Consider the following 57,671-nt stretch of genomic DNA (forward strand, 5'->3'; position numbering starts at 1 on the left):
TATCGGGAAGCTGCACAGCTTCCAATCCGGCGGAAGAACCGCTGCTCTGGCCCGTATATACCCTTGTCCATGCGAGTCCGTCATTAGACACGTCGAGATGGAACCGGGATGAACGGACGTCTCCTTTGTACCAGGCGATACCCAAATAACCGATTGAAGATGCGGCGCCCAAATCGTATTGAATCCACTGTCCCTGACCGTTTGCGCCCCAGCGCGTGCTCAGCTTGTTGTCCGCCGAGGCTTGCGGCTTGTTGCCGTCGTCGGAGCTTGCCGTTATCCCCGCCGGGTCGAGCGGGTATCTGGACCGGGGAGTAGCGCTTGCCGGAGCCGAGTCGTCGCTGCTGACCCCGCTGTCGTTAACCGCCTGAACGACATAATAATAGGTCGTTCCGTTCGACAGCGATCCGCTATCCTCCAGCGCGAGGGCATTAAGTCCGGCAGCGATCGGCATAAACGGTCCGGTCGGAGAAGCCGACCGCTTGACGGTATATCCCGCCGCTTCGTTCACCGGACTCCAAGCCACCTTCACTTTGCCATTGCCCGGGACAGCCGTAACCGCCGAAGGGGAGTCCGGAGGCGTCGACGGAGACGCGGCGACCTGCGCGGACAACGGGCCTTCGCCCTGGGCGTTCACTCCCGCCACGGCGTAATAGTAAATGTGTCCGGGGATTAGCCCGGTATCCGTATAAGAGAGCGCTGCCGCTCCGACCTCCCCGATCGTCTCGTAAGGCCCGCCCGGCTGCTCGCTGCGCTTGATACGGTAAGCGGTCACGTCGGCGGACGCGTGCCAGGTTAAGGCGGCCTGCGACAGGCCGACCACCGCGAACAAACCGGCCGGGGCCGCCGGCGGAACCGTTGAAGCCGTCGAAGCGGCCGTCAGTTCGCCCGACGGGAGTCCCTCCGCTTCGGGGCGATCCTCGGCGGACGCGACAGCCGATACGACATAGCTGTAAGCGGTCCCGTCAGGCACGAGGTCCGTGTACGAAGCTTCACTGACGGTGGCAAGCATCGTATACGGGCCGCCCGGAGAGGAGCTGCGCTTCACGGCATAGCGGCCGCCCGTTCCGTTCCAGCCGAGGCTGATCTGCCCGTCGACGGCGGCCATCGCCGCGAGTCCCGTCGGGGCCGGCGGCACGACGTTGACCGCGTACATATCGTCGAATGACGCCGCAGCTCCTCCCGCGGCGAAGAATCCGACCCGATTCGCAGCGGTGCCGCCGGGCGCTTCCGAGAGCGAAGTGTCCTCCGCGACGTAAAGCGTCGGACCTCCTTCCGCCGAACCGGCCAGCGATGCTCCGCTCACCGTCAGCTTCAACCGGTAATAGCGGTCCGCATCGAAGCCGGGGATGACGGCCGACTTCAACGTCGTGTTAGCGCCCGCCGCGCGCTTGCCGAGGCTGAGCTTCCCGTCACGATTCAGCGATAACCAGTAATAATTGCTGCTGTCTCTGTAGCGGGCCGTAATGCCGGCGGCGGCGGTCGTGTCGGATTTGACGAGCGCCGAGTAAGCGACATTGTTGCCTACGAAATCCTTGTTGTAGAGCAGCGTCGTGGAGGACTGCTGCCCCCCGATCCGGATGAAATGATTCGCGGCTTCGTCCGCGTCGGCCTCGACGGACCAGTTATTGGCGCTTGCATTGGCCGCCCAATGGTAGGCTGTGCTGCTGCTCGTGTTGAATACGGCGCTTGTGCTGAACCCTTGAAAGTCTTCATAGATGTCGGTCTCCGTTGTAACGGCGCGCGCCGTTCCGGGAAGCTGCGCCGCTCCGCAGAGGAGCAGCCCCGCCGTCAAGCAGCTGACGCTTCTTTTCCAAAGCCGTAACGATGGCTTGCTGCGCATGATTCAATCTCCTTTCGTTTCTAAGAGTGTGGTGAACAAGTCCGCTGCGGTGCCCATTTGATTTTCCAATCGCATGTAACCGCTATCATTACATCCGGGAAATCACCCCCTTTCCAACGCAAAACGCCTTCTTTCCCGGCGTTTCATCCGCTCCAATCGCAGTCTATCCGGCCATAACTGACATAACGGCAAAACAGCTTGGAGCTTGTACCGCAGGCTCCCCGGCGGGATCGTCGTCGCTCTCTTCCCGCAGTCGCCTGATGGTCCATCTCCAAGCTGTCATATCCGAAGCTTATATTCGCTCCAACCGCAGCCCCTCGGCCGGGTCGAGCCGAGCCCGCCAGCGCTCGCCCGGCCAGCTGAGCTCGACGGCCCGCGTTCCCGCGGCGGCCGCTTCCGGACCGGCGAATGCAGCAGGCCGGCTGCTGTCGCTGTACGCCGTCACGAACGAAGCGCTCGTGCCGTGCTGCCTGTGCAGCAGCCCGTTCATGCTGCGGGCCGGATTATCGGCCGGCCCGGGGGTTTCGGCGAGCATGATCCGCGAGCCCGGCGGCGCCAGCATCGACAACGCGGCGCCTTCTCCTCCCGCCGCCGCACTCATTTCGACGGAGCAGACACTCTCGCCGCTTCCCGCCGTCCATTCGGCCAGCGGGCGCACGAAGCGGTAAGGACCCTCTCCGTCGTCCAGCAGCCGGTTTGCCGGAGGCTGCCACAGCTCCCGGCGGTACGCGGGTTCAAGCCGCGGACTGTGCATCCACCAGTCGATCGTCGCTTCCGAATCGAGCTCCGCAACGAACCAGTCGAGCAGCCAGCGATCGGTCAGCCACAGATGACGCTCCAGTCTGCAGCCCGGATACGCTTCCGTCGAGCGCAGCCAGACGTACGTTCCCGACTCGCCGTCTTCATACCGGACGAGCTCGCCGGTATGCGCCGCCTGCGACCGGTTGTTCACCGCCACCGTATTATGGCTCTGCGCGCAAGCATACCAATCTTTGCGCAGGCCCGATCCGTACGGCACCATCCCCAGCTCCGGCGCCAGCCAGCCGTCCCGGCCGGCTATGGTCAAATGCAGCTTGTCGTCATGGCCGTGCGAGCCGCCGTGCGGGCCGTAGTCGGCATAGAAGGACAAGCGTCCTCCCGGGCGGCGGCCGATAACGAATCCGGACGTCTCCAGCAGCCGGGAGCCCCTCTGCTTCGCCTGCGCCTCGTCTTCGGACCGCGCATCCGGCTCCCAGCTCCCTTGTCCGTACAGCAGCGCCTCCAGTCCCGCTCTCTGCGGACTGCCATACATATAGCGGTACGCTTCCCGGAGTATCGGAACGCAGCCCGCCTTGCCGTAACGGGCATAACCAATCTCCACGGTTTCGGCGATTTCCCGGGAGTACGGCACGCGCCGGTACGGTCCGTCATGCAGCGCAGGCAGCTCTCCCCGCTCGTTCGCCAGATCGGCCAGCACATCGAGCATGCCTTCGAACGATTGGCCCTGCTCGCCGCGCGCCGCATACAGATCGATACCGAAGCGTTCCGCCATCTCGGCGGCGATGAAATAGGCGCGCAGAACGAACACATGGTAATACGTCGTTCCTTCGTACTCCATCTGATCCGGGTTGACGCCGATCGTAAGATGATGCTTCAAGCCCGCAAAGCCGTCGACTAGCTCCCGCATCTTGGTCTCATCGCGATTCCGCGCATAGACGCAAGCGAGCGCCGCATTCAACCATGCCGTATAATTGCTTTCCGGCTTGCCCTGCTCCTCAGCAAGCAGCTTGCGCGCCTGCGTCATGCTCTCTTCCAGCATCGCGAAGAACAAATCCAGCTTCTCCGCTTCGGCGAACTCGTAGCCTTCGTCCGTCAGCAGCAGGCCGGCGCGCAGCAGCGTCGTCGCCCAAATCGCTTCGGTCAGCGCCTGATGGAACGCCCTGCCTTTGAGCATCCACCCTTCCGCCTCCGGATGAACGGGATACTTCGGGAACTGCTCCGCATAGCGCAGCAGCACGCCCGCGCTCCAATCGGCGTAACGCCGCCCCCGGCCTGCGGCATATAGCGCCGCCGCTTCAAGCGCGAAACGGGCGCATGACTGATGCTTCATCACGAGCCAGGCGCCGCGGTACGGCTCGCCATGGAGCGCACAGCCGTAAGGACATAGAAACTCCGTCGCATCCTCCTCCAGAGGATCGAATAAAAGCTCCGTGTGATGCTCGGGACATACGTATTGATGCCACCAGCCGCCCGGCTCGGCGGGAATGACGGGCTCCGCGCCGAGGAGCGGAGCAAGCTCGCGCTCCAGCTGCCCGGCAATCTCTTCCGCCCAGCGGTATTGCTGCAATTTCTCCCCGATTCTCATCTCATGAACATCCCCCCGTTGATCTCGATCGTCTCTCCCGTCAAGTAATCCGACAGCGGAGAAGCGAGGAACAAGGCGCAGTTGGCCACATCCTCGGGCGTCCCTTCGCGGCCGAGCGGAATTCCGGCTACGGTCGCTTTGCGGGCTTGATCCGAAGTAAAGGTCGAATGGAAGGCGGTCTGGCCGATAAAGCCCGGCGAGAGCACGTTGACGCCGATCCCGTGAGGCGCGGCCTCCTTAGCCAAGCCTTTGGAATAAGCGAGGACGGCCGCCTTGCTCGCCGCGTAGACGGAAGCTCCCGGGCCGCCTCCGTTATGAGCGGCCAGCGACGCCATATTGACGATTTTGCCCTTTCCTTTGGCGGTCATGCCGGGAAGCACGGCTTTGCACAGAAATACGGTGCTTTTTAAATTGACATCCATAATTTGGTTATACCGTTCCTCCGTCATCTCCGCGTTAGGCACGCGCTCGATCATATGGCCGGCGTTATTCACAAGAATATCGACGGTCCCCCCGAGCGTCCTCTCCACTTGGGAGATCAGCGCTTCGATGCCGGCGATCCGGGTGACGTCCGCCTGGAAGCATTCCGCCGTGCCGCCTTCCTCCCGGATCGTGCGAACCGCCTGCTCGGCCGCCTCCCGCTTGCTCAAATAATTGATCGCCACCTTCGCACCCGCCTGCGACAGCTTGCGCGCAATCGCAAAGCCGATGCCCGCGTTTCCTCCTGTCACCAATGCGATTTGTCCCGTTAAATCCGTCGTAATCATATGGCTGCCTCCTCATGTCGTTTGTTGTTAAGCAATTGTTCCACCACCGGCCGCATCATCTCCGCCAGCCGTTCGCCCATCGCGATATGACCGTAATCGGACGGATGAATGAGATCGCTCGTCAGCGACGTAAAGTCCGTCATAATGTCCGAGCCTTCCAGTAAATACAGCTGTCCCGCGCCCTTCGACGCCGCATAACGGCGCAATACGTCGTTAAATTGGCGTTCATTCTCGGTGAAGACGGCGGATCTGTCCTTGAAATAGCTCGCCCGGTTAGGGTACATTGTCGTCAAAAAGATCGGTTTATCCGGATGCTTCTCCGCCAAGCGGTCGAGCAAATAGCCGGCCCGCTCCTCGAACTGCTCCGGCGAAAACGTCGAGCGCATGTTGACGCCGAGCTCCAGAAAAGCCAGATCCCAATCCTTCCGCTCGGCCAGATGATCGGCCACCTCCGGCTCGCAATGGCAGGAGCCGCTCAGCCCAAGGTTCAGCGCATCGATCTGCAGCCTGCGGGCCGCTTGCTGAATATAGCCGTTGTAGTGGCTCAGCGCTCCGGCCCCCTGCGTAATCGACGAGCCGTATGCGGCGAAGGTCAGCTGCGGCACCTCTTCCCGGGCCGGCGGCCGAATCTCGTGTCCGAACGCATCGATGTCGTAGAACACCGCGCCGAACCGTTCGCAGTACACCCGCCAGACGCGCGAGGAGAAGGCCGCATTGTTCAGCCTCTCCGGCTCCACCTCGGCGAAGCGTTCCGGAATTTCGAGCGATATCGTTTGGATGACGCCGGCTTGCAGCGTATGGGCCGAATGAAAAAAATCGCCGCGAAACACCAGCACGCGCCCGTTCGTTTCCAGCGAAGACAGCGTAATCCGCACATGCTTCGCATCGGTTACGAAGCGCAGCTCGCAGCCGTTGGACTGCACGGCCTTCGTCCGGCCGTTTTCCGACAGCGCGTGGCGCACCCGCTTCGGGAAGCGGTGCAGCCGCAGCCCCGGCAGCAGCTCCCTTCGTTCCAGCTCCGTCACATTATGAAAAGCGATTCCTTGTTCTATCATCCCGGTTTCCCTCGCTTCGTCCGGTTATTTTTTCTTATCGGCCTCTATCGCTTTATTAGCTCTCTCTTCCGCTTCGCGTAAAGCGGTATTCTCGTCCTTGCCTCCGTCTACGGCGACAAGCGCGTTCAGCATCTCTTTGTCGGCGATCGCCTGGTACTCCGTTTTCTCCGTCGGATCGGCGAATTTGGCGGGCAGCAGCGCCTTGATATTTTTTCCTTTCATGTAAGGATCGTCGGCGGCGAAGGTTTTCATCAGCTCGGTCTGATTTTTCAAAATCGAAAAATTGCCCGCCTTCACAAAATATTGCTGGAATTCATCGGAAGTCACATAATCGAGTACTTGGAAGGCAGCGTCCTTGTTTTTGCTCTCTTTGGATATGTAGAAATAGGTAGGGTACGATTGCGGGCCTACACCGGGCTTTTCCTTGAATACAGGGAGTTGAACGACATCCCAATTGACCGTATCCTTGAACGTTTTGGCGGTCGTGCTGAGGGCGGCGAACATGGCGACGTTCTGATCCTTATAGAAGGGCTCCTGCTGGCTGACCAGATTGTACTTATGATCCAGAAGACCGTTGCCGGGAATTTTGTAGAAGCGCGCCAAATTTTCAAAAGCCTGCCTGAACGCGTCGGACGTGTACGCCGCCTTGGAGGTCGCCGGATCGATATGGGGAGCCGACAGCTGATTCAGCTGCATCAAATGCTGTACCGACATCGTCATGCCTTTGTACTGCTGGCCGTTTTCGCTGCGCGTCATCGTTTTGGCCAAATCGTACGCTTCATCCCATGTCATGCCGTCGGTCGGATAAGGAACGCCGAACTTGTCGAACAAGCTTTTGTTGTAAAAGAGCGCTCCCGACGTCGTGCTGACGGGAAGCCCGTAGATGCCGCCGTCCGCCAGCTGCCGCTGAATGTCGATCGTTGAAGGCTCAAGCCGCGACAAATCGTAGTTGTACTTCTTGATCAGGCCGCTGATGTCGTCCTGCATCTCGTAGGCAAGCAGGAAATTCGAGGTCAAGCCGATGGAAGTAATCAAAATATCGATCGTCTGACCCGAAGTAATGACGGCCGGCAGCGTCTGCGCATCCTTCTGGGGAATAAACTTGAGCGTATAGCTCGGAAACTTCTTCTTGATCTCGTTGCCGTAGGTTTCCATGAACTGCTGCTCCGTCCAGCCGTTGATGCATACGTAGAATACAAGCTCCGTCGGCGTTTCGCTCACCTGCCTCACCAGATCGGAGCCCCCGGCATCGGCATCGCCTTTCGCCGTCTCCGCAGCTTTCGGCCCCTGACAGGCCGAGAGCGACGCTGCCAGCATACCGGCGGCAAGAACTGCGAGACATTTACGTTTGGTCCGCATTCGTAACCCTCCTCTTATGATACTGCCCCTCCAATTTTATTAACCCTTATCTGACTCACAAAATCAATATAACCGATATTGGAAGCGCGGTCAATATGTTATAAATCGATTTTGTAGGTTAAATATGAGTTAATTCCTTTTTTTCAGCAACAAAAAAACGCCTGCGGCGTCGTTGAACATCATACGGATGCGGATTTTTTCGATGAGCATACATGACATGCAAAAACCCGGGACGCCGTCTTCTGCCGGCTTCGCCCCGGGTTGAATAAGTGCTGGTTGCGGTGCATTTTTACAGGGAATCCACAAGCTTTCCTCGGCCCGCTTCCGGAAGCAGCTGCTCCAGCCGCCGGCACAGCGTCTCCCGATCCTGCAGCCCCGAGAGAAACAGCATGATTTCCCGCTGCATCTCCTTCAGCTGATTGTTGCTGAGACCCATCTCGGTAATTAGCCGGAAGGTTGGAATGATCTCCCTGTACATGAAAAACCGGGACGGCCTGTACGCCTCTTCTTCCCCCTGCCACTCCATCGCATGACGGTGAGCCGTAATGTTCAGCGTCTGCCTGCGGATCGTCAATTGGGTTTCGTAGGAAGTCATGAAATCGACGAGCAGCTTGGCCGCTTCCTTATTGCGGGAACGGCTGCTTACGGCCAAACCGTTGACGATCAGCAGCGTATGGTGATTGGCGTAACCCGGAAGCGGAGAAACGTCGAACGAAATACCCGCATCCTTCAGCTGGTTGAGGAAAAAGTAGGTCGTCATAATGACCGATACCTTCCCTTCCAAGAAGAGCGCCTCCGCATCGGCGTCGCTCTCCGACAACAACACCGGGAACACGTCCGTCATCTCCATCAGCTCCCGGCAAATTTCCAAGCCACCGATCGCCTTGTTCGCCGTCAAATGATATTCCCCGGCGTTATCGGGCTCGAACGTATCTCCGCTTTGCAGCATAAACAGCGGCCAACGGTTGCGCGAGGGCAGATAGAAGTAGAATCCGAACCTCTGTCCTTTGACGGCCAGCTGCCGCCCGTACCGGAACAAATCCTGCCATGTCCAGCTGCTGTCCGGCTCCGGCACCTGCACTTCGCGGAAATGGTCCTTGTTGTAGCAGAGCACAACCGGAGAGAAAATAAACGGCTGCACCAGCGTATCCCCGCCCCTGCGGAACGGGGCCGCCGCAAACGGATACAGCTGTTCGTCCGGTTCAAGCGGCTCAAGCAGCTCCGTACGCCCGCCCTCGATGAAATCTTGAAAGTTATTGTTGTTGAGCATGGCCGCATCCAGCATCTCGGCTTCCAAATATTCCTTGAGCGTCCGGCTGTAGCTGCTGGACGGCAGCTCTACCGGCTGCACCTGAATATGCGGATACCGCCGGTGGAACGCATCCAGCAGCTTGTCCATGCCGGCCAGCGCGCCTGTGGACCGAACGTAGCCGAAGCGGATCGTCGTGCGATTCTCCGACGGCGGGCGGATGACCCGGTTGCCCACGCGGGCGATCTTCTCGATCAAGCCTTCCTCGACCAGCTTCTCCAGTCCTTTGCGGACGGAATTATTGCTTAATTGAAACTGTATTTCCAGATCGTTCTCCGACGGCAGAAAGCTGCCGACAGGGATTTTGCCCGAAATGATATCCTCACGCAAAGTAACGATCATCTCATCCAAGCGTGCGCGAAAATATTTGCGGCTGTTTCTTTTTTGCATGAAGTTACCTCACATCTGCCTCATTCAGCATGATTTCCTTTTATTAGCATACTGTAAAAGGCAGGGCCGATACAAGAGGGCAAGCTTTTCTTTCCGTTACGAGCCGCGTTTAAAGCGGCAGCCCCTCTGCTATTTGGCTGAGCGGCATAAGCAGGGAGGCTTGCTGGGATCGGTCATGGCTGCCCTTCGAATCCTGGCGCCATCATGCCTCTCGCCCTTTCGCCCGCTCAGCGCTGCCGGACGGCGGCAATACGCTGCCAGTCGCTGTCGACGAACTGTCCCATATACCATAACGCTACGCCCTTTAAGCCGTAATAGCGGGCAACCCATATTTTGCGGTCGATGCTGTCGGCGTCTTCATAGAACAATTCATTGTCTGCAGTGTCCGTAAACTGAATATGCCGGTTAAGATAAGGAATCGATAATGATTGCGCAACCCCTGCTTTCTTCAACCTCTCCTCCACCGCGCTGCTGGCCGGAGAAGCGTAACCCGCCTCCGCTCCGGCTCCAATGAACTGGTCGGTCTTCTTGCCGATGCCAAGAATGAGCTTCTCCTTGGGCACCCCCGCGGCGAGCGTGTCGCGCACCGATTCCGCTACCAGGGGCAGCGGGGACGACGGCAGCCGGTCGGCTTTGCTTAAGAAATTATACGCCATCAATATGACCGCATCCGCCTGCGCGCCGATCGCCTTCAGGTCATATCCTTTGTAGTAATACACCGGCGGAACCGCGACAGTCAGCTTCTTACCGTTCAGCACCGCCTTCACTTCGTGCAGAAAAGCCGTAAAATCGTCTTTCGAAGCCTCGTCGTACAAATCTTCAAAATCGATGCATACCCCTGAGAAACCGTAACGCGGGTCGTCCACAACCGCGGCGAGCGATTCGGCAAACTGGGTGCGCGCCGCCGCATCTCCCAAGAACGATTCCACGTCGTGGGATTTATTGGCAAAAACGACCAAATCCTTGGCTGCTCCGCTTTTGTCCGCCGCAGCGGTTACTTCCTCCCAGCCTTCCGGCAAATTAAACTTGTACGGATCGCCAGCCGAATCGAGCTTCGCCTTCCCCGCTCCCTCATAAGCCAAATGCCACCAGCCCAGCGCGACCTGATCCAGCAAGCTCATGCGCTCTATGCTGTTGTACGACTGAATCGCATAAAAGCCCGTGACGGTCAGCGGCTTCGCCGACGCCGTCCGATGAAGCAGCCGGTCGATAACGGCCGCCGCTTCCTGCCGGCTGAGCGAGTCGTCCGGATTCAATCCGCTGTCGCTGCCCTCGAGCATCCCCTGCTTCACCGCATAATACGCATAAGGAGCGAGCGGAGCATCTACCTGAGCCGCATCCGGGAACGCCCGGGCGTCCCGCTCCTTCTCCCAGCCGCCGTCGAGCCACTGCTTCCGGTCGGCGTCCGCCGCTTCGCTCAGCAGCATGGCACCCATCGCATACGCCACCTCTTCGCGGCGAATAGGGACGTCCGGTTGAAAATTGCCGTCGCTGTCGACCAACGCATCGACCCAGCGGCGCTGCAAGGCCGCTTCGATCATCGGATAAGACCAGCGGTCCGGGTCCACATCCTTCAGCTTCACCGTCTCGCCTTGCTCGCCCGGGACGGCGCCGGAGGCGGCTGTCATCATCTTGATGAACTCTTCCCGGGACATTGCGGCGAGCGGGCGGAATCCTCCGTCCGCATATCCGTCAATCGCCTGAACCGCCGCCAATTGATAAATAGGCTCGGCAGACCAGTCGCGTTCCCCCACATCGCGAAACGGGATCAATCTGGATTCGTAAGCGTGGGCCGTCGCCGAGCCTGCCAGCAGCAAGCCGAGCGACGCCAACATCATTGTTTTGGCAACTATGTTCCCGCACCTCCCATGACTTTCCTTGCGTCTAAGCCTAACTCTCATGAAGTAAAGACGTATCGCAAGCGGAAAAAGTTTCTTGCTCGCAGCGGTCTTTTGGGTTTCTACAGGACAAAAAGCGCCCGGGCGTACGTCAGCAACGGACAAAAGCCCCGGCGCTTATGTTCGCGCCGGGGCTCCCTATCTTATGCAAACTATTAGTGAATATTGGACAATCCGATGACGCCGTATTCAGGCCAATGATAAAAATCCAGTCCGAGCGACAAATTGGCCGATGTGCGGATCAGCGGTTCATTCAGCAAGCCTTTCATCAGTTCCTTCGTCATGACCAGTTCGTATTCACGGTCACCCTTCTTCAGGAAGTAACGAATGTTGCGGATCGTCTTCCCGTCCGCATCTTGAACCAAATCCATGAACGGCACCGTCTGCTGCTGCATCGTTTCCCCGTACTCAAGTCTGCGGTCCACATGATACGTCGCCTGATCGTCGGCTATGCGGTCGATCACAATATCCGGCTCCCCTTCGTTAACGGAGGACAGCTTCATGATCAGCGCCGGATGCTCGACCGGATCGAACGGGCGTGTGTCTTTGACCGACACGGTATAAGTATCGGCATCCCAGCCCACCAGCAGCCCGAGCTTCTCCGCCGTATCTCTCAGCGGCACATAGACGACGCCATGATAATTAAACGGCTGATATTCCGGCGCATATATTTTCCCGTCGACCTTCGCCTGCACGTCGGAGTAGGTCACCGTCGCCTCGAACGGGTCCGTTCCGATAGGAATCGCCTCCGCCGTATCCTTGAATTCGGATTGCGAAGGATCGCCCTTGGCCGCGATCCCCGCCCACTCGGAGCGCAGCAGTATTTCATACCGGTTGGACTCCGCATTCCAGACCGTTACATAGCCGAGCGTATCGCGGAAAAACGTCATCGGCACATACAGCGCGTTTTTGAAATTGAGCGCTTGCGGCGTAACCGGAGCTCTGGCCCCGTTATACGTTACCGTTACGTTGCTGCCGGGGTATAACGTGACCTGCTGTTCGCCCGGCTGCGGCGTCGGCACCATATCGATATCCTTCACGTCGTTTACACGGTCCGTCGCTTCCTGCCCCTCGTATACGTCGAATACTCCGGCCGCAGGACGGCCCAGCTTATTGTTGGCGTAGACCAGGTAGTTGTGGCCGAGCTCGAACGTTACGCCGCATTGGTCGCTGTCCGGCGCGGTCAGCACGTTGCGGACATAACTGCCTTTCAGATTTAATTCCGTCACGAAGGTCGCCAGACGGTACGGCTGCCCCTTGTAGAACACATCTTCCACCTTCGTCACCGACCCGTAAAGTACATTGCTTGCCAGCGAGTAATCGTACTCGGCGGAAGTCGCTTCCCCTTTGGAGCATGCGTAAACCTTCTGGGGGCTCGTCGTCACTGCCGCCGGAAGGGCAGTCAATGCGACTGCCGCCGCGGCCAGACATGCGATCATCTTTTTTCTCATCACCGACACTCCTCGTTTCATCCCGTAGTCTCTCCCTGTCATCCGCTTCCTTTCTAAGGAAATAATAGGGATAATCATATCATGTATATTCGGAATGAACTCGTTTTTTCCGGGTGTAGGCGAAATTTTTATTTTCCCGGCCACTTCTTATCCCGCCGGTTTGGAAGCTCCTTTGCTATGTTGAAAATAATCGATTCTTTGGATCAAGGTCGGATGCGTGCCCAGGAAAAACTGTGTCAGCGCCGGAGGATTCACGTCGGACAAACTGACGGAAGCGAGCTTCTGGAACGCTCTGATCCCCGCGTCCGGATCGCCGCGCAGCTCGACCGCATATGCATCGGCGCTGTGCTCGTTCATCCTGGAGATGGCGTTATCGAGCGGTGAAGCGGCAAAGCTGAGCACGGATACGAGCAGGAGCAGCACCGGCAAGCCCGCATAATCCAGCGGTCCCCGCGCGCGGATCGCGCTTCCCCAGCGGCGATGTATCCAATGAAACAGGCGGAACACGAGCCAGAAGCCGATGAAGCTTTCGACAATGCCCCATAGCGTGCCCCATAAGACATGATGCTTCACGTAATGCCCCATCTCATGGGCCATAATAAATAAGATTTCGTCCGCGTTCAGCTTCTTCAGCGTCGTATCCCACAGCACGATCCGCGTAGTGGAACCGATTCCGGTCACATAGGCGTTCAAAGCGTTGGTCTGCTTCGATTTATCGACCTGGTACACTTGGTCCGCCGGTATGTTGGCCTGCCCGGCTAATTGCAGTATTTGCTGCTTCAGCTGCTGATCCTGCAGCGGCTTGAAATCGTTAAAAATCGGGGCCAGCACAACGGGCTGAATAAACGTGAAAAACAGCGTCAGCGGAACGGAAACGGCCCATCCCCACAGCCACCAGCGCCGCGGACTCCGCTTGATCGCCGTATACAGCAGCCAATAAAGCGGTATGGAGATGATCATATTGACCCCGAAGCCTTTGGCGATATCCAGCAGCCATGAGGAGGCGCTCTGATTCGTCAGCCCGTACGATCGGTTCAGCTCGTGCAAATAATAATCCAGCGGCAGCTCGATCACATAGAGAGCAAGCTGGAGCAGCAGCAAATAAACCGCCATTCGCAGCAGCGACCATCCCGTCAGCCTCTCCGCCAGACTGCGGAACCAGGAGGAGCAGCCAAGCGTCATCAACACGATCAGAATCCCCCATTCCACCGGGGTCGATATAAAATAAGACAAATACCCGATCGTCGCCAGCCGATGCGCATTCTCAATTTGCTCCGGCGTCATGAATGTGGCCGGGTCCGCCGGTCCGCCGCGCAGCGCGGCAGGAATCTGCCCTGCGGGCTGATGCAGAAAGTAGTAGGCCATAGCCCCGCAATATATAATCAAAATCGCAATCCAGATCCATCCGCGCCTCATAGGGCTCTCCCCGCCTCTCTTCTTATCGTTCATACAAGCGATACCGCTATTTTTCCATTATAGTCCAACCTGTCCCGTTTTATCACCTGAACGGCCGCGCACGCTCCGCGGCGGCTCAAGGTAAAGATTGCAAACGCAATAAAGCCGCTTATCCTTAATTTCGATAAGCGGCTGTTAACCTGTTTTATTACATTTTTTGAGCCAATAGATGATTCAGCATGTCTTCGAGCGGAACGGTAGCCAAAGCGATGGCCGTATCCGTTACGCCGTAGTAAATGTGCAAAATCCCTTCATCCAACACGCAGCCTGTCGGGAAAATCACATTCGGAATCTGGTAGCCGAACTTCTCGTAATACGTTTCCGGCTCCATAATGAAATCGGACGTTCTGGCCAGCACTTGATTCGGGTTGTCCAGATCGAGCAGCATCGCGCCTACGCGGTAAACCGTGTTCTGGTCTACGCCGTGATACAGCAGCAGCCATCCGTGCTCGGTGCGGATCGGCGGCGTGGAGCTGCCGATTTTTTTGCCTTCCCAAGCGTTCTCCGCTTTGGCCAGCAGCACAGGCTCTTCCCAATTCGTCAAATCGTCGGAATAGGTGATCCAGATCGCCGCCTGGTCGGTGCCGAACGCTTCGCCGATATATTCTTCGGGTCTGCGAAGCAGTGCGTATTTGCCGTTGATTTTCTCAGGGAAAAGTATATTGTTGCGGTCGTTGATTTCCAGCGGCGTTGTCGTCGTCACGTATTCCCAGTCGATCAGGTTGCGGGAAGACAGCAGGACCGAGCGGGTCAGCCAATGCCCTTCTTCTTCTCCCCAGCCGTCCGGATAGGTCGGAATCGAGCGCTCCGGAATCCCGGTGCCCGTCGGATAATAGTTCATCGCACAAGGCCGCAGCGCAATCGTCATGTAGAACGTATCGTCAATTTTAACCATCCGCGGGTCCTGAACGCTGCCGTACGGAAATCCCAGCATATCCGGGGTTACGACCGGCTTGTCCGTAACATGCGTAAAATGCACGCCGTCTTCGCTTTCCAGCAAGCCCAGGAAGTTTTTGCAAGGGGTCAGCGAGCCGGCGGTCCGCTCGATCATATAATATTTGCCGTTGTCTTTGACGACGGCCGGATTAAATACGGTAGCCAATCTCCATTCATATTCGCCGGGTACTACGATGGGGTTTTCAGGATGTCTTGTAATTTTCATTGATAGTGCCTCCTTGATCCAATGCAATCTTGGTCGTGTTGAAATTTAACGGTATTAACGCTCCACGTCTCTGACGGCTTGATCCATAGCGCGAACAATATCACGTTCGGAAGCCATCGGCGTATCGCCGGCTACGGTGTGCGCCAGCATCCCGGCAGCCGCCGCAAAAGCGACGGTTCTCTGCGGTTCGAGTCCTTCCAACTCTCCGTGAATGATCCCGCTTGCAAAAGCGTCTCCGGCCCCGATCCGGTCATACACCGGGAACGAAAGAAGATCGGAATAGACGAAAGCCCCTTCTTTAAAAAGATAGCCCTTCAAGCTATGGCGGTTATCGCTTTGGATGGACCGGTGCGTTCCGGCGGCCGCCTGCAGACCGTAACGTTCGGCGACGACCGGAATCAGCTCCTCCAGCTGCTCTTCCCTCGACGTGCGGCTTGTAGGCAGTCCAAGCACATGAATCGCATCCTTTTCGTTCATGAAGACGATATCCGCGAGGCGCAGCATGTCTTCATAATGCGGCTTGGCTTTGGCGTAACCTTCGTCTCCCCACAAGCCCGGCCGGTAGTTGCAGTCGAATATCACCTTGCCGCCGCGCTCTTTTACCGCCCGGGCAAAAGCTTTCATCGCCTCCCTGACGGTATCGTTCATCGCCAGCGTAATGCCGCAGAAATGAGCGGCGTCCACTTCGCCCGCGATGCCCTCAAAGTCGTAGGTTCCGGCCGGAGCCGTATTGAAGCTGCTTTCCTGGCGATTGGAGTAAGTGACACGGCCAGGCCTGAGTCCAAAGCCGTTCTCAAAGAAATACATGCCGATATACGCCCCGCCTCTAAGCACGCGGTTCGTATTCACTCCGAGCTTCCGCAAATAAGCTTCGGCCGCATCCCCCAGCGGGTTATCCGGCAGTCTGGACACCAGACGCCCGTCGTGGCCGTATCGGGACAAGGCCGAAGCGACATTGACGCCGGTTCCCGAAAAGGAATAGCTGAGCATACTGCTCTGTGCTAGAAGATCATGCCCCGGCACCGTAAGGCGCATCATGACCTCTCCAAATGCCGCTATACGCTTAGGCATAATGATCCGCCAGCTTCGTCATCATTTCGTGCAGCTTCTGCACATCGCGGATGATCGTCAGACCGGTAGAAGCGTCGATGATGGAAGAATAAACGTGCGGAATGACCTGAGGCACGCCGGCTTCCAGCGCAATCCGCAAAATCGCTTCAAAGTTGTCCAAATCGATGCCGCCCGTAGGTTCCAACGCGAAACCGGCCTCTGCGCAAGCTTTTGCAACGGCACGCAGCTCGTCTTCCCGCTGCAGTCCCTGCATCGGGAAATATTTCAGAGCGTTGCCGCCCATATCCCTGACCAACGCGATAGCCGCCTCGACAGGCACCACGGCCAGCTCCTGCTGCGCCGCGCTGACCGGACCCGTAGAAATATTGACGAAGCCCGGACGGCCTGTCGGCGAGACAAGGCTGTTGATCCAGCTGTCTTTCCCGCCCAGGTTGGCGCGGGTCGCTCCTACCGCCGGAAATACCTGATTGATATGGCTGCCCGGATAATGCTTGGCGATTTCCGCAACGACAGCGGCTTGCCGGTTATCGCCGGCGCCCAGACCGATGGAAACCGCATCGTCAATTTCCCGGCCGTATGCTTTCATCGCTTCTACAGCTTCCGGTACCGTAGCGTAATCTTTGGATAAGACGCCGACCAGCACATGTCCTTCCGCAGCCTCAAACACCTCCTTGGCGTTGGAAATGTTTTTGGCCAGAACGTTTAAAGCCACCCGATGATTGTAAAATCTTTTTGCGATCTCAGACATGGTTAGAACCTCCTACTATTTCCCGGATTCTGGATTCGATGATCATGATGTCGTCGCCCGCCAGCGGACGGGGATCGATGTCAAAGTATCCTTGTCTTACTCCGTAATCCCGCGTATAAATGGCGATATCGCCGTTTTGCAGCTCATCGTTCAACCGTTTGGCGCTGATCCCCGTCACCGCTTCGTCCACCTTGACGCGGCCTCTATAGATCGCCCGGCCCGCTTCGTCCTGGACGATGGTCACGTCCAGACCCGGAATCCGGCTGAGCGGCATCAAAGCTTGCAAGGAAGCTTTCTCCTGCTCGCTGTTATCCTGCTTCACGGCATATTCATCCAGCGCCTGAAGCAGACCGAACGTCGTTTCTTTGCCGACCTTCATGCTGCGGCCGATGCCGTGCAGCTGCACTTTCAGCCATTCGATATAGGTCCGCTTCCCGGCTACGATGCCGGAGGTCGGACCTTCGATCGCTTTGGAGCCGCTGTAAATCGCCAAATCCGATACTTTTACATATTTTTGCAAATCTTCCTCGGCCGCCGCATCGACGATGAGCGGAACCCCTTTACGCTGCGCAACTTCCCATGCCTCCTCCACGGAGATCATATTTTTTTGCACGGCATGATGGGATTTCACATAGAGGATGGCCGCCGTCTTATCCGAAACGGCATCGGCTATATGCTCGGCCCGCCCTTCATTCGCATATCCGACTTCGACAATTTTGCCGCCGCCGAGGTACACCATCGTTTCGACCGGAGCGCCGTATTGCACGTTATGGCCTTTCAGCATGATGATTTCGCTTTGTTCAATCGGCTCCTGATGCAGGCGCACGCTTCTTCGGCGGTCGCCCTTCGTGACGATCGCCGCAACGGACAGCGCAATGCCGCTGGAAGCGGAATTGACGACGACCGCAGCTTCGGAACCGACATGCCGGGCGACGTAATCGCCCGCTTTATCCACCAGATCGGCAATCTCCACATAGCTCTGCCCGCCTTGTCTCATCGCTTCCATAACGGTATCCGTCGGCGCCGAAACGCCGAGAATGCTCATCCGGCCGCTTGCGTTAATAACCCGTTTCAGTCCGTATTTAGCACTTAATGAGTTTGTCACCTATGATTGCCCCTTTCGCTTCAATTCGCCGTGCCGCCGTTCTCGTTTCGCCTTCCGAATCGATCAGCTCGATCGAGCGTTCCTCCAGCCCGAACAAGGTCAGATTGGCCCGGTCGCCGACCCGGATTCGCCCGAGCTCCGGCCGTTTCAGCCACTCGGCAGCCCGCACCGTCACCCAATCGACGGTTTGCTCAAGCGTATAACCGAGGCAGAGAAATTTGCTGAGCAGGTTGGACATACTGTACACGGGGCCGTTCAGCCGGTTCCCGCGATAAATGTCCGTGCTGATCGTGTTCGGGTCTATGCCATGCCGCTTGGCGGCTTCCGCCACCCGGAACGAAAAGCTCGCCGTCCCGTGCCCAACGTCCAGATGAACGCCGCGGCGCACGGCTTCCCGAAGCACATCCAGCGGTTTGCCTTCTTCGTCAAACAGATTGTTGCTCTTTCCGTTCAAGTAGTGCGTCACCACATCCCCGCCGCACAGCAGCGGCATCACTTCGCGGATATCCGGCGGCGCCGAGCCGATATGAACCATCAGCGGCAGCCCTGTCCGCTCGGACAGCTCGCGGGCAATCCGCAGCGGTTGAATGCCGCTTTCCCCGACAACGCTTCGGCTGATTCTCGCCTTCAAGCCGACGATAAGCTCGGGATGCTCCGATACGGCCTGCAGCAGCTTGTCCCGATCGATCCATTCCAGCCGGCTTAACTCGTCGATTCGTTTCAATCCGATTCGCGAAATATTCAAAAAGGCCAACAGCCGGGTATCCGCTTTCCGCCCTCCGGCAGCCAGATCGCCGATCCGGTCCGCACCGCAGCTTCCGGCATCGACAATCGTGGTGACTCCCTGCTTGACCCCGATTTCATCGATTTCGTCGCCATACGGATCAAACTCCGGAAAGGCGTGCACATGCAGATCAATCCAGCCGCTGGATACATATGTACCGGGCCGCTCCCAAATTTCCGTTCCCGAGTCCGCACGGCAAAGTGCCGTCCCTCCGGGAACAATATCCGTAATGATTCCGGCGTTAATCGCCACATCCACTTCTTCTCCGCCCACCAGGCGGACACGCCGCAGCAATATGTTTCGATCCATCGGCTTACCTCCTGCCTCTTCTTGCTTACTTCTATAATAATTCAGGACAGTGCGAGAAAATATCCAATGAAATTGCGATTCTATCCGTTAAATTGTAAATGATCGAACGACGCTCAATTCGGCAGAAAGCGTGCCGGTCACGCTGCCTCCCACCTTGACCTCGACCCGGCAAGGCTCTGCGGCAAATTCCATGCTCCGGTTCCAGACAGCCAGTTCATCATGCCCCAGCTCCAAAAGAACGATTTGTTCTTCGCCTGGAAGCAGGCTGACTTTGCGGAAGCCTTTTAATTCGGCAACCCGGCGGGTAACTCCCGATTCAAGGGCGCGAATATACAGCTGTACGGTTTCCGCCCCGCGGACGGCGCCGGTGTTTTTCACCTTGACGCTGACCTGAACCGTGCTTCCTGCCGCAAGCTCCGCCGCAGAAACGGATGTTTGCGAAAGCGTCAATTCGCTGTACGCAAAACGGGTATAGCTCAAACCGTAACCGAACGGATACAGCGGAGCCGAAGGCATATCGATATAATTGCGGAGACGATGCGCCGCCTTCTGGTTGTAATATACCGGCAGCTGCGCCGCGGAGCGAGGCAGCGAAACCGGCAGCCGGCCGCTCGGATTCACCTGGCCGAACAAAATCTCCCCAACGGCAAGGCCGCCTTCCATGCCCGGATACCAGGCGCACAGCAGCGCGTCCGCCAGCGGCTCCAACTCCGTCAGCTCCAGCGGGCGGCCCTGTATCATCACCGCGACGACCGGCGTACCGGTAGCGGCCACCGCCTCCGCGAGCCGCAGCTGCAAGCCGCCCGGCCGCAGGTCGGCCAGGTCCACGCCTTCGCCGCAGTCCATGTCGGATGGACTGCCTTCGGAGATGACGGCTTCTCCGTTGCCGTCAAAATCGCCGCCGAACTGGCGGGCGCTGCTGCCGCCCAGCACCAGCACGACAGCGTCCGCTCCGGCGGCGAGCTCGACGGCCGCAGCGAAGCCGGCGTCCGACGTATCGCGGATGCCGCAGCCGAGCGCGTGCACGACCTGAACCCCGGACGGCGCCGCTTGGCGGATGCCTTCCAGAACGGTGGTTCCCCGCCCCTTGCGCTGCACGCTGGTGTAATCGCCAAGCTGATTGTACAGCCGGTCGGCATTAGGGCCAATCACGGCGATTCGCCGCTGCTTGTCCGCCCTCAGCGGCAGCATCTCGTCTTCGTTCTTCAGCAGAACGACCGATTCCCGCGCGACCTGTACATTCAGCCGCCTCATGCGGTCGCTGCCGACAATATCCAGCGGCCGCCGCTCATCGGCATACGGCCGGTCGAACAAGCCGAGCCTGAACTTGAGCGTCAGCACCCGAACGACGGCGCGATCAATGTCCGCCTCGGACACCAGCCCTCGGGCAGCCGCCTCCTCCAGCGTCGTAAAAGCTTTGTCCCACAGGCTTAAGTCCACGCCGGAGGTCAAGGCAAGCGCCCCTGCGCCTTCATGGCTTCCGGTCAAAGCCAGCAGACGGTCAACCGCCTGGCCGTCGGCCATGACGATACCTTCAAACCCCCACTCCTCCCGCAGCATGCCGGTCAGCAGCTTGTCGTTGGCATGACAGGGCACGCCGTCGATTTCGTTGTAGGCGGCCATAAAGCCGGCCGCGCCCGCCGCGGCGCCCGCTCGCGCCGCCGGAAGGTGGATTTCGCGCAGCTCGCGTTCGCCGATTTCCGCGGGCCCGGCGTTTCTCCCTCCCTGGCCTGCTCCCTGCGCGCAGAGATGCTTCAGCACCACGGCGATGCGATCGGGACCGTTCAGCTTCTCGGCATCCGTCCCCTGCATCCCTCGTACCGCGGCCGTCGTGAACGCGGCGGCCAAATAAGGGTCCTCGCTGTAGCATTCCTCGGAGCGCCCCCAGCGGGGGTCGTGAAGAATATCGAGCGCGGACACCAGTCCGATATGCGCGCCGCGGCTGCGGATTTCGGCCGCCACGCGGCCGTAAGCCTCCTCAAGCAGCTCCGGATTCCAGGTCGATCCCGCCCCCAGGTTGACCGGCAGCATCGTGCCGTCCAGCGCCTGATGCCCGTGCGGGCATTCTTCCGTCAGCAGCACGGGAATGCCGAGCCGCGAATGCTCGATCACATAACGCTGAATTTGGTTGGCTGCGGCTGCGCTCTTCTCCGCGGTAATGCCGTTCGAATAATCGACCCCGGACCAAGGGTCGCTGCGAAACAAGCCGTATAAGGCGCCCATTCCGCCGTACGCGGCCACTTCTTCTTTAAATGCATCCGTAATTCGGAACTCGCCGTTTTCCATCTTATAAGCGTCCCAGCCGTACATGCGCTGATTCAGCTGTCCGACCTTTTCCTTCAATGTCATGCGGGACAATAGATCCTGCACCCGTTCCTGCAGCGGCGAGCCGGCCTGTTTGTACTTCTCCACCGTCCGTTTCACCTCTTCTCGGTTTTGCTTGCGCGAAGTCCTCTATATTCCTTAGGCGTCAAGCCGGTAAACGATTTAAACACCGAAACGAAATATTTGTATTCCTTGTAGCCGACCTGATCGGCGATTTCAAACACTTTGTCGTGCGTCGTCGCCAGCAGAGATTTCGCCTGTTCGATGCGCAGCTCGTTCATATATTCCGTGAATCCTTTACCGGTGCTCTGTTTAAAAATATAACTGAAATAGCTCGGCGTAATCTTGAGCCATGCCGCAACCTCCGATGCTTTGAGGTCGCTTCGATACTGGTCGTTAATATAGCTTTTGGCTTTTTCGATAATCCAGTAAGAACGGTCGATACCGTTTTTCTCGATCAGCGCGAGCAGCTCCGCCATATCCCGATTCGCCGCTTCCTCCAGCGCATGGTACGAATTGTAGAGATGCAAATCCAGCGAAGGACGGCCGCCGTCGAGTCCGGTCATGCCGCTTTTTCTGAGACGCTGGCGAAGCAGCGCGAACAACTCCTCGCAGACGGCGACAACTTCATGCAGCAGATAAGCTTCCTTTTTAAACAATTGAAACATATCGGCCACTTCCGCTTTTACTTCCTGCTCGCCCTGCTTGAACAGCGCGGCGACCAGATGCTGCACCCGCGCCGATACATCCAGCGCCTCCGGCCGGCGGCCCTCCTGCCACTTGGCTTCATAGGCGGCATTCAACACGGGTTCATGCTCCAGCACGTAGTACTTGAGCCTGGATGCCGCCTCCGCGCAACGCTGAGCGGTTTCCTCCAAATGTTCGTACGGCTCCGACACGCCGCAGTAAAACGGCGGTTGCTCCGATGACGGCATGGTATTTTGCCGCAGCAGCAAGTCCCATTCCCTCTCGTCCATAACCCGGTCCGACGCAGCCAGCGTGATCAGCAAATTTTCATGATCGAAGATGGAAAAGGGCCGCAGCCCGGGGTTCTCCAGCCGGCGTTGGAGCGTGTGAATCCATTGCTCCTGGATACGCTCGTACTGATCGGGCCGCACATCCTCATAAAGCTCCTGGAAGCATGCCAACTGGCTGGCCAGAATCCGGAACTGGACGCCGTGCAGAGGCGGAGGCGACATTTTCCCGTAGGCGATGCCGCTTCGGGCCATATTCGCCAGCCATAGCTTCACGTCCTGGTCCCCGCTTGCATTCCCCCTGCTTCTGATGCCTTCTACCAATTTCTGCACGACTTTGGTCAGTTCATCTACTTCCACAGGCTTCAGCAAATAATCGTTGACCCCGAGCCGCATCGCTTGACGGGCGTAGCCGAAATCCTCGTATCCGCTAATAATGATCATCTGCGTATCCGGGTAGCGCTGCCTGAGCTGCTCGGCAAGCTCCAAGCCGTCCATACCGTCCATCCGGATGTCCGACAGCAAAAAATCGGCCTGCTCCCGCTCCATCAAACGGAGCGCCTCTTCACCGTCATAAGCTTCGCCGATGACCTCGACGCCGAGCTCCTCCCAATCGATCGTGCAGCGCAGACCCATGCAAATGATCGGCTCGTCGTCCACGATCAGCATTTTGATCCGCCGCTGCTCACCGGCTTCCTGTATGCCCATGAGATGCCCCCCTAGCTTTCGGCCCCCGGCCCGGGAAGTCTTAAGCGGATTCCCGTACCTTCATCCGAGTTATGAATGATCTCCAAACCGTACTGTTGTCCAAAAAAGATGGTGACCCGCTCATGAATGTTCAGCAGCGCGCCGATGCGGCCCGCCGAACGATCTATTTGCCTGCTTGCCAAAGCATGGCTGATTTCAAAAGCCCGATCCGGCGGCATGCCTTTGCCGTTATCGGTTACATCGATCCAAATTTCGTCTTCCGATCTGTAGCCGATCACCTCAATGATGCCGACGGGCTTCTTTTTATCGATGCCGTGTTTGATGAAGTTCTCGACCAGCGGCTGAATCGAAGCTTTGAGTGCAGGTGCCTCTTCAATGCCGGGTTCCAGATAAAGCTTGTACATCAGCTTGTCGCCCAGGCGAAACTGCTGCAAAGATAAATAGACTTGCGCAAATTCGATTTCTCTGGCCAGCGTGGTCTGATAATTACGGTTGCCTGCGCTGGAACGAAAAAATTTGGACAGCATCTCGATCATGCGGCTCGATTTATCCGCTTTTTCCAGCCGCGCCGTCCAGCGGATCATATCCAATGTATTGTACAAAAAGTGGGGGTCCATCTGGTTTTGCATCAGCTTGAGCTCGGACTCCCGTTCTCTAAGCTCCAGCTTGTATTTGTGCTCGATCAGCTCTTCAATCGTCATGACCATCTCGTTAAATTTACGGTTAAGCTCGGCGATTTCATCCTGAGAGTCTATAGGAACCCGGGCGCTGAAGTCGCCGCCGGCTACCCGGCCCGTCTCTTTCTTCAGCCTCAGAATCGGCCGGATGATCGTCAGGTTAAAGCCGAATAAAGCGACTAAAGCCAATAGCAGGATCGCGGCCAGTATAATCATCATAATGGCTTGGACGCCGCGCAGCTGTTCGGAAATATTCGCTTCGGAGATCATGGCGATGATTTTCCAATCCGTATTTTCCATCTGGTTGTACAAGACCAAATACCGTTTGCCCTGTACCGTGTAGCTGAGGAAATCTTTTTTACTGGAAGACAGCTTTTTCAGCAGCGCTTCATCCGGAACGTAACCGCCCGGCATGTCGGCCTGGGAAGACAAGATCAGATTGCCTTCCGGTCCTACGATAAACACGCCCCCCGCTTCCGCCTCCAGCACGCCTTTCTCCAACTGGGAAGCGATGCTGGCTTCGTCCAGCCTGATCGTCAGTTCGCCGAGCGGCTGAGTAATCGTAATGTAGGAATTTAAAATGCGGATCATCGATAACACTCGCACCTGGCCGTTCCAGGAGCTTTCCAGGGTATGGCCTTCGCTCCAGAAGATGCCGCCTTTTCGCTTCACGGCTTCTTCCCTCCAGCGGCTTTCATCGCCATTGAACGGCTCGCCCATTTTGATCTGGTTCCCGTTATACCCGTTAATTTCGATGGAACGGATATAGCTTTTGGACATCAGCTGGAAGGTCAGAAAGTTTTCGATATTGTTCTTCAGATCCGCCTTAAGCTCATTATCGAGCGGCGGTCCGGTCCTCAGGTAGCTCCGCATATCGGGACTTAAAATCAGGTAATCGGCGATATCCTCGACCATCTTGGTCTGTTCCGACAGCTGGCTCGTCACATTGTCCAGATTGCGGCGGGTCGAGCTGATAAACTGCTCGCGCAGCACCTGATTGTATTTGAGCTGCACAACGACGCCGACCCCTATCGTCGGCAAAATGACGAACAAAAGGAAGATGACGAGCGCCTTGCGTTTTAAATTTAAGCTGCCCAGACGCCGGATATAGCTTGTCTTCATGTCATCTCTCCTTTGCTGTCAGCCTCCGCCCGGTCAGAACCGGATCAGCCTTTTACCGCTCCGGCCGTCATGCCCGTTACGAGCTGCTTTTGCAGCAGCAGATAAAAAATAATAATCGGAATCAACGCGATGGTAAGCGCAGACATTTGCAGCGTGTAGCTGGCGGTTTCGATACCGACGAAATTGGCTAGACCCAGCGGCAGCGTCTTCAAGGCGTTGGATGTAATCAAAACGAGCGCAAATAAATATTCGTTCCAATTGTATATAAAATTCAGAATGATTACGGTCGCCATGGCCGGACGGGTAATCGGCAAAATAATGGACCAGAAGATCCGGAAGATGCCGGCTCCGTCCATAACGCCCGACTCCTCCAAGTCTTTCGGGAAGCCGCGCATGAAGCCTTCGAGAATAAATACCGTCAGCGACAAGTGAAATGCTGTATATGGCAAAATGAGCGACAGATACGTATCGATCAGACTCAGCTTTTGCATAATCAGAAAGATCGGAATCAATGTGGCATGGATCGGAACCAGCATGCCCAGCAGAAATAGGCTGTAGGTGAGTCCGCGCAGCTTAAAGGAAAAGCGGGCCAGGAAATAAGCGGCCATCGATCCGAGCAGTACGGTCACGATCAGCGAAGCAAAAGTAATAAGCAAACTGTTAAAGAAATAAACGTTCATGTTGGCGATTTTCCACGCTTGCGCGTAATTGGAGAACTCGAAGCCGGTCGGCATCGAGAACGGATTGGCCGCATACTCTTGCTCCGACTTGAACGAGTTGATCACCATCCAAAAAATCGGTACTATATTCATGATAGCGAACAGAATCAAAAATGTGTATGCGAATATTTGGAATAACGGAGACTTTTTCTTCATTAACGTATTCCTCCTTTCCCTCTTAATCTTTCTCGCGGGTAATCCGGTTGACGACGGAAATGACGATCAGGCTGAACAGCAAAATCATAATGGAAGCCGCGCTGCCGTATCCGTAGCGCATATTCACGAAGGCGCTGTTGTACATATAAATCGTCATGACTTCCGTCTGATGAGCCGGTCCGCCGCCCGTCAGTACCTGTATGAGATCGAATACGCGGAACGAGTTGCTTATGCTGTATACGATCGTGACCATCAAGGTGCTGCGCAGCATCGGAATCGTAATAAACCGGGTTTTCTTAAACCCTGTGGCTCCATCCAGCTCGGCGGCTTCGTTGACTTCGTCCGGAATATTTTGCAGTGCGGCCAGAAACATGACCATATACAAACCGCAGTTTTGCCAAATATAGGCCACGCTGATCGACAGCATCGACCATTTGCCATCGCCAAGCCAGTTCTGCTGCCAGCTTTCCAGGCCGAAAAAGGCGAGCAGACTGTTCAGCAGTCCGTATTCCGTGTTATAAACCATTCCAAAAATAAGCGACACCATGACCGAGGAAATGACGACCGGCATAAACCCGATGGTCCGAAAAAAGCCGGAGCCCTTCATCCCGCGGTTGAGCAGCAGCGCCATCAACAGCCCGAGCGGAATTTGCCCGATCAGTCCGGTGATCATAATAATGACGTTGTTCTTAACCGACAGCCAGAAGGTATCGTCCTCCAGCATTTGGATGTAATTGTCCAGTCCGACAAATTTCATGGAACCGATCCCGTTCCAGTTCATGAGCGAGTAGTAAAGCGAGATGCCTATCGGAAGGATAGCGATGCCGAGATAAATCACCAGCGCCGGGAACAAGCCGATAAAGATGGCGAATCTGCTTCGTTTTAAAGTTTGCATCAGCAGTTCTCCTTTCGGTCAGCTTTGGCTTTGAACAAAGAAAACCCGGTATCCGGGTTTTCTTCGTATCGGATTAAGCCTGTTAAACTGAGCGTTAATTCGTAATGTTGTCCATTGCTTTCTGGGCATCGGCTGCTACCTGTTCAGGAGTACCGCGTCCTACAGTCAGCGCCTGCAGGCCGTTCTGGATAACGTCCACCACTTGGGTCGGAATGACGCTGTCGAATACAGGGGCCGTGCCGTTGCCGGACAGTTCAATCATTTGTTTCAAGTAAGGGCTCGCATCCTGGGGAACATCCACTTTCGCCGGAACGACGACGCCGTTGCTGATCAATGCTTTATACAAATCTTCGCTTACAAAATATTTAAGGAATTCTTCGGCTGCGGCTTTCTTCTTCTCATCCAAGCCGTTCTTGATGGCGATGCCGTACTGTACGACGCCCGCGCTTTTCTTCGGATCGCCTTTACCGCCGTCCACGCTAGGGAACAGGGCGATGCCGAATTTGCCGCCGTCTTGGTTGTTCACGCGAACGCGAGCGTCAACGGTGGAAGAGGAAATGTGCATAGCGGCTTTGCCTTGAATCAGGTAATCTTGTCCTTGCACGGAGTCCATATTATTGGCATCGACGTTAAACGCTTTAAGCTTGGTCAGTTCGTCGATAACGCTAATCGCTTTCACGAATTCCGGGTCGGTAAACTTGGCTTCCTTGTTCAAGACTTTCTGCAGGAAGTCGCTGCCTGTAAAGCGGTCCCCGATGATCGACAAGTAGGAGGACTGAAGCGGCCATTTCTCTTTGTTGCCCAGCGAGATCGGCGTAATGCCTGCGTCTTTCAGCTTTTTGACCAGATCGATAAAGTCGCTGTAGGTTTTAGGAAACTCATTGTATCCGACTTGGGCCAGCAGCTCTTTGTTGTAATAAACGATGTCCACAAAGGTTTGCTTGGTCGGCACGGCATACTGATTGCCTTTTACGTTGAAGCCTTCCAGCGCCGTTTCCGGTAAAATGGACTTCCAGTTGTCCATCAGACCGTTGATCGGCTCAAGCAGATTGCCCTCAACCAGCGGGTCCATTTCCGCTCCCGGCCAAACTACGTTGACGTCGGCCAAATTGTTGGCCGCAGCCAATGTGCGGATTTTGGTTTTATACTGCGCGGAAGGAACCTCGTCCGTTTTGATCACGATGTTCGGATGGCTTTTTTCAAACTCGGCGATTCTCGCCTTGTATACGTCATTGTCGATATTAGGGGTCGTCCACGGGTGCATCATGGTCAGCGTCACTTTATCGCCGCTTCCCGCGGATGCCCCGCTGTTTGCACTCTCCGTGCTTTTATTTCCGCATGCCGCGGAGGATAAGGCCATCACGCTAACGAGACTTAAAAGAGTTATTTTCTTGCTTATCTTTCTGTTCTTCATTTGCAACCCTCTTCTCTAAAGTTTTTTGTTGCTTTCTCCGGCGCCAGATCATTGCTGCTTTGTTAAGAGATCTTAAATTAATTATAGAAGGTATATCCGGCAGGCTATATCCCATAAATGTTTGATTATATCCGTAAATATTCAGATCATTTGTGATTATGGCCGTTTTTTATGAAAAATCGGTTGAAAAGAAATAGAATGAAAGGTAAACTTACAATAATATTGTAAAAATGGATGTTTTCTACAGATCCTCTTCACTCCATCAAGTTGCCCATTTTGTTGCGGCATTTATAACCGTTATGATGAAAAAATTCCCTCTTAGCAATCCGCGTCCAGACGCCGCCATTTCCATCGGCGCAGCAAAAGAAGGCCTCGCCCCTTCGAGGGGACGGGCCTCCTACTTCGCTTGATCGGCAAAGGCGATGCGCATCGGGATGCCTAACGAATCAAACTGCGCTTCCTCCGGGACCGTCTGCAGCTTTCCTTGGGCCACCCGGCCTGCGACGGCAAGCGCCAGCGCATCGACTATATCGTCCCGGGCGACGGACTTGCGGGGAAACCGCTCCAGCCCGCAGCTTACGACAGCCTCGGCAGGAGGATACACTCCGGACAAATGGCGCAGCCGCTCTTCGAAGCCGTGCTGCGTCTTTTTGCCGTGCGCCATCGGCCCTCCGAACAAGGCGGCGAAGACCAGCTCGGGATGCGATTCCGTCAACCGGACAGCCGCCTGCGCATCCCTGCGCACAAGTGCGTCCGCCTGGCGGATTTTGGGCACGAGATTCCAGGACTGCTTGGACAATCCACGGGAGCAGAGCTTCCGGCTCCATGCCGCCGCTTCCTCGTAATCGGCCGCCTCCAGCACTTCGCGGATCGGCGCCGGAAATACGCTCGAAGCGCGGTGAGGCTTAAGCCGCAGCCTCGCTTCCCGGTCGCATCTGCGCCCGTCCTCCGCGCAAGAGCCCGAGAGGAGGCCGATCGGCATATCGATCAGCACCGTTCGCGCATCCCGGTACGCTTCCCATACCGGATCAAGATGCTCATATAACCGGATGTCCCACTGCTCGCCGGGCTGCAGGGCGACGGCAATCCATCCCGCTCTGCAGCCGTCGATCCCGACATCGAGGGACGGCTGATTCATCTCATTCTTCCTTTCAATAGAAATTTTCGCTGTTCCCGCTCTCTATAGACACTTGTATAGACTGCTCATTGATTTCGCCGTCTCTTCATCAATTCCTGCCTTCCCGCTCATGCGGCAAAAGCCCCGGAGGAGCTCCGGGGCCGCGTTTATCTTCTATTTTTACTGTTTCACCGTTTTATTATACTGCTGAATTTTCGACGTGATGTCTTTGGCCGCCGCATCGAGCGCGTCCTTCGGCGATTTCTTGTTGTTCAGCACCTCTTCGATCGCCCCTTCGACAATTTGCCTTGCTTCCGGGAAGACGCCCATGACCGCGCCTTGGGTCGCCGAATTCAATTTCGTCTGATGCAGCTGGTCGATCGCCGTTTGGAACTGCGGGAATTTCTTCAAATTGTCCTTGACGCTTTGCTCGTCATACGCTTTTTTCGTAATCGGGAAGTAACCGGTATTAATATGCCAGTACGCCTGCTCCTTCGGAGACGTCAGGAACTTGATGAATTCCCAAGTCGCCTTCTGCTCGTCGTCGGGACGGTCGTTCATGATCCAGAGGCTGGCCCCGCCTACGACGACTCCGCCTTCCTTGGCATCCGCAGGCTTCGGCAGGAAGCCGGTGCCGACCTCGAATTTGCCCGCCGCATTGTCGACAAGCCCTTTCAGCGATGCCGTCGACTCGAGAATCATCCCCACTTGACCGGCGGAGAAGGCTTTCTTCGAATCGTCGGTCTTGCGTCCCAGATTGTTGGCCGCTTTCGTATCGACCAGATTTTTCCACCAAGTTAACGTCTTGACGCCCGCATCCGAGTTGACTAGCGACTCGGTCGCCAAAGCGTTGCGGCCGTTGCCGTTATTGACGTAATCGGCGCCTTGATTGGCAAAAAACTGCTCCATAAACCAGCCGTAAATCGCAAAGTTGGCTCCCGTAGCCTTGCCCGTTTTGGTAATGGCGTCAGCCGCTTTTTGCAGCTCTTCATACGTTTGGGGCGGCTTCTCCGGATCGAGACCCGCTGCCTTGAACAAATCCTTATTGTAATAAAGGATCGGGTTCGACGTATTGAACGGCATCGAGTTCAGCTTGCCGTTCAGCGAATAATAGCCGGTAATGTTAGGCTCCAGTTGGGTCAAATCGAATTTGTCTTCATCGATAAATTTTTGCATCGGGGTAATCGTCTTTGAATCGATCATGAAACGGCTGCCGATTTCGTACATTTGCACAAGGCTCGGGCCGTCCTTCGTCCCCATACTCGCTTTCAGCTTGCTGAGCAGATCGTCGTAGGTGCCCTGGAATACGGCCTCCACTTGAATCTTATCCTGCGAAGCGTTGAAGTCGGCCACCATCTGGTCGACGACCTTCGTGTTCGAACCGCCCATCGCGTGCCAGAAGACGACCTTTTTGGGTCCTGCGGAAGCGGCTCCCCCTTTATCCTTGACCGCCGTATCCTGATCGCCGCCACCGCAAGCGGTGAGAGCCATCATTCCTGCCAACGTAAGACTGAGGAAACTTTTTTTACCGAGTAGCTTCATCGTTACGCACCCCTAATATTTTGATGAAAATATATGGAAAGGACGCCGGTCGGCGCCGTTTCACCGAATGGATGATCCGCCTTCGGCGCGGAAGACGGCAGAGATCGTTCAGCCTTTGATCGCGCCGGCGGTAATGCCGCGAATGAGCTGCTTCACTCCGAAGGCCAGCATGACGAAGGACGGGAGAAGCACCAGCGAGACGCCGGCGAGAATCAGATTCCAGGACATCACTTCTTCATGCTGCAGCATCGATACGCCGATCTGCACCGTCCGCATGGTCGGTTTGTTCGTAATCAGCAGCGGCCACAGATAAGAGTTCCAATGGTTTAAGAACACGTAGACGAACAACGTCGACAAGGCTGGGCGCGATAAGGGCATCACGATGGAGAAAAAGGTGCGCAATTGGCCGCAGCCGTCGATTTTGGCGGCATCGAACAGTTCGTGGGGAAGCTGCAGAAAAAACTGCCTCAGCAGGAATACCCCGAAAGCCCCTGCCATGAACGGAACGATCAGCCCTTGATAGCTGTCCATCCAGCCGAGCGATTTGATCGTCAAGTAATTCGGGATGATCGTCACTTCCCACGGAATCATCATCGTGGACAAATACAAAAGAAACAGCGGGCCCTTGAAGCGGAAGTTCAAGAAAGCGAAGGCATAAGCGGCCAAGCTCGACGTAATGACCTGGCTGATCGTAATGGCGGCCGACACGACGAAGCTGTTGACGATAAACCGCAGGATCGGCACGGTTTGCAGCGCTTTAATGAAGTTGCCCAAGTACAGCTGATGCGGAAATAACGGCGGAGGAAACACCGCTACTTCCTTTTCCGTCATAAACGACGACAAAATGGTAAACAGCAGCGGGTACAGCACCGCCAAGGCAAGCACGGTCAAAAACGCATACAATATGGAACGGGATACTCCGCGAATGATCACTGATAGTGCACCTTCTTTTCCAAAACTTTAAACTGAAAGACGGTCAGCAGCAAAATGATGACGAACAAGACTAAAGCCTGCGCGCTGCCGATACCGAACCGGAAGTTAATGAACGCATCCTGATAGATCGAATATACGACGACGTTCGTACTGTTGATCGGGCCGCCTTTGGTCAAAATATTCACTTGGCCGAAGGCTTGGAAGGCGGTGATAACCGATACGATGAGAACGAAGAAGATCGTGGGAGAAAGCAGCGGAAGCACGATCTGGATAAACGTCCGAACCGGTCCCGATCCGTCGATTTTGGCGCTTTCGTACAGCTCCTCCGGCACTCCCTGCAGACCGCTGAGCAAAATGATGTAGACAAAGCCCATATTCATCCATACCGTCATCATGGAAATCGATATGAGCGCCCATGACGGATCGGCCAGCCAGGAAATCGGCGAGATGCCGACGAAGCCGATGAAGTAATTGAGCATTCCCGCCGTCGGGTGAAACAGCAGCAGCCAAATGATCGACCCGGTACCTACGGAAATGACGATCGGCAGCGAAAAGACGAACTGAAACAGCTTCATCCCCTTCAGCTTGTTGTGGGTGAGCGCAGCCAGCACCAGCGACCAGACGATCGTCGTCGGCACCGTGAATAGGATGAACAGCAGCGTGACTTTCAGATTGGAATAAAATTGCCCCGATGAAAACAAATCGATATAATTATCCAGCCCTACAAACGCCGCCACTCGCCCTCTCGGGTCCGTCAAGGTCATACTGAGATATACGGAGCGGATCATCGGGTAAAACAAGAAGCAGATGAAGATCAGAAGAGACGGAGCCAGAAAAGCGAAGCCGAGAAGCTCTTCCTTCCATTGGGATTTTTTAGAAGAAGATGACGAAGATGCAGACAATGAAGATTCCCCTTTCCTTAAAGTAAGATTCATGAGGTAAAGCGCTTAACTCAAGATGCCGAAAAGAGCCCCCTCTGGATGCCGGAGTGAACGATAATCAGAAGTTCCTTGGATGTATTCGCTTTCAGTAACTGATGTAAGGATAAAATATACATTAATTCCATAATATAAGTGATTTTGAGCAAATAAAAACACATAAATCGCCTTCTCTTATCGAAGCAACCTATGTGTATATCTCCGCATCTCCTACACGTGGTATTAACTTGTGACCTTATTGTAAACGCTGCCACCAGCCGTGTCAACCATAATTTTCCGTTTATTTATCCGATGGTTAGTCCGATTCGGCCGCTCTCCGGCATGCATATGCGAATCCGGGTAAGGAAATGATAACGCGAGGGTGGATAATGATTCCAGAAGGGGTTATGCTTAAAGAACAGGATCGGAATGCAAGCAGGAGGTGAACCCCATGTTTCAATTTCAAGACATTTATAATTTGCTGACGCTCCTCAATTATTTGTTTGCCGTAGTCATCATTTTTTTCGAGCGCCGCAATGTCGTCGCTACATGGGCTTGGCTGATGGTTCTCCTCTTCCTCCCCGGGGTCGGCTTTATCATTTATCTGCTGGCCGGCAGAACGCTGAACAGCCGCCGGATGCGGGCGATGAAGGATGAAACGAGAGAGGAATTCAACGCGGTTTCGCGGCAGCAGACGGAGCAAATCGAGCTCGGAGTCATGCACTATGCCGATCCGGCTATGGAAGCCTACCACGATATGATGCATATGAACCTGATGAGCAGCCGTTACTCCGTATTGACCCAGGACAATCAGGTCGAAATTTTCACCGACGGCCAGAGCAAGTTCGCCTCGCTGTTCGAGGCGATCCGCCAGGCGAAGCAGTACATTCACCTGCAATATTACATCGTGCGGGCCGATACGCTGGGCCAGGAGCTGATTCGTCTGCTGGCGCAAAAGGCGCGGGAAGGCGTCGAAGTCAGGCTGTTGTACGACGACGTCGGAAGCTACGGGCTGGCCAAGCGGTTTCTGCAGCCGCTGGTGGAGGCGGGCGGAGAGGCGGCGGCCTTCTTTCCGTCGCGAATCCGTTATTTGAATTTGCGGCTGAATTACCGAAATCATCGCAAAGTAGGCGTTATCGACGGCAAATGGGGCTATATCGGAGGCTTCAACGTAGGGGACGAATATTTGGGACGAAATCCGCGGCTCGGTTATTGGAGAGATACCCATTTGAAGCTGGAGGGCAGCGCGGTCAAGGTGCTGCAGGCTTTTTTTATGATGGACTGGAACCGGACCGCGGCGCCGGCGATCGGCTATGAGGCCAAATATTTTTGCGAGGATGTGTACCCGCAGGGGGTCGGCATGCAGATCGTCTCGAGCGGCCCTCACTCCAACCGGCAACAGATTAAGAACGCCTATATCAAAATGATTCATTCCGCCAAACGCAGCGTCTGCATTCAATCCCCGTATTTCGTGCCCGACGAAAGCCTGCTGACCGCGCTGAAAATGGCCGCTTTATCCGGCATCGACGTCAAGGTAATGATTCCGGACCGCCCGGATCATTTCTTCGTCTTCTGGGCATCGCGTTCTTATCTTGGAGAGCTGCTCGACAACGGGGTGCGCTGTTATTTGTACGAAGGCGGCTTTCTCCATGCCAAAACGATCGTGATCGACGGCAAGGTCGCCTCGGTAGGCACGGCCAATATCGATATCCGCAGCTTCAAGCTGAACTTTGAAATTAACGCCTTCATTTACGATACGAAGACGGCGGGCAAGCTGGAGGAGCTGTTCGCGGCCGATCTGCACCATTCCCGGGAGCTGACGCTGGAATCGTACAAACGGCGATCCTATGTCAGCCAGCTGAAAGAATCGATCGCCCGGCTGCTGTCTCCTCTGCTGTGACCGAATGCCCGTAAGCTGCCGATGCTGCCGGATCGTCGTTCAAGCCGGCTGCCGGCCGCTTACACGCGCTTGAGCGGGATCATCCAGTCGGCTTCGGGAATCCACCGTTTCTGAGCGAACTCTCTGCCGCGGACGACGACGCGGTCGGCATACACCTGCACGTACATGCCCTGCGACTTGGAGGCCGGATTCTGCTTGTCGCGCGTCATCCCGACTGAAGCGTTGACGAACCAATGGAACGTCTCCTCGCTGTAATGGGAAGAGCCGTTGTCAAAGTCTTGATGCGTGTGGCCGGAGATCACGAACACATTCGGGTAAGGCGCCAAAAGCTCGCGGAACTTGCCCGCCCGGATCAGCTGATGCGTTCCCCCGTCTTTCCCTTCGGGCGGAAGCGGCTGATGGATCAGCACGAAGATCGGTTTGCCGTCCGTCGTTTCCGCCAGCTTCTTCTGAAACCATTCGAGCTGCGCATCGGAATACCAGGCTCCTTCTCCGACCTCCGGCATTTCCTGGCGGTACGTTTCCTGCGACAGCAAAATAATATGATATCCGTTAATCGTCACGGCGTTATACGGCTTCGTATAGCCGAACAGCTTCATGAAGCGTGCGCGGGACTGCGCATCCGTCCAGCCGTTCGGCATCGTCTCCGTACTGAAGGCGCCCTTCTGGTTCATCCAGACATGATAATAATCATGATTGCCCATATTGGCGTAGAACGGCGGCAGCTTGAAGCCGCTCATAATGTTCTCCAGCGATTTGTACTCCGCCTCCGTCCCGTAGTCGGTCAAATCTCCGCCGAGCAGCAGCGCGTCGACCGGAGATTCGAACTGGACGATCTGCTCCAGCGCCGACCGGAATTTTCGCGGCGTATTAGGGTCGTAAATCGAAATATGCATATCGCTTAATACAAAAAAAGACAGCAGCGGCTCATTGGATAAGGCCGGTTCCACCTTTTCCACCAGCGCGGCTTCTTGAGTCTCTGTTCCCGTCTTCGAAGCATTCTCGTAAACTTGGTATAGCATTTGCAGCAAAATATTGATCGATCCGTCAACGACTACGCCCATGCTGAACAACCATTTCAAAAATCCGCGTCGATTCATAAAATCCCTTCCGTATGTATAAAATGAGGACCCATGCAGGTACCGAACTCTATCATTATGAATCCTGACTCTATCATAACAAGATCGGCGGCCATCTTCAAATCTAGCGAAAGAGCGAATCATAGACTATCATCGCGAGAAAACCCGGCCTTTGGCCAGGTTCTCATCGAGTGTGCGGCGGAGGAACGGATACCGAGGCTCAGCCGCTTATTTAAACACCTTGATCCGTTCTTCCAAAGGCTTGAATTCCTTGTCGCCCGCGGGAGCGGTCGGTTTCCCGAACGGCATCTGGGCGATCAGCTTCCACGACGGCGGAAGCTTCCACGTCTCTCTCACTTTGTCGTCGATCAACGGATTGTAGTGCTGCAAATTGGCTCCCAAGCCTTCGTTCTCCAGAGCGGTCCAGATCACGTACTGGAGCATCCCGCTCGATTGCAATGACCAGCCGGGGAAGTTATCCTTGTAGCTGGGGAAGCTGGATTGCAGACCTTCGACGACCTGCTGATCCTCGAAAAACAGGACGGTGCCGTGGCCGTTGCGGAAGCCGTTCATCTTTTGCTCGGTAGACGCGAACTGGTCGGCTTTGACGATCGCCCGCAAAATCTCCTTCGTCAGATCCCACAGCTGATGATGCTGCTGTCCGAGCAAGACGACGGCTCGCGCGCTTTGCGAATTGAATGCCGACGGCGTATGCTTCACCGCTTCCTCGATAAGCTGAACGATGCGGTCGTCCGAAATCGCAACGTCTTGGCCGATCCCGTAAATGGTGCGTCTGTGCCGAACCGCGGACAGGAAATCGCTCCCTGTTTCTACTGCTCCTGCCATGCATAATCCCTCCAATTATAGGCTTTGTTACCTTCGTTATTGTAGACGGGGAACGCATTCCTTATGCAAACCGTGGCCTGCGGTTCCGCCCGAGTCATCTCAGGCGGCGCAAAGCCATACATTGGTAATATGACGAACTATCCGCACAGTACATAAAACGGTAATGAAGGAGCGTTGACGATGTCCGAAACAGATTCCCGAAGTCCATCCTCTTCCCCGGTTTCGCTTCAGCATCAAAGCGGAAACCCCGAACAAAATGTGATCGAGGTGAGCGGAGAAGCTTCCGTGGCCGCGGCGCCCAACCGTTCGGTCGTCACCTTGGGCGCAGTGACCGAAAATAAGGAGCTGCTCCCGGCCCAGCAAGAGAATTCCGCGATCGTGACCCGAATCATTTCGGCGCTCGGTCAGCTCGGCGTTCCGAAGGAGCATATCCGAACCGCAGACTACCGGATCGATATGCAGTATTCGTTCGAGGACGGCAAACAGCAGTTCCAAGGCTACCAGGTTACGCATCTTCTGGAAATCACGCTGGATCAGATCGATCGAACCGGCACGGTTGTAGATACCGCGGTCCGGCAAGGAGCCAATACCGTTACGAATATCCGTTTCGTCAACACGCATCCGGAGGTCTACTACAACCAGGCGCTGCAATTGGCTATCCGGCAGGCGGAGAACAAGGCTCTTAGCTTGGCTCATGCGATTCAGGCCGCGCTGAACCGAACGCCGCTGCGCATTGAAGAGCTGTCGCAGCCGCAGCCGCCCGCTCCGTTTCATACGGCTTTGTATGCGGCAGGTGCAAGCGGGCCGACCCCGATTCAGCCGGGGCAACTGAGCATTACGGCTCAGGTTAGAGCCCGCTACAGCTACGTTTAGCGGCGGCCGAGGCGCTGGCTGCGATAACGTGCCGGGAAGAAATGCAAGAGCCTTCGTTCCGCCCGTAAGCGGAGCCGAAGGCTCTTTACCTTTACTTCTGCAGCGATTCCTCCACATTGCTGGCGTTCATATCGCTCTCCCGCAGCTTGAGCTTGGCGTTGACGAGCGTATTCTCCTCGATCGTATATTTCGGCGCGCCGACGCCCGCATAGACGGTCGATATGCCTTCCGCCGCCATATTCGCCTCAATCCGGTTCCCGTTAATCGCCGCTTCTTTCACGGTGAACGGATCGTTGCGCGTCCAATAATCGCCGATCATGACGGCATAATCGGTGGCGGCCGTCATTTGGTCATACGAAATGGCATTATTCTCAAAGCGGATTTTACTGGCTTTGGCCACTTTCAAAGCATAACGCTTATCCAGCATCTCGAAGGCGGAGTTCGTCATCGTAAAATCGGCGTTCGCATTCGTTACAAGTACGCCCTCCTTGACCTTCAGCCGGCACTGATCGAAGACATAGCTGCCGGCATCGTCCAGCGTCACGCCGGTCGTCGAAGACTCGATATCGCAGCGGTTATAAGTTCCGGGAGGCAGGTTTAGGCCGCTCGTTCCGACGACCTTCAGATCATCGACGATGCTGCCCGCGGCGCTTCCGGAGAAGCCGCCTCCGTACACGGTCACGCCCTGCAAATGAATGGGATTCACCCATAACGATAAATCCATTCCGCCTTTGTTATTGTACATCGTAATGTTGGAAGCGGTTATTCCGAACGGCGTGCTGCTGCTGATAACAAATTTGGAATCGGTGAACTTCATCCCGTCGATCGTCAAATTGGGGCCTTCCAGATGCGTAAAGGAATCATTCATCTCGTTGCCTTCGAATTGCACGTCATGATAAGCATAAATGCTAGTCGCATCAAAATGATTGTCCTTGATCAGCGCATTTTTGAACGGAGTCGAAACGGCCAGGCCGATTTTTCCTTTGGACGCCATATGATTGCCTTCCACGGTCGCGTCGTGGCCGTCGTACAAAATGACGTCATAAGCGGCGTTATTGTAAAACTTGTTGTTTCTAATAAAAACATTCGTATTCAAATGCCCGTTCTCGCCATACCCGCCTTCCACGTCAATGCCGGATTGCGGAGCCGTTCCTTTCATATCGTGCAGCTCGTTATTGACGATCGTAATCTGATCTCCGCCGCCGACCGTAATACCCTGTCTGCGGTTAAAGGCGAATTCCGAGTTTTGCACCACCACCTGCTTGGAGACGGCTCTCTGCCAAATTTCTACGTAGGCCGCCTTGCTGTCCGCTTGGTGGAACACCAGATGGATGTAGCCGGAGCCGTCGGGAATGTCCATAAGCTGCCGCATCGTCTGATCTTTCAAAGTTTTCAGAAACGTCCCGTCTTCCTTGTAAAAGTAAATATCGAAGGCGTTCGGAAGCTTCTGCTTGTTGGATAGCTCAAACTGCCTTTCCGTTTTGAAAATGTCGTTGTTTAAAGAAATCGGTTTTTTCGTACGAATCGCCGCTGCATCATCGACAGGCGCCCCCTGCTCGTCAAACGAGCCCGGCACGAAGCTGTTTTCATACAAATCCTGAATCATCGTTCCTTTGCCGCCGATCGCCAAGCCGTCTCCCGTGAAGTTGACCGCCTTAATCCCGTCGATCTTCACATTGACGGCCCCTTCCGTCACGATGCCGTACCCGCCTTCGTGCGTGCCGCCGCTGGAATAATCATGCGTATCCTTATCGCCGCGGAACGTGCCGCCCTTGATCGTGACGTTGTTCGCTCCGTACCCGATATTCATCGTCTGGTAGCCGCTGAACCCGTTCGATTCTTTCTGAATGACCGCTTGATCGTCGAGCTCGAAGGTCATGTCCGGAACCATATTAATGCGCGCCGACGTATCGCTAACCAGCTTCGGGTCCTGCTTCTTAATCAAATAAGTTCCCGCAGGCACTTTGAATGTCGTTTTGCCGTTGTCATGCGCCCATTTCAGCGCATCATTCATCCCTTTGGTCGTTTCCTCCGGATGAGTACCGTCCGCATAGATGCCCCAATCCTCGGGAACAAGCGTATAGACCGTCCCGGATTCCGGCGCCGCGGCAGCCGTTTGCAGCTGCAAGCCCAAAGTTAAAGCCAATAAAAGCAATCCTTTTTTCATCTGTTCATATCACCGTTCTTTGTATATAAATTTGGCAAAGCCCCGTCCGCTGCAGTCTGGCGCAGCTTGATTACGATCGCGTTACCTCTGCGATCGTACGACCTTTTACGACAAATTGCGCATTTCTCCCCGCTGTTCACCTCGCTTTCCTTTTGCTTTGCCCAGCACAAAGGCTCATTGTTCTATTTTACAGCATCATCCAGGCGAAAATTGTCGATTGATGGCGTCTGACATTAAGAGGAGCAAGGATAAATAACTAGCGGCGAGTAACAATAATTTACTTTTATTCCCAAATGCGAACATATATAACCGCCCCAAAGCAAAATAGACAGCCCTTATAAGCTGCCTATCCCGGCGTCGACGCTTCATTTTTTCAGTTGTCTATAAGCCGTACGGAGCAATTGAAGACCTACGACCGTTTTTTCCCGCGCATCCCCTTGATAAAACCGGTACGTTATACCCCGGTGTCAAGCCTATCTAATACTCCCGTCTGATTCAGCTAAGTCTCAGGTAGGAAAAATCCGCGAATCCGGACTATTTTTCCGGGAAGCTCCGTTTGTTCGCTTTTACAGCTTCAATTTCCCCGAATGATCCAAATCCACTGTGATTGTAATGTTACGCAATGAACTCGGGTGCAAATCCAGCCGATCCTGGTCGCGCAGCATGCTCCACAGCTTGTTATTTTTACGGTACAGCACATGCTCAAACCCCAGAACATCGGCCGTCAGCTTCAGCCCTTCCTCGAACGTCCGCTTAATCTGATGCTTGACCAGCTGAGCGGCCTTCTGCTCCAGCTCCTCTTCGGAAACCTGCTGGATGACTTCGCTGACGTTTCCCCTGAGCTTTACTTTCACGTCGTACAGCATTTTCCCCTCTTCATACGACGGAATGATGGCAACCTTGGGCTGCTCCAGCGATAGCGTGGCCAGCGGCTTCCCGTCCGATTGGATCAAGGCCGGGCTGCGGTTCATCTTCGGTTCCATCCAGCGGAGCCCGAGAACGTCGTTTTTCTCAAGCCAGCCTTTATACTCCCGATCCTGATAAACGAACACCCCGTCAAGTTCCAGCAGAGATTTCGGCTTCTCTCCTTCCTTCCAATCTCCGTCCGCCAAAGCCAAAGAGGGCAGCAATATCGCTTTATTGGGCTCCATATAATTGGAGGCAAAGTCCCGCACCGTTATCGGCAGTATAATCGATCTCTGCTTATAGTTCTCTACAGGCTGGTGCAGCAGCGACATTAAGGGAGACAGATTGAAAAACGGCGTGATCGCAAACAACTTATCGATCGGCTCCTTGGTGGCGAATAACCACGGCGTATACCGCAGCTCATAATAACGGCCTACGGCCTCGCGAACGTCTTCTACCCCTCTGCGCAAAATATTTTCTCCTACGACAATCGAGTTGACTTGGCCGAAAAACAGCCTCATTTGCGTCGTCTGGTACAAATTATTAATCGCGCTGATGACAGTCTTCCCCTTGGCGATGCCGACCCATACGGGCACAGGCTGCGTGGGCTTCCCGGTTTCTATCTTGGCCACAGTGCTGAAATCGATCATCTGGCTGTACACGATATACTCGTTATCCTTATAATCGAACCCCATGGAAGCCAAATAGTTCAGGTCCTGGATGCCTTTAATATCCCAGCAGCCGGTCAATAAACAAGCGATCAGGGCGAATACCAGAGGGAGCTTGATGTACAGGCTCATTCTGTTCTCCTCTCTTTACGGGTATGGTCCGTCGTGCCGAGCATCCCCGGACGGTAATCTTTTTTATACCACGGTTTGCGGGTAATGGCCGAGACGAAATCGTTCCAGCGGAAGGGAGATAACGGCGCAAGATAAGGCACTCCAAAAGACTCCAGGCTGGATAAATAAACGACAAGGGCAATGACGGACGCGATAAATCCGAACATGCCCAGGACCGAAGACATTAGCAGCACAAACAATCGGACGATGCTGACGGTGCCGACCAGAGACTGGTTCACCAGCGTGTAGCTGGCTACCGCCGTCACGCACGCAATGACGAGAAACGTCGTGGACCCGAGTCCGGCTTTGATCGCCGCATCCCCTACGACAATACCGCCGACGACGGCCACCGTTTGGCCGACGGCCTTGGGCAGCCGTTCTCCGGCCTCGCGAAACAGCTCGAACAGGCCCAGCATCAGGAACGCTTCCAGCGGAGCCGGCAAAGGCAGGCCCAATCGGGATAACGTAATCGTCGCCAGCAGCGGCAGCGGCAATTGTTCGATGTTGAATGAGGCCAGCGCCGTCCAGAATCCGGGGAGCAAGAGCGCGATGATCAGCCCGACGAAGCGAAACAGCAAGCCGAACGTCCCCATATAGTAGGGGATATACGAGTCCTCCGGCGTTTTTAGCAATAAAGTTAAATTCGCAGGTCCGATGATCGCCGTCGGGGCGCCCTCGACCAAAATGGCGAACCGGCCCCGCACAAGGCAATCCACGACAAAGTCGGGACGGGTCGTATAGTGGAGCAGCGGAAACATCGACGTCGATCGGTCGGCCAGCATCTCTTCCAGCTGGCTGCTGCCGAACAAAATATCGATTTCAATATGCTGAAGCCGCTCTCTCGCTTCTTCCACAAAGCGCGGCTGGGTGATATCCTCGATATAGAGCAAGGCGACTCTGCTCCGGCTCCTGGCACCGATGGAAAACTGCTCGTAGCACAACGAATTGGTGCGCAGCCGCTTGCGTACCAGCGCAACGTTCGTCGTCAGCTCCTCTACAAAAGCGTCTTTCGGCCCTTTGATGGCCGTCTCCGTATTCGACTCTTGCGGGCTCCGCTGAGGGATGCGCGAAATATCCATCGAGTAGACAATTTGGGAGAAGGGGAAGAAGATGAGCAATTGTCCGGAAAAAACCTGGCTCACAAGAACCGATTGCCGGTTGATCCGCATGAGCTCCCATGTCCGTTCCAGCTCCTCGACGGAATTGGACTCGCGGACGAAGCATTCAAGTCTCGGCAAAATAAAATGATTGATTTGTTTCGTATCCGCCAAGCCGTCGCAGTAGAGCAAATAGACCGTTCCTTTTCCGTCTTCTGCGAGCTCGTATTTTTCCATCTTAATATCCGCCGATTTGTGAAATAAACGATGAATCTTCTCCGGCGTCCAATCGTTGACTTCCGGTTCCCGGGCATCGGACCGCTGCGTAGGTTCCGTGTGATCGCCGTTTTTCCGAAACAGCTTCCGAAACGCAAAAAAATTCATCATCATTTCACCTCTTTACGTAAATTGACAAACAGTACGATGAGAAATATGACCGTCAATAGCCCTGTCATCGTCCAAAGCGCAAAGGGCAAATATATATCTTTCAAGAAAGACAAGTACTGCATATCGCTGATCGGCACTTCCATAATAGCCACGGTCATAAGGCTAATGATCAAGAGCCACATATATCTGATACGTTTGCCCGAATCCATGCTCAGCAGCTCGACCTGCAAATACAGCGAAAAGGAGATCCTCGCAAAAGCGCCGGAAATCCACTGGTAGATCGATAAAAAATCGACATGGCGGATATATTTGCCGATCTGCACGATCCGCCATTCCTCGAAGGAGGGAAACCTCAGCAGCGCGGCCTCATGAGGGCCGAATTCCGCAATGGCTCCGGTCACCGGTCCCATGACCAGCAGCACCAAAAAGAGAGCCAGCGACCATAAATGCCACAGCTTCAGCTTCGTTTTCATCTCTTGCTGGACGAAGAGAATCATGATCAATTCGACCAGGCCTCCGCCGACATAGATGGCGCCCTTGAGAGCGGGCTGGGGGCCATATTCCATAATAGGCGTCAGCAGCGAGTAATTTTTGGCCGGTAGATTCGTACTCATCACGAAATCCCCGAAAATGACGACGAACGGAAGCAAAATACCCGACGCAATCGCAATCGCTTTAATCCCCAAGTGCACGGCAAGAGCGCATAGCAGAACAAGCACAATGGACAAGGCAAAAATAGGCGTCCGGGTTAAATAGGAAGAGTGCGTCCACATGACCGTTTCCTTCATCGTCAGCAGGCTGATCAGAAAAAAGTAAACGACAAAAATAAGGCGCAGCAATCCGCTGACAAGCTTCCCGCAATGAAGCTGCAGCCAGGGAAGAAGCGGCTGCTGATTTGTTTTTCTTATGATGTAATACAGCATAGCAGCCCATAACAGATAGGGAACGATCGTTACCAATACGCTGATCCACGCATCTCTCTTGGCATCCTGAAGCAGCGGAGGCATGACCATCACGTGGTTCATTAATCCTACGGCCAAGATAATGACGGAAAAGAAAGGGAAGATGCCGATCTTGCGGAATTTATTATCCATAGCTATCCCCTTAATAAAAGAAGCATGTTATTGCAGAGGTGATGAAGGTATTATTTTCCCATCGTCCTAAAAATATCCCTTGATTAGAAAAATAACCCACACCTCCATAGCATGCCAAATAGCCCTCAAAGCGCTGCATATCAGCATCTTCAAGAGCTATACCACGGTTCCTCTCAATATTTCCGCATCGCAATATCCCGCTTAGCCGTTTCCGCAGAGAAAATCCCTTCCGACGTAATAATATTGACGGGAATTTCCTTCGCTGCGGCAAGATCCTTGACGGCTTTGACGATTTGCGGTCCTAGCAGCGGGTTGCACTCCACGGACAAATTCAACTTGCCTGCAATCATCGCTTGAAACGCCAGTTTGGTCGCATCGACCGACATCACGACAATGTCTTTGCCGGGCTTCATCCCCGCTTGCTCCATCGCCTTGATGGCGCCCAGCGCCATATCGTCGTTATGGGCAAATACAACCTGGGGCATAACCCCGTCCTTAATGACTTTGTTCATCAGTTGAAAGCCGCTGTCGTAAGTAAAGTCGCCGATTTCCGAAGCCGCCACATGGAAGGACGAATTGTTCGCGAGCACCTCCTCGAATCCTTGCCTTCGTTCGATCGCAGGCGCCGAACCCGCCGTTCCCTGCAGCTCCACGATCTCGGTAACTCCGCCGCGGTTCGCATAACGCTCCAGAAGCCAGCGCGCGGCCCTCCTGCCTTCCTCGATAAAATCCGAGCCGATGAACGTGGTCCACAAGGAGTCGTCTTCCACCTTCACCTTGCGGTCCGTCAAAATAACCGGAATACCGGCTTTTCGCGCCTCCTCCAGCACCTCGTCCCAGCCGGTCTCTACGATAGGGGTAAATACGATGACATCTACTTTTTGCCGAATCAAGCTGCGAATCATTTCAATTTCTTTATCCTGGCTTCCTTCGGCGTATTGCATAAAGAGCTCAATATCCTGCTCCTGCTCGGCCGCCGTCTTGATGGATTCCGTATTCGCCGCCCTCCAGCTGCTTTCGGAGCCCACAATAACGACGCCCAGCTTGATCTTCCGGCGGGGGTCGGCTTTATCGGGTCCCGCCGTATCGAGCTTCATCATGTCCGGCTGTCTGTCCGGACCGTTTAATGGTTCATGCTGATTGGCAATCAGATGGCTGCGCAAAATAATTTTTTTGGGGATGACCTTCTCGCCGTTCAAAATATCTATCGCATACTGAATCGATTCCCGGCCCCCGTCGGACTCGTCACGCTGCCGCTAAGAATTTTTTGCTTGACCAGATCGAACCCGCCGTTCACCGTGTCCAAGCCGTCAATCCCGATAATTTGCACATTGGACAAGCCCCATGAAGTAATCGCCCGGTAGGCTCCCAGAGCCATGGCGTCGCTGTGGGCGAACACGAGCCGGACTTCCGGGTAAAAAGGCAAAATTCTTTTCAGCTCATCCTCCGCCTTATCTCGCTGCCAGCTCCCGTCAATCTCTTGCTTGATTTGGATGGACGGACTGCGCGTCACATAGTCCCGGAAGCCGCGGCTCGTCTCTTCCTCCGATGTGGAGCTCATCGCTCCTTTAATTTCCACAATCTCCGCCGCGGTGCCCGCCAGTAGATCGGAAGCCAGCTTGCCGGCGATTTTGCCGATCGACAAATTATCCGATCCGATAAACATCGTATAATCGTAGCCGGTCACCCCGCGGCCCAAGACGATAACCGGAATCGTCTTATACGCCTCTTTCACGATCGGAGTGAGCTTCTCGGAATCGTTCAATGAAATGATGAGCAGATCGATGCCGTATTCCATCAGCTTTTGCACATCGTGGATTTGCTTCTCGGAATTTTCCGCGGCATCGGTGAAAATCAGCTTCACGTTGCTATGCTTCTCCGCTTCTTTGCGGATTTCGTTATTCATGACGATTTGCCGCGGCTCATTCAAGTTCGGCTGGCTGATTCCGATCAGAAAATTGGCCTCGGCTTTCGCCTGCTTAATCCGCGAGGTGCTTTCGAAGAGCACGGAACCTGCAAACACAATCAGCAATGCTATCAAAATCCACAGAAAACTTTTTCTAAATGAACTCTTCATCTAGTACTCCCCACGCTTTCTATACTCCAATGGGGACACGCCCGTCATCTTCTTAAAAGCATGACTGAAATAATGCTGAGATTGATAGCCGACTTTGCTCGCGATTTCGTACATTTTTAATGTAGGGTCATCAAGGTATTGGATCGCTTTCTTAATGCGGACATCCGTGAGATAATCGACGAACGATTTGCCCAGATTTCTTTTTAACAGCTTGCTCAAATAAGTCGCGTTCACATTCATATGTTCGGCCACTTCGGATAGCGAAAGATCTTCCCTGTAGTAATAGGTTTCCAAATATTTCTTGGCCATCGCAATGATCGGGGTCAGCGCGCTTTCCCGAAGAAGCTCTTCGCGAAGCGCCTCATAATGGGCCGGGATGTCGTCCAACTGGCCGGAAATACGGTGACACAGAAATACATTGACGCCCAAATACGTCGTTACCGTTCGTTCGAACTCTTGATACACGGCGCGGATAGCCGAAAGATCGGATACTTGGGTCAGCGCGGCTACTTGATGTTTTCCTATACTGAACACGACGGAAACAGGAAGCTGAGGGAGCACTTCGGATAAAATGTTCTTGATTGCGAACACCAAGAGCTGCGGGTCCCACGTTTTATTCGGCACGTCCAGCGATATTTTTTTCAGAGGCTTCACCAGCAGCAGGCTGACATTGCCGTGAAAATGGAGCTGGTAAAACAGCCGCTCTTCTTCGAATTGCTCCTTCGTGAGCTTCCCGGTAATCCAATTGCCCAGAAATTCCTCACGCAGCGCCAGCGCGTTATACTCTAATTTATGGTGCATCCACTGCGTATATTTTTGATCGACGCGCTCCCTGTTCAGTACGTCCAGCGCCTTGGCTATGACGGATTTCAGCTCTGACTTTTGGACCGGCTTAAGCAAATAATCGAACACGTTAAGCCGCACGGCCTGCTGCGCATAAGCAAACTCGTCATGCCCCGATATGATGATGACCAGACAACCGGGACGCCGAGTCTGCAATTGCTCGATCAGCTCGAGCCCGTTCATAAAAGGCATATTGATGTCGACGAACATAAGATCGGCGCCGACCGCGTCGGCCAGCTCCAACGCTTCCTTGCCGTTCTCCGCTTCGGCGGCCACTTCAATGCCCATCTCCGCCCATGGCAGCGCTTTGCAAAGACCGTTGCGAATGCGCGGCTCATCATCAGCGATCAACAATTTCCACATGAACTGTCACCTCAACCCGTCTTATTCCCAACATGAACCATAGGATGCCTGACCTCTACCGTCGTGCCTTTCCCGACTTCGCTATGTATAAAAATTCCATAGGACGACCCATAGGTGAGCTGGATGCGCTCGTTTACATTGAACAGTCCGATGCCATACTGTTCCTTCCGTTTTTTCGCGCCGCGCAAAATATCGTTGAGCTCCTGCAATTTCTCCGGCTGAATTCCCGCCCCGTCATCCGTAATTCGAAAGCAAACCGCGTTTTCCTCCCGCACGGCGCTGATCGTGATTAGCCCCTTGCCGGTTCTGGCTTTAATGCCGTGATAGATAGCGTTTTCAATTACCGGCTGAAGAATCAGCTTAAGCACATGGTATCTGAGCAATTCTTCCGGAATATCGAACTGAATATCCAGCTTATCCATATACCGGGACATCTGAATAATTCGATAGCTTTCCGCATGCTTAATCTCATCCCTGATCGGAATCCACTCATTCCCCCGGTTCAGCCCAATCCGAAATAAATTCGTCAAGGCGCCGATAATTTCGATAATATCGTCAGCTTCGTATTCCTGAGCCATCCACTGAATCGTGTCCAGCGTATTGTACAGAAAATGCGGTTTAATTTGCGCTTGCAGCACTTGCAGCTCCGCCTCGCGCTTCTTTCTCTGTTCGATATAGACCAGATTGATCAAATTGTTGATTTCTTCGAGCATATGATTAAAGCTGTGGCCCAGCTGACCGATTTCATCTTTGGTTTCTGCGACAAACCGTTGATTCAGCTCCCCGTTGCGAACCTTGCTCATTAAACTCATCAGCTTGCGTATCGGGCGGATCAACGTGCCGGTAAAATAAGTGGACAGCAACGATGCCAATGCGATCGTGATAAAGGTAACGATTAACGTGTAAAGCTGAATGTCTTTGACCACCCTTTGGTAGTCGTCGTCGGGGATCACCCCGATGAATTTCCATTTATTCGTTTCGGAATCGTTAACCAAAATGCGATAATCATGGCCTTTAATATTTTGCGTCAAGCTTCCTTGCGTCCCGTCCTGCAGCCAGCTGCTTTGAATCCGGTACACGATATTGTTCGTGGGAGCGTATACAATATCCCCTTTGCGGTCGATGATATACATGAATCCCGACTTGCCCAGCTTCATATTTTCAAAAATCGATTTCAGCATGTCCATCTTCAAATCCATGAGAATGACGCCGATCACCCGCTTCGTCTCCGGGTCCTGCACCGCGCGCACCAGCGACAGCACGTCGTAGGAGCTGTAATTCTGATAAGCCGCGACATTGCGTCCGATAGGGTTGCTGATAATAAGCGTCTCTTCCGGCTTCCCCGCGGCATCCCGGTACCAGCTTTCTTCCGTCAAGGAATCCCGGGTGATCCGGTACATCCCGTGCGACAGAAAAGTGCCCTGCCCGTTGACGAGCATCATGCCCGTTATTTCCTTGTTGCGGGCCGCATACATGGTCAGCGTTTTCTGAATTTGGGCTGCCGCCGCCTCATCGGGCTCTTCTCCTCCCAGTTTCATAAACTGCTTAACGGCCGAATCCTCTCCCAAATAATAAAACACATCGTCCAGATGCTTAAGATACAAATCGACGTTGCTCTCCACTTGATGAATCATCTGAAGCGTGCTCTGATCGGCCTGATTTTCCGAATAATGGCTGTAGGTCCGGCTGCCCCAAAAGCTTAAAGACAAGATCGAAATCAAAATAATGATGAGAAAGATGCAGTTCAGCTTAAAACGAATGCTGGAGTCATGCCAGCCGCGAAGAAATGCTTTCACTGCTATCCTCCCCTTAATGAACCAACAGAATTACCCATTACATATAGTTTCTGTAATACTAAACGCAAAATCATAATATCATAAGTGGCCTAGGTTAGCGATATCCTTTTCAATTTTTTTGCCGTTTGCGGGTTGCGGTTTCTTTCCCTTCTCGATACGATCGCCCGTTGAAGCGCGATGAAGGCGAACAGCAGGAAACCGATGACGATTTTGGTCCACCAGGAGCTCAGCGTTCCTTGAAACATAATGATCGTCTGGATGACGCCGGTGCTCAGTACCCCCAGCATAGGGCCTACGACAAAGCCGAAGCCTCCGGTCAGCAAAATCCCGCCGATGACGCAAGCGGCAATCGCATCCATCTCTCCCCCCATTAAATGAAGCCCGTAGCCGGACAGCATATAGAATGTAAACACGATGCCGCTCAGCGCCGAGCAAAACCCGCTCAGCGTGTAAACCGCCAGCTTGGTCGCGTACACGGGAAGCCCCATCAATTCGGCGGAACGCTCGTTGCCCCCGATCGCATAGACGTTTCTGCCGAATGCCGTATACCGGGATACGTAGACGGCGGCGGCGACGGTGATGAGCGCAATGACGACGCCGATCGATATCGTCCCTTCGCCAAAAAACGGAATCCTGTAATTGGATATGGCGCTATATGTGGGGTTATCGATAACGATGCTCTCCGGGCTGATTAAAAAACAGGTGCCGCGCGCCAAAAACATGCCGCCAAGCGTAACAATCCATGGATGAATATGAAACTTGCAGATGAGATAGCCCTGCAGCAATCCGAATACGGTGCCCAATATCAAGACGGCGGGCATGACGACAAACGGATGTATGCCCGCTTGCAGCATGATGGCCGAGATCACGCTGACCAAAGCGATCAAGGAAGCGACGGACAGATCGATCCCGCCTGTAATGATGACGAAAGCCAGGCCCGTAGCTACAATAATAAGAAACGCGTTATCGACAAACAAGTTAAGAAAGACTTGCATGGAGAAAAAACTGTCGAATAACGCGGAGCCGATCGCATACAACGAGCAAAAGAGGACGATTGTAGCCAGAATGGTGATGTTGGAGGAGGTAATTTTAAGCGGCAGCTTCATTAACAAGCACCTTCTTCCCCGTTTTTTTGCGAATCATACCGCTGAATATATCCCTGAGCACATCGGATTGAATCAAGCTGATGAAAATGATAACGACCGCTTTGACGACCATGACCGATTCGGAAGGGACCCCTAGCGTATAAATCGTCGTTGTCAACGTTTGGATAAACAGCGCTCCCAGCACGGTGCCGCCCAGATAGAAGCGTCCTCCGCGCATCGACGTTCCTCCGATGACGACGGCCAATATCGCATCGAGCTCGAACCATAAGCCCGCATTGTTGGAATCGGCTCCGGTAATGTTGGAGCTGACGATAATGCCTGCGAGGGCCGCGCAAAAACCGCAAATGACGTAAACCGTAATCATAATGCGCGTGGAGTGAATGCCAGCGAACTCGCTGGAAACGCGATTCGCCCCGACCGCCTCGAGAAACAAGCCGAAAGCGGTCTTGCGGGTGATTGCATACAATAGGATCAACACCGCTGCAGCCAATATGACTGCGAAGGGCAAGCCCAGCCAATAGCCGCCGCCGACAAAACGGTAAGCAGGGTTAGAGATCGTAATGATTTTCCCGCCGGAAATCAGCTGCGCAATTCCCCGACCAACGGTCAATAAAATCAGCGTTGCGATCATCGGTTGAATTTTCAGCTTGGCGACCAGCAGCCCGTTCCACAGGCCGCACAATACGCCGATTCCCAGACCTGCGATCAAAGCGACGATAAACGGAAACTGCTTTTGTAAGAGAAATGCCGCCATGGAAGCGGCAATCGCCAGCACCGAGCCGACGGAAATATCGATCCCTTCCTTGGCGATGACGAGCGTCATGCCCAGCGATATAATTAAAATCGGCGTGCCGCGATTCAATATGTCGATGAGGCTGCCGAATAAATGCCCGTCTTGCAGGCGAATATGGAAAAATCCAGGCGTGAATAGCGCATTGAACAACAGGATCAGAGCAATCCCTATAGACGGCCATAACAGCTTTAATCGCGCTGCGTTAATATACATGCTCTTGAATAGATTCATCTTGGATTCCTCCTTCCGCGATCATCTGCATAATTTTTTGCTCGCTGATTTCATGACCCGTCAGTTCCCCGATAATATGGCGGTCCCGCAATACGATAATCCGGTCGCAGCAGCTTACGATCTCCTCCCACTCGGAAGTAATCATCAATATCGTCATCCCTTCGGCGGCCAGCGACAAGATCAGCTTGCGAATTTCCGCCTTCGAGCCTACGTCGATGCCGCGCGTCGGCTCATCCAAGATGAGCAGCTTAGGATTCGTGGCCAGCCACCGGGCCAAAATCGCCTTCTGCTGGTTTCCTCCGCTCAATTGATCGATTCTTTGCTCCATATCGGATGCCTTAATCCGGAGCAGGTCCATATAATAAGCCGCTATTTCCTGCTGCTTGCGCAGCGACAGATTATTCAAGAAGCCGCGCTTGGCTTGCAGCGCCAGTATGATGTTTTCCCGGACCGTCAATTCCCCGACGATGCCCTCCACCTTGCGCTCCTCGGGGCAAAAGGCCAACCCGCGTTCAATCGCCTTCTTGGGGAACATGGCGCGGATCTTCTCGTTATCGATGGTAATGACTCCTTGATCGGCCTTATCGATACCGAAGATCAGCTTGGCCATTTCGGTGCGCCCCGATCCCAGCAAGCCGGCTAAACCCAATATTTCCCCTTTGCGGACGGAAAGGTCGAACGGCTCTATCGATCCCCGGCGGCCTAGCCGGGACACCGTTACCCAATCTTCCCCTTTCTTGAGGCGGGAGACCTTGCTTGTCTGCTCCTCCTCATTCCAATCCCGGCCGATCATCTTGGAAATCAGCTGGATTCTCGGCAGCTCCTCCGTCTCGTACTCGCCGACAAGCTCGCCGTTGCGAAGCACGGTGATGCGGTCGGACACCTCGTACACTTGATCCATGAAATGGGTTACGAATACGATGGCCATTCCTTCTTCCTTAAGCTGCCTCATAATCCGGAACAGCTCCTTCACCTCCTGCTGATCCAGACTGGAGGTAGGCTCATCCAAGATGAGCACCCCGGATGAAATGTCGACGGCCCGCGCTATCGCGACCATCTGCTGGATTGCAACGGAGTATTCGGACAACGGTTTGGTTACATCCAGATGAATGCTCAGCCGCTCCAGCAGATCCGCCGCCTTGCGGTTCAATGCCTTCCAGTCGACGGCACCGCCGAAGGATCTCGGCTGGCGGCCGATGAATAAATTTTCCGCTACCGATAAATTGGGACATAGATTGACTTCCTGATAGACGGTGCTGATCCCGAAGGCTTGCGCGTCCTTGGGCGATCGGATGCGTACCTCGCGGCCGTTCAGGGCAACGGTTCCGCCGTCCATTTCATATACACCTGTCAAAACTTTAATCAAGGTGGATTTGCCTGCGCCATTCTGTCCCATCAAAGCATGGATCTCACCTGTTCTAAGTTGAAAATCCACATTCGTTAAAGCTTTGACACCCGGGAAATACTTGCTTACCCCGTTCATAACTAACACCGGCTTCTGCATGGAACTCCCACTCCTTTACTCGAACTGTGAACCGAAAGACGAAATCAAGAGCGGGGCTCCGCTCCTGATTTCGTTTTCGCGAAAATCAATCAATATTTGCGGTTAGGCAAAGCGTCGATCGCTTTCTGGCCGGAGAATACTTCTTCGTTGGACTTGATCCATTTCGGCAGCTGTTTGCCCGCTTTCAAATCTTTGGCCGCCTGGAACAATTGAGGCCCGAGCAGCGGGTTGCATTCGACGACGGTGTTCAGCTTACCGGCTTTGATCGCTTCGAACGCTTCCTTAATGCCGTCGACGGAAACGATCTTGATGTCGCTCCCCGGCTTTTTGCCCGCTTCTTCAATAGCTTGAATCGCGCCCAAAGCCATGTCGTCGTTATGCGCGTACACGCCCTGAATATCCTTGCCTTCAGGCGATTTCAGAATCGCCTCCATAACCTGCTTGCCGGTAGCGCGAGTGAAGTCGCCGCTTTGCGATTTGACGATTTTGATGTTCGGATGATTCTTCATTTCATCGTCGAACCCTTTCTTACGGTCTATCGCCGCGCTCGCGCCGACCGTTCCTTCCAGCTCGATGATATTGCCCTTATCGCCGAGATGCTCCGCCATCGCCTTGGCGGCATTCTGGCCTTCCAGAATAAAATCGGAGCCGATAAAGGAAGTGTAGAGATCCTCATTCTTCTTGTCGATGCCCCGGTCGACCAGGATCACCGGAATTTTAGCGTCCTTGGCTTCCTTCAGCACGGCTTCCCAGCCCGTTTCCACCACGGGAGCCATAGCTATTACATCGACCTTCTGAGCGATAAAAGAACGGATGGCTTTAATTTGATTTTCCTGCTTTTGCTGGGCGTCGGAAAACTTCAGCTCGATGGTCGAATCCGCCTTGGCCGTATCCTGGATCGATTGCGTCTCCGCTCCGCGCCAGCCGCTCTCTGCGCCGATCTGCGAGAAGCCTACGACAACCTTATCGCTGGCGGGCTTGGCCGGCGGGGCCTCCGTCGACTTGGACGTTTCCGGCGCTTTCGGCGTTGCTGTCGTTTCCGTTGCTTTGGCTCCGCAACCGGTAACAAGAGAAATTAATACGGCTGCGGTGACAAGTGCCCCCATGAAATTTTTTCTTTGTGCCATTGCATTTCCTCCTCCAAATGAGTAATTACATAATGATTGTAATATTTGGTAACGGCAAGCGTCTTTACACGCAAAAGTCATTTTTTGCTTTATTCCGGCGTACGCCGTTCATGGTACAGGCCGCGTACGCCGGAAGCTAGTTTATTGCAATATTCGCTGAGCGACAATAGCCAAATCTTCGATACCGATCTTGTTGTCGCCATTCAAATCGGCGTGTTTGATCTGTTCCCAATCCGCGTCTGCGGATGTCTTCCCGTAAGCGGCGGCGACGATGGCCAAATCGGCGATCGTATACTTGCCGTCCCCGTTCGTATCTCCCGGCATGCGGGTAATGACGCTGTCCTGGAAGGCGTTCAATGCCTGCTGCAGGTCGGTTATAGCCTGCCCGACCTCTTGCTGCCCAGCCGCCGGGTTATCTGCGACGGCTTGCGCCCGATGGATCGCCGCCATCAGCACGGCCTTGGAGCCGGCGGGATACTGGCCTGCGTTCGTCCCCTCGACCGCATTCTCGTGCTTCTCCAGCGCTGCGGCAATCAGCTGCCGCAATGCCGTCTTGTCTGCGGCGGGAGCGATCTGTACGCTGTGAGCGACGCCCGGGAACGGCGTCTCAACGCCATGATTGTCGGCCAGGACGGCTTGGGATAACGTGATGACCGTGCTTGCCGTTTGATCGGCGGATTTCGCTCTCCAGTTCAGCTTGAGCAAGCCGGCATTGAGATCGCCCGCTCCCAAATTCGCCGTAATCAAGCGGACCTGACCCGGAGCCTGCGATTGCCCGACCACTTTAAGCCCGTCCTTCAGCTCTTCCACACCCGTATATTCCACCCGATCCGGGTCGTACGTGACGGTTAAATCCTGCGCGTATACGGATTGGGCGACGCCGGTTAAACCGAGCTCCAGCGCAAACGGCTCACCCGCCCGGACCGCATCCGGCCCGGTCAACGTTACCGCCGGCGTATTTCCCGGCTCCGGCGCTTCGGGCTTCTGCCGGATGACGATCGCGTCGAGCTCGTAGTATCCGGTGCCTTTCATGAACGTAATCGTGTTGCTGCCTTCGTTCAGCGCTACTTGAATCGGAGCGGCCATAAACCGTCCCCATCCGCGGGTTCCTTGGAATTTATACGTCTGCTCCTTGCCGTTGACGATAATTCGGCCTGTAGCCGCCTGATAGTCGCTGCCGTTGGCAAACCAGACGTCCATATCGTACGTGCCGGCTGCGGGAACGGCAATGTCGCTAAACTTCACATAACTGTCCTCGTAGTCGATGCTGCCGACATAGCTTTTGCCGGAGGCATACTCGTTGTTGGTATTCACCTTCGCCTTATAAATCTCGGCCTGCTCCGCCTCGTACTGCGCGTGAGCCGCCTGCTCCGGCTTCTCCGTCACTTCCGGGAAATAAGTGACCCTCAGATTCTCCGCCCCGTACGGCACCAAGGTGATGTCCTCGGTCGGCTCCGTCGAGAGCAGCGGTCCGACCGGCGGCTCCGCCGCTTCGACGCGGTTGGCCGACTTGCCCCAAGCCGGGATTTTCTTCGCCTTCGCAATCAGCTTGACCGGACTTGTCGCTTGAATAAACGGATTATCCGGCATCGGTCCCTGAACGACCTGAATCGAAGCTTCCGGATGCTCACGGTCGATGAGCAGCCCGTAATTCCAAGGCGTCTTCGACAGCACGCGATATTGATTGAATCCGAGATCGGCCGCATTAAATCCGGGCTCAGCGGAGATCGGGCTCGATTCCACTTGCCAATCTTCTTCCATTTGCAGCGAGAACACGAGCGGGCCGCGTTCGATGCCGACGGAATTGTTCACCCATGCGGACGTCTTCAGCTTCATCGGCACCGTCAGCACGACCTTGTCTCCCGTGCTCCAGGTTCTGTCGATCGTCATATATTCCCCGGCTTTAACCGCCGGCTGCGCTTGGCCGTTGACGGTGACGCTCGGCGCGTCCGCCCAAGCCGGAATCCGAAGCTTAAGCGGGAATTGGACGGGAGCCGATGTATTCATCTCAAAACCGATTTGATCCTCAAACGGATAATTCGTCTGTTCTTCGACAGTAACATCCGCCTGTTTGATCCGTGTCGATACGCGGCTTGGTCCGTATGCGATAATGCCGAGGCCTCCGTCCGTCGTGGCGGCCCACATATTTTTCACGAAATACGGCCAGCCCATATGCATATTAAACCGGCAGCATGGATAACCGGAAACCGGCGAAGGCATCGTGCCGTTATTATAATTTTGCTTGTAGCCGTGATCCGCCAAATTGCTCTCTACCTGATTGGGCAAAGAATAATATTGATGCAGCTTCAGATCTTTATCCATCGCACCCGGCAGCGAGTTGAAGCTGATCTTCTCCAGCGCGTCGCCGATGCGCGGATCGCCGATAATCATGGCCGCTTCCTCGTTGCTCTGCATCCGCTCGGTAATGGCGCACAGCTCGACGCCTTGCGTGGAGGCGATGCCTGCCAGCATCTCGGTGCCCGAAGGCATGCCCGTAATCTGATCATGATCGGACAAGTTGGCGACGCCCGCTTGGAAGGCATCGCGGTCAACGGTGCTATGCGATCTTTGATAATAAATGGCCGGCATTTTGATCGCTTCGTTCACGTTGACGGCATGAACCGGCTGGAAATCGTTGCCGAAATTTTGGAATCCGTCGTTCGTAAACGTATCGGTGTGCGGATACCCCTGCTCGGCAAGCAGATCGGCCAGCTGCAGCAGGAAAGCGTCCTCCGTACGGTTATACAGCCAGAGCACGGTGTCGATGTTGTCGCCGACGCGCATTTTCCCCCAGTCCCGAAGCGGTCTGTCGGGCAGAGATGCGGCTTGATAGTGGAAATAACGGGTCATGAACGGAAGCACGCGGGCGTCATGCGACGCTTCGTAGTAGTCCTTCATCACGTAAAGCGCTACCATGCGCGGCCACCAATCATCATTGCCGGCAGGCCCGAAGGAGCCGTCGGCGTTTTGGCTCGCCAAGATCGCCTCGATCCATTTCTGCGACTTGGCAATTAAGTCTTTGTCCTTCAGCGTGTAAGCCAGAGGCACAAGCCCCTTCAAATAGTAAACCGGCCGCTCCCAGTCGGAATCCGGGGCCGTGCCTCCAAGCCAGGCCGCATTCGTTCCCAGCTCGCCGTACAAATCCTCGGCATAGCCTGTCGCGCCGTCCCGCTGCAGCTCAAGCTGCTTGAGCAGCCATCCTTTCGCTTCTACGCTGCCCAGCGGAAGCGGAATAAACGGCGTTTGCACGAGCGGCTCTTTGTTCCCCACCGGCTCGGCGAACATCGGCTCCGGCACCGCATATTCGCTCGCGATAAAATGATCGAACATCGGCTGCGAGCGGTAGCTTCTGAGGCCGACGCCGCCTTTGGCATACTTCCCGGCACTATCGTCGGTATAAATAAGGAGAGGCTTCTGCGAGTCGTTCACATACACCTTGATCTCGTCTCCGAACGTAACGACCTTCATATGGTAATAACGATTAAAATCGATGCTGTCGAACGCTTTGACCGACTTCAGCGGCTGCCAGTTATTGTTCATGCGGCCGAGGGTTATTTTCCCGTCGCCGCTTAAACCCGCATAGTAGCCCTGCACGTTGTCGGTGCCCGGCTTGGCGCTCTGCACCTTGAACAGCAGGCCGGCATCCCCCGTGCCCGTATCGCTCGACAGCTTAAGATCGGCCTCCAGCGTCATATCGGCGAATTGAACGTCCTGAGCCAAAATTTTATACCCGTCGCCCTTGTTAACGGTGATCGCTCCGGACTGCAGCTTCCAATTTCCGTCAATGATGTTCCAACGGGTTATGACCTGATTCTGAGCAGCATTGAAATCATCGGCGAACAACGTATCTCCCCCCGTCGACTTGACCGTCACATTATCATAGGAGGGCACGGAATTATACATTCGCACCCCGACGCTCCCCTCGGCGTACGCCGTATCCGTCTGCTCCAATACTAAAACATCGTCAAGATATACGCTGATTTGACTGCCGACGGCGGAAATTTTCAACCTGTAGCTCGTATTCGGATTGATTGTAACGGAGGCGCGCTTCAGCTCGGTCCAGCTGTTATTCATCCGGCCCAGCATGACGGAGCCCG

41 protein-coding genes (2 of these 41 running past the window's edge) are annotated in these 57,671 nt (G+C 54.8%); 2 read left to right on the forward strand and 39 right to left on the reverse strand.

Annotation, left to right across the window (positions count from 1 at the left end; translation table 11 throughout):
* The 24 genes from SK3146_RS08955 to SK3146_RS09070 all read right to left on the reverse strand — a co-directional run.
* On the reverse strand, window positions 1-1,840 hold the 5' portion of the coding sequence (locus tag SK3146_RS08955) for a discoidin domain-containing protein (protein WP_249864748.1). The gene continues 2,153 nt to the left of window position 1, outside the view; 1,840 of the gene's 3,993 nt are visible here — the first part of the coding sequence; the start codon lies at window positions 1,838-1,840; the stop codon falls past the left edge of the window.
* Between the two features lie 292 nt (window positions 1,841-2,132).
* Window positions 2,133-4,184, reverse strand: a complete 2,052-nt coding sequence (locus tag SK3146_RS08960; RefSeq protein WP_249864749.1) for a heparinase II/III domain-containing protein — start codon at window positions 4,182-4,184, stop codon at window positions 2,133-2,135.
* Window positions 4,181-4,951 carry an SDR family NAD(P)-dependent oxidoreductase gene (locus SK3146_RS08965; RefSeq protein WP_434006867.1) on the reverse strand — a complete coding sequence of 257 codons (771 nt, stop codon included), beginning with the start codon at window positions 4,949-4,951 and terminating at the stop codon, window positions 4,181-4,183. Before SK3146_RS08965 ends, SK3146_RS08960 begins: the two co-directional genes overlap by 4 nt.
* Complete coding sequence (locus SK3146_RS08970; RefSeq protein WP_249864750.1) at window positions 4,948-6,006, reverse strand: SGNH/GDSL hydrolase family protein; 1,059 nt, start codon at window positions 6,004-6,006, stop codon at window positions 4,948-4,950. Before SK3146_RS08970 ends, SK3146_RS08965 begins: the two co-directional genes overlap by 4 nt.
* A gap of 24 nt (window positions 6,007-6,030) precedes the next feature.
* Entirely contained in the window at window positions 6,031-7,365 is a 1,335-nt protein-coding gene (locus SK3146_RS08975) for an ABC transporter substrate-binding protein (RefSeq protein ID WP_249864751.1), read from the reverse strand.
* A 289-nt stretch (window positions 7,366-7,654) separates the two neighbouring features.
* A complete protein-coding gene (locus tag SK3146_RS08980) occupies window positions 7,655-9,064 on the reverse strand; it encodes an extracellular solute-binding protein (RefSeq protein ID WP_249864752.1) in 1,410 nt (469 codons plus the stop codon).
* A 227-nt stretch (window positions 9,065-9,291) separates the two neighbouring features.
* Window positions 9,292-10,902, reverse strand: a complete 1,611-nt coding sequence (locus SK3146_RS08985; protein ID WP_249864753.1) for a glycosyl hydrolase family 18 protein — start codon at window positions 10,900-10,902, stop codon at window positions 9,292-9,294.
* 215 nt (window positions 10,903-11,117) lie between these two features.
* Window positions 11,118-12,413: a stalk domain-containing protein gene (locus SK3146_RS08990; RefSeq protein WP_249864754.1), complete on the reverse strand. Its 1,296-nt coding sequence runs from the start codon at window positions 12,411-12,413 to the stop codon at window positions 11,118-11,120.
* Between the two features lie 147 nt (window positions 12,414-12,560).
* The gene (locus SK3146_RS08995; protein ID WP_249864755.1) at window positions 12,561-13,829 is read right to left on the reverse strand and encodes a M48 family metallopeptidase; all 1,269 of its coding nucleotides are present in this window, start codon (window positions 13,827-13,829) and stop codon (window positions 12,561-12,563) included.
* Window positions 13,830-14,016: 187 nt separating this feature from the next.
* Entirely contained in the window at window positions 14,017-15,030 is a 1,014-nt protein-coding gene (locus SK3146_RS09000; RefSeq protein ID WP_249864756.1) for a glycoside hydrolase family 130 protein, read from the reverse strand.
* 54 nt (window positions 15,031-15,084) lie between these two features.
* Complete coding sequence (locus SK3146_RS09005) at window positions 15,085-16,101, reverse strand: sugar kinase (RefSeq protein WP_249864757.1); 1,017 nt, start codon at window positions 16,099-16,101, stop codon at window positions 15,085-15,087.
* On the reverse strand, window positions 16,094-16,849 hold the full coding sequence (dagF, locus tag SK3146_RS09010; RefSeq protein ID WP_249864758.1) for a 2-dehydro-3-deoxy-phosphogluconate aldolase: 756 nt from the start codon (window positions 16,847-16,849) through the stop codon (window positions 16,094-16,096). The genes SK3146_RS09005 and dagF overlap by 8 nt, the downstream gene beginning before the upstream one ends.
* Window positions 16,842-17,954 (reverse strand): DgaE family pyridoxal phosphate-dependent ammonia lyase, encoded by a 1,113-nt coding sequence (locus tag SK3146_RS09015; RefSeq protein ID WP_249864759.1) that lies wholly within the window; start codon window positions 17,952-17,954, stop codon window positions 16,842-16,844. The genes dagF and SK3146_RS09015 overlap by 8 nt, the downstream gene beginning before the upstream one ends.
* The gene (locus SK3146_RS09020; protein WP_249864760.1) at window positions 17,932-19,047 is read right to left on the reverse strand and encodes an amidohydrolase/deacetylase family metallohydrolase; all 1,116 of its coding nucleotides are present in this window, start codon (window positions 19,045-19,047) and stop codon (window positions 17,932-17,934) included. The genes SK3146_RS09015 and SK3146_RS09020 overlap by 23 nt, the downstream gene beginning before the upstream one ends.
* A gap of 87 nt (window positions 19,048-19,134) precedes the next feature.
* Window positions 19,135-21,459 (reverse strand): glycoside hydrolase family 3 N-terminal domain-containing protein, encoded by a 2,325-nt coding sequence (locus tag SK3146_RS09025; protein ID WP_249864761.1) that lies wholly within the window; start codon window positions 21,457-21,459, stop codon window positions 19,135-19,137.
* 8 nt (window positions 21,460-21,467) lie between these two features.
* Window positions 21,468-23,054 carry a response regulator transcription factor gene (locus tag SK3146_RS09030; RefSeq protein ID WP_249864762.1) on the reverse strand — a complete coding sequence of 529 codons (1,587 nt, stop codon included), beginning with the start codon at window positions 23,052-23,054 and terminating at the stop codon, window positions 21,468-21,470.
* Window positions 23,055-23,065: 11 nt separating this feature from the next.
* Window positions 23,066-24,853 carry a cache domain-containing sensor histidine kinase gene (locus tag SK3146_RS09035; RefSeq protein ID WP_249864763.1) on the reverse strand — a complete coding sequence of 596 codons (1,788 nt, stop codon included), beginning with the start codon at window positions 24,851-24,853 and terminating at the stop codon, window positions 23,066-23,068.
* A 44-nt stretch (window positions 24,854-24,897) separates the two neighbouring features.
* Window positions 24,898-25,728, reverse strand: coding sequence for a carbohydrate ABC transporter permease (locus tag SK3146_RS09040; RefSeq protein ID WP_249864764.1), 831 nt, complete (start codon window positions 25,726-25,728; stop codon window positions 24,898-24,900).
* A 22-nt stretch (window positions 25,729-25,750) separates the two neighbouring features.
* Window positions 25,751-26,623 (reverse strand): carbohydrate ABC transporter permease, encoded by an 873-nt coding sequence (locus SK3146_RS09045; RefSeq protein WP_249864765.1) that lies wholly within the window; start codon window positions 26,621-26,623, stop codon window positions 25,751-25,753.
* Window positions 26,624-26,717: 94 nt separating this feature from the next.
* Complete coding sequence (locus SK3146_RS09050) at window positions 26,718-27,983, reverse strand: extracellular solute-binding protein (RefSeq protein ID WP_249864766.1); 1,266 nt, start codon at window positions 27,981-27,983, stop codon at window positions 26,718-26,720.
* A gap of 451 nt (window positions 27,984-28,434) precedes the next feature.
* Window positions 28,435-29,175, reverse strand: a complete 741-nt coding sequence (locus SK3146_RS09055) for a DUF429 domain-containing protein (protein WP_249864767.1) — start codon at window positions 29,173-29,175, stop codon at window positions 28,435-28,437.
* Window positions 29,176-29,334: 159 nt separating this feature from the next.
* A complete protein-coding gene (locus SK3146_RS09060) occupies window positions 29,335-30,696 on the reverse strand; it encodes an ABC transporter substrate-binding protein (protein ID WP_249864768.1) in 1,362 nt (453 codons plus the stop codon).
* Between the two features lie 108 nt (window positions 30,697-30,804).
* Entirely contained in the window at window positions 30,805-31,629 is an 825-nt protein-coding gene (locus SK3146_RS09065; RefSeq protein WP_249864769.1) for a carbohydrate ABC transporter permease, read from the reverse strand.
* The gene (locus SK3146_RS09070) at window positions 31,626-32,564 is read right to left on the reverse strand and encodes a carbohydrate ABC transporter permease (RefSeq protein ID WP_259617887.1); all 939 of its coding nucleotides are present in this window, start codon (window positions 32,562-32,564) and stop codon (window positions 31,626-31,628) included. The genes SK3146_RS09065 and SK3146_RS09070 overlap by 4 nt, the downstream gene beginning before the upstream one ends.
* Window positions 32,565-32,997: 433 nt before the next feature.
* Here SK3146_RS09070 and cls point away from each other — a divergent pair, with 433 nt between their 5' ends.
* Entirely contained in the window at window positions 32,998-34,446 is a 1,449-nt protein-coding gene (gene cls, locus SK3146_RS09075) for a cardiolipin synthase (protein WP_249864771.1), read from the forward strand.
* A gap of 59 nt (window positions 34,447-34,505) precedes the next feature.
* Here cls and SK3146_RS09080 read toward each other — a convergent pair whose 3' ends face one another.
* Window positions 34,506-35,546, reverse strand: a complete 1,041-nt coding sequence (locus SK3146_RS09080) for a metallophosphoesterase family protein (protein WP_249864772.1) — start codon at window positions 35,544-35,546, stop codon at window positions 34,506-34,508.
* Between the two features lie 207 nt (window positions 35,547-35,753).
* Window positions 35,754-36,371: a nitroreductase family protein gene (locus SK3146_RS09085; RefSeq protein WP_249864773.1), complete on the reverse strand. Its 618-nt coding sequence runs from the start codon at window positions 36,369-36,371 to the stop codon at window positions 35,754-35,756.
* A 180-nt stretch (window positions 36,372-36,551) separates the two neighbouring features.
* Here SK3146_RS09085 and SK3146_RS09090 point away from each other — a divergent pair, with 180 nt between their 5' ends.
* Window positions 36,552-37,244, forward strand: a complete 693-nt coding sequence (locus SK3146_RS09090) for an SIMPL domain-containing protein (protein ID WP_249864774.1) — start codon at window positions 36,552-36,554, stop codon at window positions 37,242-37,244.
* 91 nt (window positions 37,245-37,335) lie between these two features.
* Here SK3146_RS09090 and SK3146_RS09095 read toward each other — a convergent pair whose 3' ends face one another.
* From SK3146_RS09095 to SK3146_RS09155, 13 genes are all read right to left on the reverse strand, one after another.
* Complete coding sequence (locus tag SK3146_RS09095) at window positions 37,336-39,411, reverse strand: right-handed parallel beta-helix repeat-containing protein (RefSeq protein ID WP_249864775.1); 2,076 nt, start codon at window positions 39,409-39,411, stop codon at window positions 37,336-37,338.
* Between the two features lie 566 nt (window positions 39,412-39,977).
* Window positions 39,978-41,117 carry a Ger(x)C family spore germination protein gene (locus tag SK3146_RS09100; protein WP_249864776.1) on the reverse strand — a complete coding sequence of 380 codons (1,140 nt, stop codon included), beginning with the start codon at window positions 41,115-41,117 and terminating at the stop codon, window positions 39,978-39,980.
* Window positions 41,114-42,643, reverse strand: a complete 1,530-nt coding sequence (locus SK3146_RS09105) for a spore germination protein (protein ID WP_249864777.1) — start codon at window positions 42,641-42,643, stop codon at window positions 41,114-41,116. The genes SK3146_RS09100 and SK3146_RS09105 overlap by 4 nt, the downstream gene beginning before the upstream one ends.
* The gene (locus SK3146_RS09110; RefSeq protein ID WP_249864778.1) at window positions 42,640-43,734 is read right to left on the reverse strand and encodes a GerAB/ArcD/ProY family transporter; all 1,095 of its coding nucleotides are present in this window, start codon (window positions 43,732-43,734) and stop codon (window positions 42,640-42,642) included. Before SK3146_RS09110 ends, SK3146_RS09105 begins: the two co-directional genes overlap by 4 nt.
* Window positions 43,735-43,907: 173 nt before the next feature.
* Entirely contained in the window at window positions 43,908-44,933 is a 1,026-nt protein-coding gene (locus tag SK3146_RS09115) for an ABC transporter substrate-binding protein (protein WP_249864779.1), read from the reverse strand.
* 5 nt (window positions 44,934-44,938) lie between these two features.
* Window positions 44,939-45,775 (reverse strand): substrate-binding domain-containing protein, encoded by an 837-nt coding sequence (locus SK3146_RS09120; protein WP_249864780.1) that lies wholly within the window; start codon window positions 45,773-45,775, stop codon window positions 44,939-44,941.
* Window positions 45,776-45,811: 36 nt separating this feature from the next.
* Window positions 45,812-47,017: a response regulator gene (locus SK3146_RS09125; RefSeq protein ID WP_249864781.1), complete on the reverse strand. Its 1,206-nt coding sequence runs from the start codon at window positions 47,015-47,017 to the stop codon at window positions 45,812-45,814.
* Window positions 47,018-47,028: 11 nt separating this feature from the next.
* A complete protein-coding gene (locus SK3146_RS09130) occupies window positions 47,029-48,813 on the reverse strand; it encodes a sensor histidine kinase (RefSeq protein WP_249864782.1) in 1,785 nt (594 codons plus the stop codon).
* Window positions 48,814-48,902: 89 nt separating this feature from the next.
* Window positions 48,903-49,919, reverse strand: coding sequence for a galactofuranose ABC transporter, permease protein YjfF (yjfF, locus tag SK3146_RS09135; protein WP_249864783.1), 1,017 nt, complete (start codon window positions 49,917-49,919; stop codon window positions 48,903-48,905).
* Window positions 49,903-50,943: an ABC transporter permease gene (locus SK3146_RS09140; RefSeq protein ID WP_249864784.1), complete on the reverse strand. Its 1,041-nt coding sequence runs from the start codon at window positions 50,941-50,943 to the stop codon at window positions 49,903-49,905. Before SK3146_RS09140 ends, yjfF begins: the two co-directional genes overlap by 17 nt.
* Window positions 50,915-52,447 (reverse strand): sugar ABC transporter ATP-binding protein, encoded by a 1,533-nt coding sequence (locus SK3146_RS09145; RefSeq protein ID WP_249864785.1) that lies wholly within the window; start codon window positions 52,445-52,447, stop codon window positions 50,915-50,917. The genes SK3146_RS09140 and SK3146_RS09145 overlap by 29 nt, the downstream gene beginning before the upstream one ends.
* An 89-nt stretch (window positions 52,448-52,536) precedes the next feature.
* A complete protein-coding gene (locus tag SK3146_RS09150; RefSeq protein WP_249864786.1) occupies window positions 52,537-53,574 on the reverse strand; it encodes an ABC transporter substrate-binding protein in 1,038 nt (345 codons plus the stop codon).
* Window positions 53,575-53,715: 141 nt separating this feature from the next.
* Window positions 53,716-57,671, reverse strand: the 3' portion of a protein-coding gene (locus tag SK3146_RS09155) for a 3-keto-alpha-glucoside-1,2-lyase-like domain-containing protein (RefSeq protein WP_249864787.1). It continues 382 nt past the right edge of the window; only the last 3,956 of its 4,338 coding nucleotides appear in the window; its start codon lies beyond the right edge, outside the window — the gene reads right to left on this strand; it ends in the stop codon at window positions 53,716-53,718.

Source organism: Paenibacillus konkukensis (assembly GCF_023523925.1).
GTDB lineage: Bacteria > Bacillota > Bacilli > Paenibacillales > NBRC-103111 > Paenibacillus_S > Paenibacillus_S doosanensis.

Coding starts and splice junctions, on each gene's coding strand:
- SK3146_RS09105 (WP_249864777.1), bottom strand. CDS start 42,643: ATGATGATGAATTTTTTTGCGTTTCGGAAGCTGTTTCGGAAAAACGGC.
- SK3146_RS09080 (WP_249864772.1), bottom strand. CDS start 35,546: ATGAATCGACGCGGATTTTTGAAATGGTTGTTCAGCATGGGCGTAGTC.
- SK3146_RS08975 (WP_249864751.1), bottom strand. CDS start 7,365: ATGCGGACCAAACGTAAATGTCTCGCAGTTCTTGCCGCCGGTATGCTG.
- SK3146_RS09060 (WP_249864768.1), bottom strand. CDS start 30,696: ATGAAGCTACTCGGTAAAAAAAGTTTCCTCAGTCTTACGTTGGCAGGA.
- SK3146_RS09125 (WP_249864781.1), bottom strand. CDS start 47,017: ATGTGGAAATTGTTGATCGCTGATGATGAGCCGCGCATTCGCAACGGT.
- cls (WP_249864771.1), top strand. CDS start 32,998: ATGTTTCAATTTCAAGACATTTATAATTTGCTGACGCTCCTCAATTAT.
- dagF (WP_249864758.1), bottom strand. CDS start 16,849: ATGTCTGAGATCGCAAAAAGATTTTACAATCATCGGGTGGCTTTAAAC.
- SK3146_RS09035 (WP_249864763.1), bottom strand. CDS start 24,853: ATGAAGACAAGCTATATCCGGCGTCTGGGCAGCTTAAATTTAAAACGC.
- SK3146_RS09110 (WP_249864778.1), bottom strand. CDS start 43,734: ATGGATAATAAATTCCGCAAGATCGGCATCTTCCCTTTCTTTTCCGTC.
- SK3146_RS09050 (WP_249864766.1), bottom strand. CDS start 27,983: ATGGCCTTATCCTCCGCGGCATGCGGAAATAAAAGCACGGAGAGTGCA.
- SK3146_RS09150 (WP_249864786.1), bottom strand. CDS start 53,574: ATGGCACAAAGAAAAAATTTCATGGGGGCACTTGTCACCGCAGCCGTA.
- SK3146_RS09020 (WP_249864760.1), bottom strand. CDS start 19,047: ATGGATCGAAACATATTGCTGCGGCGTGTCCGCCTGGTGGGCGGAGAA.
- SK3146_RS09000 (WP_249864756.1), bottom strand. CDS start 15,030: ATGAAAATTACAAGACATCCTGAAAACCCCATCGTAGTACCCGGCGAA.
- SK3146_RS09145 (WP_249864785.1), bottom strand. CDS start 52,447: ATGCAGAAGCCGGTGTTAGTTATGAACGGGGTAAGCAAGTATTTCCCG.
- SK3146_RS09040 (WP_249864764.1), bottom strand. CDS start 25,728: ATGAAGAAAAAGTCTCCGTTATTCCAAATATTCGCATACACATTTTTG.
- SK3146_RS09140 (WP_249864784.1), bottom strand. CDS start 50,943: ATGAATCTATTCAAGAGCATGTATATTAACGCAGCGCGATTAAAGCTG.
- SK3146_RS09095 (WP_249864775.1), bottom strand. CDS start 39,411: ATGAAAAAAGGATTGCTTTTATTGGCTTTAACTTTGGGCTTGCAGCTG.
- yjfF (WP_249864783.1), bottom strand. CDS start 49,919: ATGAAGCTGCCGCTTAAAATTACCTCCTCCAACATCACCATTCTGGCT.
- SK3146_RS08970 (WP_249864750.1), bottom strand. CDS start 6,006: ATGATAGAACAAGGAATCGCTTTTCATAATGTGACGGAGCTGGAACGA.
- SK3146_RS08980 (WP_249864752.1), bottom strand. CDS start 9,064: ATGCAAAAAAGAAACAGCCGCAAATATTTTCGCGCACGCTTGGATGAG.
- SK3146_RS09090 (WP_249864774.1), top strand. CDS start 36,552: ATGTCCGAAACAGATTCCCGAAGTCCATCCTCTTCCCCGGTTTCGCTT.
- SK3146_RS08995 (WP_249864755.1), bottom strand. CDS start 13,829: ATGAGGCGCGGATGGATCTGGATTGCGATTTTGATTATATATTGCGGG.
- SK3146_RS09045 (WP_249864765.1), bottom strand. CDS start 26,623: ATGCAAACTTTAAAACGAAGCAGATTCGCCATCTTTATCGGCTTGTTC.
- SK3146_RS09100 (WP_249864776.1), bottom strand. CDS start 41,117: ATGAGCCTGTACATCAAGCTCCCTCTGGTATTCGCCCTGATCGCTTGT.
- SK3146_RS08990 (WP_249864754.1), bottom strand. CDS start 12,413: ATGAGAAAAAAGATGATCGCATGTCTGGCCGCGGCGGCAGTCGCATTG.
- SK3146_RS08985 (WP_249864753.1), bottom strand. CDS start 10,902: ATGATGTTGGCGTCGCTCGGCTTGCTGCTGGCAGGCTCGGCGACGGCC.
- SK3146_RS09055 (WP_249864767.1), bottom strand. CDS start 29,175: ATGAATCAGCCGTCCCTCGATGTCGGGATCGACGGCTGCAGAGCGGGA.
- SK3146_RS08960 (WP_249864749.1), bottom strand. CDS start 4,184: ATGAGAATCGGGGAGAAATTGCAGCAATACCGCTGGGCGGAAGAGATT.
- SK3146_RS09085 (WP_249864773.1), bottom strand. CDS start 36,371: ATGGCAGGAGCAGTAGAAACAGGGAGCGATTTCCTGTCCGCGGTTCGG.
- SK3146_RS09030 (WP_249864762.1), bottom strand. CDS start 23,054: ATGGGCATACAGGAAGCCGGTGAGCAGCGGCGGATCAAAATGCTGATC.
- SK3146_RS09070 (WP_259617887.1), bottom strand. CDS start 32,564: ATGAATCTTACTTTAAGGAAAGGGGAATCTTCATTGTCTGCATCTTCG.
- SK3146_RS08965 (WP_434006867.1), bottom strand. CDS start 4,951: ATGATTACGACGGATTTAACGGGACAAATCGCATTGGTGACAGGAGGA.
- SK3146_RS09005 (WP_249864757.1), bottom strand. CDS start 16,101: ATGCCTAAGCGTATAGCGGCATTTGGAGAGGTCATGATGCGCCTTACG.